This window comes from Nocardia sp. JCM 34519.1 (assembly GCF_020361265.1).
GTDB classification, from domain to species: domain Bacteria; phylum Actinomycetota; class Actinomycetes; order Mycobacteriales; family Mycobacteriaceae; genus Nocardia; species Nocardia arthritidis_A.
Map to the genome: position 1 here is coordinate 111831 of NZ_JAIRBR010000012.1, position 57671 is coordinate 169501.

Below are 57671 nucleotides of genomic sequence, written 5' to 3' on the forward strand. Positions count from 1 at the left end.
AACCGACCGAGTGGCAGGTCCATCTGCTAACCGCGCGCGCGAACCTGCTCGACGACTACCAAGCCGCCAAGGCCGAAGGTGATGAGTACCTGATGGACGGCATCCGCGAACTGGTCGCGGACCTGGATGCCGAGCTACACGATACCGGCTGGACGGCCCGGCTTGACGCGCTAGACCCGTTGCCCAAGAAACGCCGTATCCGTTCGACGAAACGCCGCCAGGACATGCCGGACTTACCGCGAAAGAAGGTGGGCCGCACCACGATTGGGGAGATCTTCGCGGGCAAGTATCGGCCCTCGATGATGATCACCCTCACCCTGCCCTCCTACGGGAAGATCAACCCCGATGGCGGGCGCGACACCGACGGCAAGCCTGCCTCGGATGGTTCACCGCGTGACCCGGACACCTACGACTACCAATCCGCCGCACGCGACATCGTGCACTTCGCGGCGTTGCGTGACCGGTTCAAGAAGAACCTGCGTCGCTGCGTCGGCTGGAACGTCCAGTACTGGGAAGTGGTGGAACCGCAAAAACGCGGTGCCCCGCACGTGCACATGCTGATCCGGGGCCGGATTCCGCGTGAGGTCGTCAAACAGGTGGCCCGCGCGACCTATCACCAGGTGTGGTGGCCGTATCACGATCCGGAGAACGAGGTGTACGGGCACGGTCGAATACCGGTGTGGGACACCATGAAAGCGACGTTCGTCGACCCGGACACCGGGACGGCGTTGCCGGGGTTCGATGACGCCCGTGACAACCTGAAACCGGCGCACGTCATCAAGTTCGGCACCCAGATCGACCCGAAACACATCAAAGGCGTGATCGGCGGCACCCAGGAAGCCGCCCGCACCATCGGCTACGTCACCAAATACCTGACCAAGTCGATCGCCGAAGTCCTCGAACCCCAATCCGCCAGGGCCGCAGTACATTACGACCGGCTACACGCCGAGCTCCAGCACACCCCATGCAGCGAAACATGCGCGGTATGGCTGCGGTTCGGCATCGTGCCCCAGGGCGCGACCGAGAAAACGATCCCGGGACGCTGTCGTGGCAAAGCGCACCGCCGAGACACCCTCGGCTTGCCCGGTCGGCGTGTCCTGAACTCGAGGAAATGGACGGGCAAGACCCTGGCTGACCACAAGGCCGACCGGGTCGAATTCGTTCGACAGCTGCTCGGCAAGGTCGGCATGACCTTTCCCGAGACCGACCGGCTTCAGATCACTCCGGTCGAACCCGGTGATCAGCACTGCCCACCGCGTGACCAGTTGATCATGGACCACATCGCGCAACGTACTCGATGGCGCGCCGAACTCACCACACGCCAACTCGCCGCCAGTCCGCCGGGGGCGCAACAACTTTCGGCAATGCAGACGGCCGCATAGGGAACAGGAGGAAAGTCTGATGGAGGATGGCGAACAGTACTTGCGCGCCAAGGATTGCGAGAAGCTGACCGGGATTCCGGAAGCTACTTGGCGGTGGTGGGCACATGTCGGTTATGGCCCGGAAAGCTTCAAGCTAGGCCCTCGACGACGGGTGTGGAAGCGAACGGTCGTGATTGCCTGGATTGAGGAACAGGCTCGACTGACTGCGCGTGGCGGAAAGGCTGCGTAAATGGTTGCTACACGTCGTAATCCGCGATCGGGCATCGAGGACCGCTGGTACCCGACTGTTACCGTGGTGGACCCGATGACGGGCAAGAAGTCGAAAAAGAAGGAGAAGTCCGAAGATCGGTTCGGCAAGGGCAAGCGTTGGCGGGCGCGCTATGTCGACCCGAATGGGGTGGAACGGTCCCGGTCGTTCGACACCAAGGCGGCGGCGCAGAAATTCCTTGACGGTGATGTGACGACCAAGGTGGTCACCGGAACGTGGGTTGATCCTGACCGCAGTGCCGTGCTTTTCTCGGTGGTGGCCGAAAAATGGTTTGCCACAAAGAAATTCCGTAAGCCGAAGACTGTAGCGGGCTATCGGTCTTTGCTGGATACGGTCGTGAAACCGCGTTGGGGTTCAACTCCGTTGCGGGACATCGAGTTCGAGGACATTCAAGAATGGGTGGTCGAGCTGTCCGAGAAGGGCGGCACTCGATTCGAGGGACGTGGCCTGTCGGCGTCTCGGGTGATTCAGTCCTACCAGGTGCTCAGCCAGGTATTGAAGTTCGCGATCAAGGCGAAGCGTCTGGCGGTGAATCCGGCCGAGGAAATCGACTTGCCGCAGATGATGGCGGGGGAGCGGCGCTACCTGACTCATCTGGAGGTGATGAAGCTCGCGATGGCGGCCGGTCGTTTCCGCCCGCTGGTGTTCACCCTGGCATACACCGGAATCCGGTTCGGTGAGGCGATCGCCCTGCGCGCTGCCAGTGTTGATCTCCTGAACCGGCGTATCCGCGTCACTCGTTCGGCAACCTTCGTCACGGGTGAGGGCTACGTGGAGACGGACACGAAGAACCACACGACTCGTGCGGTTCCGATCCCGGACATCCTGGTCAAGGAGCTCGGCAAGCTGCTCGACGGCCGCAAGTCGGACTGGCTGGTGTTCCCCAGTCACAAGGGCGGCTATCTGACCTCGACGGAATTCCGGTGGGTGTTCGACGAGGCGGTTAGGGCGACTGGGCTGGATGGCGTTGTGCCGCACGGTCTCCGGCACACGGCAGCGTCGTTGGCAATCAGTGCCGGGGGGAACATCAAGGTCGTGCAGAAGATGCTCGGACACAAAACAGCGACGTTGACGCTCGACCTGTACGGGCATCTGTTCCCGGACGATTTGGACACCGTGGCCGATGGAATGGACGCCGGTGCCCGAGCAGCTGCGGACCAATTGCGGACTGCCTGACTGGGGAGCGTCGGGAGTGATCGCCGAAACCGCCATCTACCTTGGTGCCGAGTGTGGGACTCGAACCCACACGTCCTTTCGGACAACGGTTTTTGAGACCGTCGCGTCTGCCAGTTCCGCCAACTCGGCGCACCGGGTGACGACTATAGCGGGTGGAGGGCGAAAACACCGAATGGGTTGCGTCGGTGTGCGCCACGGCACGGTTTGCGCAGGGTATATGCGTTCTATGCGCAACTGAAAGGTACTCTTTACATCACTCGATTGCGCGATGACGGGTCGTCGGTCCGTAGGGCTCCAACGGCTTGGCGTTCGGCGTGTCGGGACAGGCATCGGAACCAGAGGGGTCTACCTATGAGTGAGCGGACTACAGCAGGGGGCGCCGGCGTGAAGCGGGAAGCCGGGGCGAAGCGGGTCGTTGTGGCCGAGGACGAGGCGCTCATCCGGATGGATCTGGTGGAGATGTTGACCGAGGAGGGTTATCAGGTTGTCGGTGAGGCGGGTGATGGTCAGCAGGCTGTCGACCTAGCGGTGGAGCACCGGCCGGATCTGGTGATCATGGATGTGAAGATGCCGCGTCGGGACGGTATCGATGCCGCGGCGGAGATCGCGTCGAAACGTGTTGCGCCGGTGGTGATTTTGACGGCGTTCAGCCAGCGGGATCTGGTGGAGCGGGCGCGGGATGCCGGGGCGATGGCGTATCTGGTGAAGCCGTTCACGAAGTCGGATCTGGTGCCGGCGATCGAGTTGGCGGCGAGCCGGTTCCATGAGATCACCGCGTTGGAGAGCGAGGTGGCCAATCTGGCCGATCGTTTGGAGACGCGGAAGTTGGTGGAGCGGGCGAAAGGCGTCTTGATGCAGACGCAGGGGTTGTCGGAGCCGCAGGCGTTCAAGTGGATTCAGCGGACGGCGATGGATCGGCGGACGACGATGAAGGCTGTTGCGGAGGTCGTCTTGGAGAACTTGACGCCACAGTGACAAGTTCCAGCATCACGGCTGGAAATTTTACGTACCGGAAACCTCTCGGCGAAGAACAATTCGTTGCAATGTCATCGACATGATCCGAATGTGATGCGGATCTAACGCGCCAACGCTATGTTCTGACCGGGTCGACAGTGGTCGGTCCCCTCTCGGTGATGCCGGGGGGAGCACAGGACGTAGAGGTGAAACGTGCTTAGTTCGACATGGCGCGGTCGTACGACGCTTGGTGTGCTGGCGGTCGGCGCTGCCGCGGCGCTGGTGCTGACGGGTTGTAGCAGTAAATCGACCGGTAACGACAACAAATCTTCCGGCACCAGCGAGGGCGCTTCGAGCGGCCTGTCGATCCAGCCGGTGGCTCAGGTGGACAAGGACGGTAAGCAGGTCCCGAAGTCCGAGACCGCGAAGGCCGCCGATCCGGCCGGTGACGGTAAGGCCACCTGTGCTCCCGGTGTGACCATTGCTTTCGCCGGCGCGTTGACCGGCCCGAACGCGCAGCTCGGCATCAATATCAACAATGGCGCGAAGCTGGCTATCGATCAGCACAACAAGGCGAATCCGAACTGCAAGATCGAGATCAAGTCGTTCGACACCGAGGGTGATCCGCAGAAGGCCACCCAGGTGATTCCGCAGATCGTCAACGACAAGTCGATCATCGGTCTGGTCGGTCCGGCGTTCTCTGGTGAGACGAAGGCGACCGGCAAGATCCTCAGCGATGCGGGCCTGGCTTCGCTCACCGCGTCGGCCACCAACGCGACGCTCACCCAGAACGGCTGGACCAGCTTCTTCCGCGGTCTGGCCAATGACGACACGCAGGGCCCTTCGGTGGCGAAGTACCTGGTGAACACGGCGGGCTACAAGAAGGTCTGCGTCATCCAGGACAACAGCGATTACGGCACCGGCTTGGCGAAGTCGATCACCGAGGGTCTCGGCAGCGCGGCCGATTCGGCGTGCGCGGCCAGCATCAAGGCCGGTGACAAGGATTTCTCGGCGACGGTGACCAAGGTGAAGGCGGCCAATCCGGATGCCGTCTTCTACTCGGGTTACTACGCGGAGGGCGCGCCGCTGGCCCAGCAGTTGAAGCAGGGTGGCGTGAAGGCCGAGTTCGTCGGCCCGGACGGCGTGAACGACCCGCAGTTCATCGCGCAGGCGGGTAGCGCGGCCAAGGGTGCGACGCTGACCTGCCCGTGTGGTCCGGCTCCGGAGAAGTTCGCGAAGGACTACCAGGCGTTCAACAACATGGCGTCGGGCGTGTACTCGGTCGAGGCCTACGATCTGGCGACGATCCTCGCGAAGGGTATCGACGCGGGCAAGGTGACCCGCCCCGACCTGCTCGAGTTCGTGCGCAACTACGACGGTGACGGACTGGCGCGGCATTACAAGTGGAGTGCCAACGGCGAGCTCGCCAACGCGCTGATCTGGATTTACACGGTCAAGTAGCCAAGTAGCCCGACACGAAATCGCGCAGCACGTATGGGGTCGCGTGAATCCCCCCATACGTGCTGTTTCGTAAAGGGCGAATAAGCGAGGGCGAATAAAAGAATGTTTTCAACAGCAGTCGGCGGCGTTGTACAACTCGCCGCCGGATCGATCGACTTCAACTATCAAGGGGTGATCGATCAGTTCTGGCGACTGACCGTCGACGGATTGTCCTACGGTGCCATCTACGCACTCGTCGCTGTCGGCTATACCCTGGTCTACGGCGTTTTGCGGCTGATCAATTTCGCCCACTCCGAAATTTTCATGCTCGGTTTGTTCGGGCAGTATGTCGGGCTGATGCTGCTGGGCTTCTCGCCCAGCGGTGATGTCTATTCGCAGGGTGTCATCCTCACCGTCACCTATCTGGCCTTGGCGATGATCATCGGCATGGCCGTATCCGGCGGCGCGGCAGTGGGTTTGGAGCGGGTGGCCTATCGGCCGTTGCGCAAGCGCGGGGCGAAACCGCTGATCTTCTTGATCACCGCGATCGGCGCGTCGTTCGTGATCCAGGAGATCGTGCACTTCGTGATCCCGAAGATCTGGCCGGATCTGGGCGGCACCAACGCGCAGAAGCCGATCATGCTGGTCGAACCGTCGATCCAGTTCAGTTTCGGCGGCGCGGATGTCACCAACGTGACCATCGTGATCGTGGTCGCCGCAATCGTTTTGGCGCTGGCCACCGAGATTCTGATCAACCGGACCAAGTTCGGCCGCGGCATCCGGGCCGTGGCGCAGGATCCGGATACCGCGACCCTCATGGGTGTTTCGCGGGAGCGGATCATCATGCTGACCTTCCTCATCGGCGGTGTGCTGGCCGGCGCGGCCGCGCTGCTCTATTCGATGAAGATTCCCAACGGCATCATCTACTCGGGTGGGTTCATCCTGGGTATCAAGGCGTTCAGCGCCGCGGTGCTCGGCGGTATCGGCAATCTGCGCGGTGCGCTGCTCGGCGGGTTGCTGCTCGGTCTGGCCGAGAACTACGGCCAGATCCTGTTCGGCACCGAATGGCGTGACGTCGTCGCATTCGTGGTGCTGGTGCTGGTGCTGATGATCCGGCCGACCGGCATCCTCGGCGAAAGTCTCGGGAGGGCACGAGCATGAGCGTGAAAACCGCTGAGCCGCAAGGTAAGAGCGCACCGGAGGTGCCGGAGAAGCACGGCATCGGTGATGCGCTACGCAGCTGGTGGTCGGGACTATCGCGGCCCGCGCAGTGGGGGATCGGCGTTCCGGCGATCATACTGCTGGCCCTGCTACCCCTGTATCCGCCGCCGTTCCTGGACACCCCCGGTACCAGTTTCGGCGGGGTGATGGCGCAGTTCGCGATGTACGCGCTGATCGCCGTCGGCTTGAATGTCGTTGTCGGACAGGCGGGTCTGCTCGATCTCGGCTATGTCGGCTTCTACGCCGTCGGCGCGTATACGGTGGGCCTGCTGACCAGTCCCAACAGTCCGTGGAATCAGACCGACGGCTGGTTGAACAAGGATTGGGCCTGGCTGGCCTGTCTGCCGCTGGCCGCGGCGGTGACCGCGGTATCCGGTTTGATCCTCGGTTCACCGACGCTGCGGTTGCGCGGCGACTATCTGGCGATCGTGACCCTCGGCTTCGGTGAGATCGTCCGGCTGCTGGCCGACAACCTCGGCGATGTCACCAACGGCAGCCTCGGGCTGTCCGGTATCGCCTATCCGCACGTCGGCGAGTCGGCGACGAAGCAGAACGGCGTGTTCTCCGCGGGTAACGTCGGAAATGCGAACAGCTCCAACATCTTCGACAAGGCGAACTCCGGAATCTGGTGGTACTGGGTCGGTATGGTGCTGGTGATCATCGCCCTGCTGATCGTCGGGAATCTGGAGCGCAGCCGGGTCGGCCGCGCCTGGGTCGCCATCCGGGAGGATGAGGACGCGGCCGAGATCATGGGGGTGCCCACCTTCAAATTCAAGCTGTGGGCGTTCATGATCGGCGCCGCGATCGGCGGTCTGTCCGGTGCGCTGTACGCGGGGCAGGTGCAGTTCATCAACCCGACCGGCTTCAACGTCATCAACTCGATGCTGTTCCTGTGCGCGGTGGTGATCGGCGGTCAGGGCAACAAGCTCGGTGTGATCGTCGGCGCGTTCATCATCGTGTACCTGCCGAACCGGTTGCTCTCGGTGCAGGCGGTGGGTCAGAGCGTGCTCGGCTATGTGATGCTGATCGTGACGATCGCGGTGATCGTCGCGCTGGTCATGGTGTGGCGCAGGCGGATTCGCGATGCGGAGAACCGGGTCAAATACGGCTATCTCGGCGGCGTCGCGGTCGTGGCCGTCGTACTGCTGGTGATTCTCGGCAATGTGCTGAAATTCCACGAGCAGGGCGCGCAGTCGCTCGGCGACTTCAAATACCTCTTCTTCGGCATCACGCTGATGGTGTTGATGATCTTCAAGCCGCAAGGCCTGTTCCCGGTGCGGCAGAAGCTGCTCACCTATGGGCGTCAGGTGTATCAGGCCGTGCGCAAACCGTTCGGCGGCAAAGCGATTGGAGCGCAGGGATGACCGGGCCTGGCGCGGGTGGCGCGCTGTTCGACAACGAGGATATGGCGGCGGGCTACACCGAGGAGCAGACGGAGTCCAGCGCGGGCGTCGTCGATGTCTCGGCGGTCGCCCCGGAGCTCGCCGACGCCGAAACGGTCGCGGAAGTCGTTGCACCGCATCGGGATATCGATACCGCGGTCGGTAAACCGTTGCTGCGCACCGAGGGGCTCACGGTCAAGTTCGGTGGCCTCACCGCGCTCGACGATGTGAGTTTCGAGATCCGCCGCGGCGAGATCCTCGGGCTCATCGGACCCAACGGCGCGGGCAAGACCACCTGCTTCAACGCGATCACCGGCGTGTACCGGCCGTCGAGCGGCACGGTGTACTTCGACGGCAAACCGCTGACCAAGACCAAGCGCAACGCCATCACCAGGCTCGGTATCGCGCGCACCTTCCAGAACATCCGGTTGTTCGGCGAGATGACGGCGCTGGAGAACGTGGTCGTCGGCACCGACGCCCGGCACCGCACCTCGGTGCCGGGCGCGGTGCTGCGCACCCCGCGCCACCGGCGGGAGGAACGCGACGCCATCGAGCGCGGGATGGCGCTGCTCGAATTCGTCGGCATCGCGCCGCGGGCGGTGGAGAAGGCGCGCAATCTGCCGTACGGCGATCAGCGCAGGCTGGAGATCGCCAGGGCGCTTGCCACCGAACCGAAGCTGCTGTGCCTCGACGAGCCCGCGGCCGGCTTCAACCCCAGCGAGAAATCGGCGCTGATGGATCTGATCCGCAAGATCCGCGACGACGGTTTCACCGTGCTGCTGATCGAGCACGATATGCGGCTGGTGATGGGGGTGACCGATCGGATCGTCGTGCTGGAGTTCGGCCGCAAGATCGCCGATGGGCTGCCCGCCGACATCCGGGACAACCCGGATGTCATCGCGGCCTACCTCGGTGTGCCCGACGACGAAATCGAGCAGATCCTCGCCGAGCCGACCGGCGGACAGGAGCAGTGATGGTGCAAACGAAGCCGAACGAGCAGTCCAGCACGTCGCAGTCGCAGTACCTGCTCGAGGTCGACGACATGGTCGTCAACTACGGCAGAATCCAGGCGCTGCACGGGATTTCGCTGCAGGTGGCGCCGGGTGAGCTGGTCACCCTGCTCGGCGCGAACGGCGCGGGCAAGACGACGACCATGCGCGCGCTGTCCGGCCTGCTGCCGCTCACCCGAGGGCGGATCCGGTTCGAGGGTCGCGACATCACCAGGATGAAGGCGCACGAGCGGGTGGGTCTCGGGCTCATCCAGGCGCCGGAGGGCCGCGGTGTCTTCCCCGGGATGACCGTGCAGGAGAACCTCGATATGGGTTGCTACTCCAGGGTTTTCAAGGAGAAGTCGGAATACGCGAAAACCCTGGACTGGGTGCTCGAATTGTTCCCGCGCCTGGCCGAGCGGCGCAAACAGGTCGGTGGCACGCTGTCCGGCGGTGAGCAGCAGATGCTGGCCATCGGACGGGCGCTGATGGCCCGGCCCCGGCTGCTGCTGCTCGACGAACCGTCGATGGGGTTGGCGCCCATGGTGATTCAGCAGATCTTCCGGATCATCAGCGAGATCAACCAGCAGGGCACCACGGTGCTGCTGGTGGAGCAGAACGCGCGCCAGGCGCTGGCGCGCAGCGATCGCGCGTACATCCTGGAGACCGGTGAGGTCACCAAGACGGGATCCGGGCGGGAACTGCTCACCGATCCGGCCGTGAAGTCCGCCTACCTCGGGGTCGCGTAAAGCCGCTGCGGTGACGTCGCCTGCTCGGGCATGATCGGTTTCATGAACGGGCACGACGAATTGATCAGTCTGGCCGATCGCTACTGGGACAGCGTCCTGGAAGCGTTTCCGAGTCAGGCGACGTTGCTGGGGGACCGGCGGTTCGACGACCGCATCGAGGACCCGTCGGAGGCCGCCGAACAGCGGCTGCTCACCACGCATCGCGGGTTGCTCGCCGAGGTCGACGCCATCGATCCGGCCGGTCTCGACGCCACCGATCGGGTGACGCGCAGCCTGCTGCGCGCCGAGCTGACCGGGTCGGTGGAGCATCTCGGGTGGCGGCCGGTGGAGCTGGCCTCCGACCAGATGGACGGTATACACGCGGAACTGCTGATGGTCGCCCCGCAGACCAACGCACCCGAACCGGCGAACGCGCTCGCACTGCTGGAGCGCTACAAGCAGTTCGGGACCATGCTGGACCAGGCCGTGGCGCGATTCCGCGCCGGGCTGGCCGCGGGCCGGACACCGCCGCGGATCACCATCGAGCGTTCGCTGAATCAGCTGGACGGCTATCTCGCCTCCGATATCGCATCGGATCCCTTTGCCTCCCTTGGCGGTCCGGCGAATTGGGACGGTGCGGCGGCCTGGCGCGAACAGCTCGTCGACGTGGTGCGCGACGGTATCCGTCCCGCCTTCCAGCGCTATCGTGACGCGCTGGCGGCGGAGCTGCTTCCGGCGAGCAGGCCGGACGACAAACCGGGCCTGTGCTGGCTGGGCGGCGACGGCGAGGATATCTACCGGCGCGAACTGCGCAGGCACACAACGCTTCCCGATCTCGGTGCGGAGGAGATACACGAACTCGGACTGTCCGAGCTGAAGTTGCTGCGCGACGAGTACGCCGAGGTGGGGCAGCGGCTGTTCGGGACGGGCGATGTCGCGGAGATCTTCCGCAGGCTGCGCGAGGATCCGGCGCTGCGCTACACCAGCGGCGCGGAGATCATGGCCGACGCGCGTGCCGCGCTGGCGGCGGCGAATGCGGAGATGGGCAACTGGTTCGGCAGGCTGCCGCGCGAATCATGCGACATCGTCGAGGTTCCCGAATTCCTGGCGGCGGATTCGCCTGCGGCGTACTACTTTCCGCCCGCGGCCGATGGTTCGCGGCCCGGAGCGTACTTCGTCAACGTGCACGACCCGGCGAGCAAACACCGTTACGAGACAACGTCCATCGCCTACCACGAGGCGATTCCGGGCCATCATCTGCAACTGACCATCGCCAACGAACTCGACCACCTGCCGCGCTTCCAGCGGCAATCCTTCGCCAACACCGCGTTCGTCGAGGGCTGGGCGCTGTACACCGAGCGCCTCGCCGACGAAATGGGTTTGTACGCCGACGATCTCGGCCGGGTCGGGATGCTCGCCGGTGATTCGTGGCGGTCCTGCCGCCTGGTGGTGGACACCGGACTGCACGCGAAGGGCTGGACCAGGCAGCAGGCCATCGACTTCATGGTCGCCAACGCGCCGGTGGGCGTGCAGGAGATCACCACCGAGGTGGACCGCTACATCGGCATGCCGGGGCAGGCCGTCGGCTACAAGGTCGGGCAGCTCGAGATCCGCCGCCAGCGCAGGCAGGCCACCGAGCGGCTCGGCGCGGCCTTCGATATCAAGGCGTTCCACGATGTGGTGCTCGGCTCGGGTTCGGTGAGCCTGCCGGTGCTCCGGGAACTGGTGGCGACGCTCTAGCAACTCCGCCGGGGAGGCGCCGATCCCAACTCGGTGGTGTCGGCGTCTCCCCTTGTCGGTGCCGGTCCCTAGACTCATGCGCGTGAGTTCACCGACGACTGCTGAGCGTTCCGCCACCGCGTCCGGGACGGACCGGCCGACCCTGCTGCTGCTGGACGGGCATTCGATTGCCTACCGCGCGTTCTTCGCGCTGCCCGCGGAGAACTTCAAAACGGTCACCGGGCAGACCACCAACGCGGTGTACGGCTTCACCGCGATGCTGATCAACCTGCTGCGCGACGAGAAGCCGACGCATATCGCGGCCGCCTTCGACGTGAACCGCAAGACCTTCCGCACCGAGGCGTACCCGGAGTACAAGGCGAACCGCAATGCCACCCCCGACGAATTCCGCGGGCAGGTCGAACTCACCAAGGACGTGCTCGGCGCGCTCGGCATCGCGGTGATGGCGATCGAGGGCTTCGAGGCCGACGACATCATCGCCACCATCACCACGCAGGCGGTGGCCGAGGGTTTCCGGATTTTGATCGTCTCCGGCGACCGCGACTCGATCCAGCTGGTCAACGACGATGTCACGGTGCTCTATCCGCGCAAGGGCGTCTCGGATCTCACCCGGTTCACCCCCGAGGAGGTGCAGGCCAAATACGGTCTCACCCCGAATCAGTATCCGGATTACGCGGCGCTGCGCGGCGACCCGAGCGATAACCTGCCCGGCATTCCCGGCGTCGGCGAGAAGACCGCGGCCAAGTGGATTCGCGAATACGGCGATCTGAACACCCTGGTGGACAAGGTCGACGAGGTGAAGGGCAAGGTCGGTGACGCGCTGCGCGCCAACCTGAGCAGCGTGGTGCTGAACCGTCAGCTCACCGAGATGGTGCGCGACGTCCCGCTGCCGTACACACCGGAGCAGCTGGCGCAGGGCCCGTGGGATCGGGAGAAGATCCACCAGCTGTTCGACGATCTGGAATTCCGGGTGCTGCGCGACCGCCTGTTCGAAACCCTGGCGCCGCCGGAGCCGGAGGCCGAGGCCGGATTCGAGATCAGCGGTGCGGCGCTGGAGGTCGGCGCGGTCGCGGGCTGGCTCGCCGAGCATGCGAAAGCCGGTGTGCGGCACGGTGTTTCGATCGTCGGCACCGGCACTCCCGCGGATGGTGACGTGCGCGCGCTCGCCATCGCCGCCGCCGACGGCGAGAGCGGCTACATCGATGTCAGCGTGCTCACCCCGGAAGACGAGGCGGCACTCGGCGCCTGGCTCGCCGACCCGGCGGTGCCGAAGGCGCTGCACGAGGCCAAGTCCGCCATGCACGCGCTGCGCGGGCGCGGCTGGACCCTCGGCGGGCTCACCAGCGATACCGCGCTGGCCGCCTACCTGGTCCGGCCCGGCCAGCGCAGCTTCAACCTCGACGATCTGTCGCTGCGCTACCTGCGCCGCGAGCTGCGCGCCGAAACCGATGCCGCGCCACAGCTCTCGCTGCTCGACGAGGAGGGCGCGGCCGACGCGGAGTTGGCGCAGGCCGAGATGCTGCGGGCCAGGGCGGTCGTCGATCTGGCCGCCGCGCTCGACACCGAACTGGAGCAGATCGAATCCACCCCGCTGCTCGCCGATATGGAGTTGCCGCTGCTCGGCGTGCTCGCCACGCTGGAGGAGGCGGGTATCGCGGTCGACACCGATCAGCTGGAGACGCTGCACCGGCAATTCAGCGACCGGGTGAACGCCGCGGCGAACGCGGCATACGACGTGATCGGCAAGCAGATCAACCTGGGCTCGCCCAAACAGCTGCAGGTGGTGCTGTTCGACGAGCTCGACATGCCGAAGACCAAGCGCACCAAGACCGGTTACACCACCGACGCCGACGCGCTGGAATCGCTGTTCGAGAAGACCGAGCACCCCTTCCTGGAGCATCTGCTCGCGCACCGCGACGCCACCCGACTGAAGGTGACGGTGGAGGGTCTGCTGAAATCCGTTGCGCCGGACGGCCGGATCCACACCACGTTCAACCAGACCATCGCCGCCACCGGGCGCCTGTCGTCCACCGAGCCGAATCTGCAGAACATCCCGATCCGCACCGATACCGGCAGGCAGATCCGCGACACCTTCGTGGTCGGCGCCGGCTATCAGTCGCTGATGACGGCCGACTACAGCCAGATCGAGATGCGCATCATGGCCCACCTGTCCGGCGACGAGGGCCTGATCGAGGCCTTCAATTCCGGCGAAGACCTGCACACCTTCGTCGCGTCCAAGGCATTCGACATCCCGATCTCCGAGGTGAATCCGGAGATGCGGCGGCGCATCAAGGCCATGTCGTACGGCCTGGCCTACGGCCTGAGCTCCTACGGTCTGTCGGCGCAGCTGAAGATCAGCACGGCCGAGGCGAAGGAGCAGATGGACGTCTACTTCGCCAGGTTCGGCCGCATCCGCGACTACCTTTACGAGGTGGTGGAGCAGGCCCGCAAGGTCGGCTACACCGAAACCCTCTTCGGCCGCAGGCGCTATCTGCCCGACCTGGATTCCAGCAACCGTCAGCGCCGCGAGGCCGCCGAACGCATGGCGCTCAACGCCCCCATCCAGGGCACCGCCGCCGACATCATCAAGGTGGCGATGATCAACGTGCACAAGGCGATCGGCGCGGCGGGCCTGCGCTCCAGGATGCTGCTGCAGATCCACGACGAACTCCTCTTCGAGGTCGCCGACGGCGAGCGCGAGGCATTGGAAACCCTTGCCCGCGAGCAGATGTCCGCCGCCATCGAACTTTCGGTGCCACTGGAGGTTTCGGTCGGCGTCGGCCGCAGCTGGGACGCCGCCGCGCACTGAACCCTAGGTGTGCAGGGCCTTCGCCAGCGCGGGCACCACCTTGCCCGCGGCGGTAGCCGGCGACTGATCGGTCCAGACGCGGAAGCCCTGCACCGCCGAAACATCGTCTACCACGGCGACTTTCGAATTCGGGTTGTCGACCAGGCCGTGCGGCAGTCCGGCCAGCCCGCCGCCGCCCGCGCTCCGGTCGGCGCGCAGGACCAGGACGACGTCGACCGGCGTGCTCAGCACGAAGCTGCTGAGCGCGAGCAGGCGCGGAGATTTCTCGCCGCCGGTGGCCCGGTATTCGCGGCTGTAGACGAAGCCGATGGCTTGCAGGAACCGCGCTTGATCACTCGGGTCGAGGAAGACCGAGAGATCGGTATCGGTCACCAGGAATGCGGCGATCTGCTTGTCGGCGAATTCGGGATGTGCGGCCCGAATCTGCGCGGCCCGGTCGGCGGCGGGACCGCTGCCGCCGTGATCGGTGAGGAAATACGTTGCCGCGCCGACCACCAGCGCGACGACCACCCCAAATATCGCGGGTAGCAAGAACTTCCGCAACCGGGACAGGCGCGGCCCGACGCGGGTCCGATCGTTCGGCAATGGTCGAGTCGCCGAAATAGGCTTGGGCACAGCGGGATCCGCGAAGGCTGCCGCGGCATCCTGAGCCAGCTCCCGGCAACTGGAATACCGGTCGCCGCGATCCTTCGCCATGGCGCGGGCGATCACCGCGTCCAGCGCCGGCGGCAGTTCGGGCCGCACCGCGCTCGGCCGTGGCGGCGGCTCGTTGATATGGCCGAGCACGATCTCGGTGGGTGAAGCGTACGGATACGGGCTGCGCCCGGTGAGCAGCTTGTAGAAGGCGCAGCCCAGGCTGTAGATATCCGAGCGGTGATCCAGTTTGTGACCCAGCAGCTGTTCCGGTGACGCGTAGGCGGCGGTGGCGAGGAAATCGCCCGTTTCGGTGAGTTCCTGGCCGTCCACCATGGATTTCGCGACGCCGAAATCGGTGAGCAGTACCCGTTCGTCCTCGCCGTCGACCGCGGCGAGCAGGAAGTTCCCGGGCTTGATGTCGCGGTGCAGCAGTCCGCGCCGATGGGCGTGGTCGATCGCCTTGCCCACCTCGGTGACGATGCGCAGGGCGCGCTGCGGCGTCATGACCGCGAATCCGCGCGCGACTTCCCGCGCCGCGTCGGTGCCGTCGACGTACTGCATGGCGATCCACAGCTGTCCGTCCGCCTCGCCGCGGCTGTAGACCGCGACGATATTCGGATGATCAAGGGAGGCGGCCAGATTCGCCTCACGTTCGAAACGCGCTCGGAATTCGGCGTTTTCGCTCAGGTCGGCATTGAGCACCTTCAGCGCGTCCCGGCGCGGCAGAATCGGGTCCTGGGTCAGGTAGACCGTACCCATGCCACCGGCACCGAGCACGCGAACGATCCGGTAGCCGCCCACGATCGCACCGGGAGGCAACGGCATTCGACTCTCCTACCTGGTAGGGGGTTGCCCAGAATTTAGCAACCATCAGTGCCCGGCCGCGAGCAGCTTGTACTGCGCGGCGGCCTCTTGATAGAGGTCCTGCGGCTGTTCGGCCCACACCTGCGCCACATACCGGTCGTAGCCGATGAAACAGGTATAGGTGACGACCGCGGGCCCGACCGGATCATCGAGCTTCTTCAGGCATTTGGCGCCCGGCAATCCGGGCGGTCCGTCGAATGGTCCGTAGTCCTCGGACAATTGGTCGACGTAGGCGGCCAGCAGCCGGGCCGCGGCCGGCCGATCCCCGGCTCGGGTGATCGTCGAGAGGTCGATCGCCAGCAGATCGACCTTCGCGTCGGCGAATATCCGGCTGGTCCGCGCGGGGTAATAGTCGCGATGCAGTGCGGCGCGCGGCGTCAAGATCGCCGGTGTCCAGTCGGGCGTTTTCGGACTCGGCAGGGTGCGGCCGAGCAGGCCGTCGACATCGGCCGGGAGCGTGGCCAGCCGATCCGGCGGTGTCGGGTGATAGTCGCGCAGCATTTCGAAAAGCTTGTCGTAGATCCGCGCGGTGAATCGGCTCAGCGGCGCCGGATCCGGCGCCGGAGCGAGGTTGTCCTCGACAATGGTCCACACCAGGTAGGTATCGCGAACGAGCCAGGTCATGACGGTTCCGTACTCGTTGATCTCGGCCCTGGCATCCGGATACGCCGGAATCGACGTATCGGTGGTATTCGGTTGCGCCGCTTGGGCTCCGGCGAGGACGGATAGTGCGTGCCCGGCTTGGTCGGGCGTCCCGAAACGCAGCACGCCGAGTTGGGCCTCCAGCCCGAGTGCGTAGGAGATCCTGCGCTGCCCCCCCGGTTCGGAATCCGGCGATCAAACCGGGTGCGGTGGCATTGAAATCGTCGATGTGATAGCTGGGTTCGACCGGCGGCGGGTGGTCGGCGGTGAATGCGAAATTGCCGCTGGTGACGTCGCCGAAGACCATTCGGCTGTCGACATCCAGGATCAGCGGAAGGTGGTTCGCGAGTTCGACCGACTCCTGGATCGCACCGGTTTGCGCGGTCGGCGCGATGGTGCGCGGCGTGGTGAGGTAGTTGCCGGAGTCCAGCTTCGCGAGGTCGACGGTGGGTGGACCGGAGCCGGAATCGCATCCCGTCGCGGCGAGCAGCAGGGTGCACGTCAGCATAACCGTGAGCGAATTCCGCTGCCGCGCCATCACATTCGCTCCGCCCGAGCCAAGATCGCGTACTGGGCGGCGACCCGCTGATAGAACGTCGGGGCCATCCGTTCGCCGAACGCGTACTCCTCGCCGACCACCCCGACGTACCTGCCGACGGCCACCGCGCACAGATATGAGTCGTTCCGGATCGGCTCAGGGTCGGCGAGTTCGATGCAGTGGGCGTCGGTGATGCCCCGAGGCGCGGCGACCTCGTCGTCGTTGTGGCCGGGCGCGGTCAACGCCGTCTGCAATTTCACGGCGGAATCGAAATCCCGTGTTCGGTAAACGATTCCGTCATTGTGGGCGACCAGGTCGACGCCGGCGTCGGCGAACGCCCTACTGGCGACGGCGGCGTCGCGCTCGAAGTGCAGTTGCCCCGCCGGGGTGTATATGCCGATGGTGGCGTCGAAGAGGCTGAAACTCGTGCCCGCCTTCTTGGACAGCGGCAGTGCCAGCCGCATCAGCGGTTCGGTGGCCGATGGCAGATCGAGGATATCGTCCACCGGTGTCGGAGTGAGCTGCTCCAGCCGGGCGAACTGCGCTCGGAACATCGTTTCGAATTGCGCCGCAAGCGCATTCGGATCCGGCCTGGGTACGGCGGCCAGGCTCAGCACGGCGTAGTCGCCGTGCGCGGCGAAGGCGAAACCCTTGACGTCGGTATTCGACCACGCGCTCGCGCCCGCGATATCCGGTAGCGCGATATCGTGCCGGTCGGTGCGGTCGTTGAGCGGTGTTGCCGCGAATTCCGTTGCGGCGGCGCGCGCTTCGTCCGCGGATAGAAAGCGCAGCAGCACGATGGTCATCGTTTTGCGTTCGCGTGATTTGTTATTCGTGCGGGTGACGAGTGCGCCGCAGATGAGATGATGCCGGGTCGCCCCCGCCCCGTACGGCTCGGGTAACGGCGCGTACGGTGGGGCGCCGAAGCTGGTGTCGTCGACGATTCGGGCATCGTCGAGCTGGTTCAGCTCCGGATCGACCTCGTGCGGCGAGAGCAGGTATCCCATCATCCGGCGGGCCTCGATGTGGAAGACATCGTCCTTGGTCTGCAGCCGCGGCCGGAAGTCGAAGGGGGCGGCCTGGAATGGGCCGGTGTCGAGTGCGGACAGATCCGCCGGCGTCGGTCCCGGATGGGGCTGCCCGCTCGTCGTCGCGGCGCAGGCTCCGGCGACGAGGGCGGCGAGCAGTACCAGCGCCAAACCGGGTGAGCGGGGAAATCCCATGCGCCGCTCACCTTCTCGTCAGCAACGCGTACTGCGCGCTGACCTTCTGGAACAGGTCCTGCTGTTGGCGGCCCGGCGCCTGCACGGTCCATCGGTCGATTTGGAAAATGCACCGGAACACATCGAATGGGATCTGCTGGCTCGGCCGGGCGCAGACGATCTCGCCGTCGATACCCTTCGGCGGATCGATCGCCTGCCGGTTCTGCTCGGTGCGCAGCTCGTCGGCCCACTTCTGCCAGATCCGCCGTGCGCCCGCGGCCGACCGGCTGCGGAATACGGTGGTGTCGCCGAACGCGATCCGGTCGATATCCCCGGTCGTGAGGAAGTCCAGATTCGTGGACTCGAGGCCGAAAACCGCGCCGCGCCCGGTGAATACACCGTCCGGATCGGGTCGCCAGACGAATTCCGGATTGGTCGCCAGCGTGCGCGCCAGGACGTCATCCGGGTCCAGCGCAAGGGATCTCAGCTGATCGGCCGGGGTAGGCCGGAATTGGTCCAGCAGCGGCACCGCCACGTCCAACATGTGTTCGGTCCGGCCGATCAGGGCGGGCAGGTCGGGTGTGGCGGTGTCGTCGATGATCTTGACGAAGACCACATAGCGGTCGCGGACGGTCCATGACACGAGCGCGGGTGTGGGCGGGCGCCAATGTGCCTTGGTCCCTTGGTACTTCGGGAACGAAACCGGTTCGCTATCGGCCATGTACCAGGGCAGGCCGATGCTGTGGTAGGTGAAATCGTCGTGCTCGAGCGTCGCCGCGACGGTGGTCGCGGTGGCGGCGTCCGGGAATTCCAGCACCGCGATGGCGAGCGTGCGCCGGGGAGCGCCGGGTGGGCCGCCGGTATCCCATCGGTTCACCCAGCCCGCAACGAGATCCTTCGCCACATCGTCGAAGGTGTCGTTGATGACGAGATCGCCCATACCCTTCGAATCGAGCACGATATGCCGCGCGGTCCCGCCGGTGCTGTCCTCGGTATAGCCCGGATCGGCCTCGAACGGCAGCGCGACATAGTCGGCCAGTCGCTGTGATTCGCGAATCCTGCCCTGTTTCAAGGTCTTCGCCGTGCCGAGGTGGCGCGGGACGGTGGGGTAGTTGCCGACCTCCAGCCGCGACAGATCGGCCTCCTGCCGCACGGGTGTCCCGGAAACCACTGAGCCGCAAGCGATCACCAGCGCGCCGACGAGGCAGAGCAGACTCGCCGCGCGCAACGATGCCCATGGAACGGCCGATTGCACGATTCCCCCGAAGCGTGGTCCTGATCGGATGTTACGCCGCCGTCGGGGTGCGGGCGAGGAGGATCGATCGTGCCGCCTACCGATGCCCTCGGGCTACCAAGCCCATGACGTGCGGCGATGATACTCGCGGGTAGCGAAAACTGTGGCAAAACGGACGCGAAATATCGTTGCCAATACACCGGCGGACGCCTATTGTCGATCGCGTGCCGAATCCGACCGACCGCCACAGTGCGGCAGCGAATGTCGCAGACCGCGACCGCGCCGCGCTAATTCCGCTCACCGCGATGGTGGCGCGTCGGCTAATTCTCGTAGTAACCCGCCGCAGCGGGGCCTGATTCGGACCGGCCCCCTCGCTGCGGGCCGTTGATTGTTGGCTGCTGGTCCCCTCCTCCATCTGTGGAAAGACTTCTCCGGGAAGACCTACGTGCACATGACGATCCTGACACTTGACACGAATAACCTGCTGGCCGCCGCCCCGAAGGGCCTGCGCGCCGAGAGTACGGGCATGACGCCCGCCGAATTCCACCTCCGGTACGGCGAGAACGCGGGCCCGATCCGGCTCGGCGACTGGTCGTCGGTCAATCGGGGCGCGGATTTCACCGCGACCCTCGAATTCGCCGACCGCCTGCGCACCGTCGTCGCGAGCGGCAGCCCGGTCGCGGCGCTCACCTCGGCGCTGTACGACGAGGGCTATCCGGTCGAAATCCTGCAGTTCCATCAGCGCCGCACCGAGGATGGCACCGCCACCTTCGTGCAGTGCGAATGCGACGGCAGGCGCGGCTGGGGTGCGGCCATCGCCGGCGACAGCGCCGAATCGACGGTCCGCGCCATGATCGCCGGCGTGAACCGCCTCGGCGTCTGAAACAGCAAGGGGCCGTTCACATTTCGTGAATGTGAACGGCCCTGAGTTGCTCGTTTACTCGCCCTGGGACTGTTCGGCCAGCTGCTTGCGCACCTCGTCCATGTCGAGCGCCTTCACCTGGGTCACCAGATCCTCCAGTGCGGCGGGCGGCAGCGCACCCGGCTGTGCGAACACCAGCACGCCCTCGCGGAAGGCCATGATGGTCGGGATGGACCGGATATTCGCCGCGGCGGCCAGGCCCTGCTCGGCCTCGGTGTCCACCTTGCCGTGCACCACGTCGGGGTGCGCCTGCGAGGAGGCCTCGAAGGTCGGCGCGAAGCTGCGGCACGGACCGCACCAGGAAGCCCAGAAATCGACGAGTACCACGTCGTTTCCGGTGACTACCTCATCGAAGTTCTGCTGGGTCAGCGTCTGGGTGGCCATGACGTCCTCTCATATTCGGTATGCACCGCTATAACACATACGGTTCCGCTTATCTTCCATTGCCGATCCCCCACTCACGGTGTTGATCGCCGTCCCAACGGCGGATACCCACCACGGTCGCGGGGAAATCCCGGTCCCGGGCCACCGCGTGCACCGCCTCGCCGAGTCGCTGCGCCGCGACCCGCCGGGCCAGCGTAATGTGCGGGGTCCACGCGTCCGGGTGCAGGTTGGCCGGGATACCGGGGCACGGCGCGACGATCCCGAAGATGGCGCGCTGCACCGCGAGCAGTTGCTCGGACGGCACCACCAGCCGGACCAGGATCGGGTTGCGCGCGCCGAAGATCAGCACCCCGCCCAGCCGGATGGCGAAGGGCCGGAAAACATAACCGTCCAGGGCATGGTCGATGCGCGGCCAGATCTGCCGCGCCACCGCGACAGTTATATGTGGCCGGTTGGTTTCGGTGGTTTTGGCCGCCAGGCTCGGAATTCCGGCGTCGGCGAGCAACCGCCACTCGCGCCGGATCTCGGCGTCGGCCGCATCGTCCAACAGCAGTTCGACCGATTGCACCATGATCTCCAGAAGGTAGCGGTATCGCCGGGTGGGCGGGTCGGTTCGGGCGTGCCTGCGGGGCACGGGGAGGATGAACCGGTGAACGATGGGCGCATCAGACTCGGTCTGATCGAAGGCGACGGCATCGGTCCCGAGGTGGTCGGCGCCACCCGGCGGGTGGTGGACGAGGCGCTGGCCGCGGCCGATGTCGCGCCGGTCGGATGGGTTCAGTTGCCGATCGGTCACCGGGCGATCGCCGAATTCGGCACGCCGCTGCCGGAATCGACCCTCGACATGCTGGACGAGCTCGACGCCTGGATCCTCGGCCCGCACGACAATGCCTCATACCCGCCGGAGCATCGGGCCGCACCCGGCGGCGCCATCCGGAAACGGTTCGGGCTCTACGCCAATATCCGCCCGGCCAGGGCGTTCGCCGGTGTGCGTTCCGTCGCACCCGATATCGACCTGGTGATTGTCCGGGAGAACAGCGAGGGCTTCTACGCCGACCGCAATATGTTCGCCGGGTCGGGGGAGTTCCGGCCGACACCGGATGTCGCGCTGGCCGTCGGCGTGGTGACCCGGGACGCATGCGTCCGGATCGCGCACGAGGCGTTTCGCCTCGCGGTGGCGCGGCGCAAGCGGGTCACCATCGTGCACAAGGCGAATGTGCTGCCGATGACAATGGGGCTTTTCCGTGATGTTTGTTACGAAGTGGCCCGTGACTATCCGGGTGTGACGGTCGACGATCAGCACGTGGACGCGATGGCGGCTCATTTGGTCCGCGCCGCAGCGGAATTCGATGTGCTGGTGACCGAGAATCTGTTCGGCGACATCCTTTCCGACCTGGCGGGTGAGCTCAGTGGCTCACTCGGTCTGGCCGCATCGCTGAACTGTTCGGCCACCAGGGCGATGGCCCAGGCAGTGCACGGTGCCGCGCCCGCGCTGGCCGGGCACAATCGCGCCAATCCGGCCGCGTTGCAGCTGTCCGCGGCAATGCTGTTGCACTGGTTGGGGACTCGTGACTCAGACGGTGGTTTGCGGCAGGCCGCGGAGCGGATCGAGCGCGCCGTCGCCGCCGCGCTCGCGGCCGGTATCGCCACCGCCGACCTCGGCGGCCTGGCCTCGACCAGCGAATTCACCGAGCAGGTATGTGCTAGGGTGCACCGCCGGTAATCGGAGTGTCGCCGTGGTACGACACAGAACGGATGAATCTTCCGTTACTGTCACGCACGGAGCGGCTCGGTCGCTTAGATTGCCAAACGGGTGGTGACGCCCGGGTTTCAGGTATTCGAAATGTGGAGGGCTGCTGTGTCTGTTCGATCGGTAGTTGGCAGGCGCGCCCTGCAGGCGGTGTGCGTGCTCGCCTGCGGCGCACTGGCGCTGACGGGCTGTACGAAGAACACCGAGGACACCGGGCCGAAGGCCGAGAAGGTCAGCGGTATCGAGAAGGTCGATTCGCTCGCCGCGCAGCTGCCGGACAAGCTGAAGTCGTCCGGCAAGATCGTCGTCGGTGTGAACGTCCCCTACCAGCCGAACGAGTACAAGGACCCGAGCGGCAAGATCGTCGGCTTCGATGTCGACCTGATGGACGCCGTCGCCGCGACCCTCGGCATCAAGGCCGAATACACCGAATCCGCCTTCGAGAAGATCATTCCGACCATCCAGGCGGGCACCTACGACGTCGGTATGTCCTCGATGACCGATTCGAAGGAACGCGAGCAGCAGGTCGACTTCGCCACCTACTTCAAGGCAGGCATCCAGTGGGCGCAGCCGGTCGGTAAGCCGATCGACCCGAACAACGCCTGCGGCAAGCGGGTCGCGGTCCAGGCCAACACCGTCGAGGACACCGACGAGATCCCGGCCAAGAGCAAGAAGTGCACCGATGCGGGCAAGCCCGCCATCGATAAGAAGGCGTTCGACGAGCAGAGCGCCGCGACCAACGCGGTGGTGCTCGGCCAGGTCGACGGCATGTCGGCCGACTCTCCGGTGACCGCGTACGGCATCAAGCAGAGCGGCGGCAAGATCGAGGCCGCCGGTCAGGTCTTCGATTCCGCGCCGTACGGCTGGGCGGTGCCGAAGGGTTCGCCGCTGGCCAAACTGCTGTCCGCCGCCGTGCAGCACCTCATCGATTCCGGAAAGTACCTGGAGATCTGCAAGAACTGGGGTGTCCAGGACGGTGCGATCACCAAGTCGGTCGTGAACGGCGCCGAGAGCTGATCGATGCCCTCATCTGATACGACGGCCTTGCCCGGCGACACCGGGCAAGGTGGGGAAGCCACCACAGCAGGCGAACCCACTCCGATCAAGGCAATACCGCTACGCCGCCCCGGCCGCTGGATCGCCGCCGCGATCATCATCGTGCTGGTCGCACTGTTCGGATATGGCGCGGCCACCAACTCGGCCTACGGCTGGCGCACCTACTGGAAATATCTGTTCGACAGCCGGATCGAATCCGGTGTGGTGATCACGCTGGAGCTGACCGTCCTGGCCATGGCGCTGGCCGTGGTGCTCGGCACGGTGCTCGCGGTGATGCGCCTATCGCCCAACCCGGTGCTGCGGTCGGCGTCCTGGGTGTATCTCTGGATCTTCCGTGGCACGCCGGTTTACGTGCAGCTGGTGTTCTGGGGTCTGTTCCCGTCGCTGTACAAGAACATCCAGCTCGGCGTTCCGTTCGGGCCGCAGTTGCTCCACATCGACGTGCAGCACATGCAGGCCACATTCGTCTTCGTGGTGATCGGCCTCGGCCTGAACGAGGCCGCCTACATGGCCGAAATCGTCCGCGCCGGAATTAATTCCGTCGGTGAGGGACAGCGCGAGGCGTCCATCGCGCTCGGCATGTCCTGGGGCCAGACCATGCGCCGCACGGTGCTGCCGCAGGCGATGCGGGTGATCATCCCGCCGACCGGTAACGAGCTGATCGGCATGCTGAAGACCACCTCGCTGGCGGCCGCGGTGCCCTACACCGCCGACGTGTACGGCCGGGCCCGCGACATCTTCGCGGTGAACTTCCAGCCGATCCCGCTGCTGCTGGTCGCCGCGACCTGGTATCTGGCGATCACCAGCGTGCTGATGATCGGCCAGTTCTACCTGGAGCGCTACTACTCCCGCGGCGCGACCAGACAGCTGACCTCCAAGCAGCTGCAGGAGCTGGCGGACGCGCAGACGATTGTGAAGGCGAAATGAGCGGCGAGCAGGACGTGATGCAACCGACCGACCCGGCGCAACCGATGATCGTCGCGGATCGGGTGTGTAAGAGCTTCGGCGCACTGCAGGTGCTCAAGGGTGTCTCGCTGAATGTCGGGCGCGGCGAGGTGTTGTGCGTCGTCGGTCCGTCCGGTTCCGGCAAGTCCACCTTCCTGCGCTGCATCAACCATCTCGAGGACATCAGCGCGGGCCGCCTGTACGTCGACGGTGATCTGGTGGGCTATCGCGAGCGCAACGGCAAACTCTATGAGCTGCATCCGCGCGAGGCGGCCAAGCAGCGTCGCGAAATCGGCATGGTATTCCAGCATTTCAATCTGTTCCCGCATCGCACGGCGCTGGAGAACGTGATCGAGGCGCCGATACAGGTCAAGAAGATCGACAAGGCGCGCGCGATCGCCAGGGGCAAGGAGCTGCTGGACCGAGTCGGCTTGGCGGAGAAGGCCAATGCCTATCCGGCTCAGCTGTCGGGCGGTCAGCAGCAGCGCGTCGCCATCGCCCGTGCGCTGGCCATGGACCCCAAGCTGATGCTGTTCGACGAGCCGACCTCGGCGCTGGATCCGGAGCTGGTCGGTGAGGTGCTTTCGGTCATGCGGGAGCTCGCGCGGTCCGGTATGACCATGGTGGTGGTGACGCACGAAATGGGTTTCGCCCGTGAGGTCGCCGATCAGCTGGTGTTCATGGACGGCGGCGTTGTGGTCGAGTCGGGGGCGCCGCTCGATGTACTGACCAATCCGCAGCACCAGCGCACGAAGGCTTTCCTGTCCCGGATCCTATAGAGTTCCGGCCGTGCTGCCGGACCTGAGCGAGTTGAATTCGGACGCGGCGTACGCGGCGCGCCGCAACGATATCGAGCTGTGGGCGCCTTGGGCCCGGCACGCGCTGGCCTCGGTGGGGCTACCGCAGCCGCGGACCTTATCGGTGCCGGGGCCGAGCACCAATCCGGTGGTCGTCGGCGATAACGGGATGGTGGTGAAGTTCTTCGGCCCGTATTGGTCCGGTCCGGAGAGCCTGGTCTCGGAGACCGAGGCGTATCGGGTGCTCGGCGGGCAACCGTTGCCGGTGCCTCGGCTGCTCGCCCGGGGTGAGCTGCTGCCCGGCGAAAGTGGTTGGCATTGGCCGTTTCTGGTGACGTCGGCGGTGGCGGGACGGCCGTGGCGGCAGGTGTCGGCGACCGCGGGCCGGGCCACCGCGTTGCGGTTTGCCAGGAGTGCGGGCGAGCTGCTGGCGGGCCTGCGGGCGGTGCCGCTGGTGGAAACCGGTGTACTCGGTTACGACGCACCGGAATTCGCCGAGATGCTGCGGCCACGGCGCAGTGCGACGGTGGCCGACCACCGAGCGTGGGGCTACCTGTCGCCGGAGCTGCTCGCCGCGGTCGAGGGATTCCTGCCGGATGTCGACGACCTGATCGACGGCGTCACACCGGTTTTCGTGCACGGCGACCTGAACGCGGACAATCTCTTCGTCGATCCGGAGCGCGGTGAGATCACCGGCCTGATCGACTTCAACGACGTATACGCGGGCGACTTCCGGTACGGCCTGGTGCAGTTGCATCTCAACGCGTTCCGCGCCGATCGGGAGTTGTTGGGCGTCGCGCTGGCGGCGGCCGAATTCGAGGTGACGCCCGAGTTCCCAAGGGCGATGCTGGCTTTCACCTTCCTGCACGATTTCGAGGTGCTGGAGGAGGTCCCGTTCGACCTGACCGGAATCACCGATATCGACGAGCTCGCCGAAACGCTTTGGGGCGTGCGCTGATTCGGTTGCGCGACCGAATAGCTACGGCTGTGCGTTCTGGGAGTTCTTGTGATGCACGGCTATCCGGAGCTGGCCCAGGAGTACCTTCGCGGCCGGAGCCGGTGGCGGGTCGCGCCGCCAGACGAGCGCGAGCCTGCCGCGCAACGGCGGATCGACGATCTGTAGCGTCCGGACACCGAACGCCGCCGCCTGCTCCGGGGTGAGTTCCGGTACCACCGCGATGCCCAGTCCGCGCGCGGCCAGCCGCAGCAGCACCGGCGGAGCGGCGGCCTCGAAGGCGATATCGGGCTCGAATCCGGCCGCCGCACAGGCGCGTTCGAGCACGCCGCGGACACCGGTGCCGGCGGGCAGGCAGATCAGCGGACGCTCGCGCAGCGCGTCGAGCGCGATCCGGTCGGTGTGCGTGTCGTCGGCCGCGGCCACCGCGGCGACGACGGCGGTATCCAGGACGATCTCGGTATCGATGGCGGGATCCAGTGCGGCGCCGGTCAATCCGACGAGGGCGAGATCGAGTTCGCCGGAGCGCACGGCCGCGAGCATGCGGTCGGAGGTGTCCTCGGTGAGGCTGATGCCGACCTGCGGATGGTCGTCGTGGAAGTCGGCGAGCAGTCCCGGCGCGTCGAATTCGTCGGCGGCCGCGCCGGAGATGAGGCCGATCCGGACGTGGCCGCGCAGCAGCCCGGTGAATTCGTCGACCGTCCGGGTGATCCGCTCGGCCGCGTCCAGGGCGGCCCTGGCGTGCGCCAGCACCGCGGCACCCACCGCGGTGGGGACCACAGAGCGCGGCCCGCGTTCCAGCAGCGGTTGCCCGAGTTCGCGCTCCAGCTGGCGGATCTGCGCGCTCAGGCCGGGCTGGGTCAGGTGCAGCCGGGCCGCGGCCCTGGTGAAATTGGCCTCCTCGACCACCGTGACGAAGTAACGCAGCTGCCGCAGTTCCATAAGCAATCATTCTAGCTTTGAGAAGATCTATCTGTTGTACTTCTAGCTCGCGGTCGAGCATCGTATGAGTCATGGGAAATAACGCAACGCAGACCATCGACACCTTCACCGGCCCGGTCTTCCGCCCCGGCGACGAAGGATACGAAGCGGAGATCGCCGGATTCCAGACCGCGTATACGCACCGGCCCGCACTCGTGGTGGGTGCGGTGCATGCCGAGGACGTCCGCAGCGCGGTGGAATACGCGGCGCGACAAGGACTTCCGGTTGCCGTTCAGGCGACGGGGCACGGGCTCTCGGTCGCGGCCGACGGCGGTGTGCTGATCAGCACCCGCCGGATGACCGCCATCACCATAGATCCGGCCACCCGGATCGCCCGGATCGGTGCGGGCGTGCGGGCTGGCGCGCTGGTCGAGGCGGCGGCACGGCACGGCCTCGCCCCGCTCAACGGGTCATCGCCCTCGGTCGGCGTCGTCGGATACAGCCTCGGCGGTGGAACCGGCATCCTGGCAAGGCAATTCGGCTATGCGGCCGATCATGTGCGCGCCATCGAACTGGTCACCGCCGACGGCCGGGTGCGCAGGCTGACCCCGGGCGACGAACTGTTCGGCGCGGTGCTCGGCACCGGCGGCAACTTCGGCGTGATCACCGCGCTGGAAGTGGAACTGGTTGAGCTGACGGAGGTTTGGGGCGGTCAGCTGGTATTCGATACGCCGCTGGTGGACGCCGCGCTCGCGGCATGGCGGGAATGGACCGCGACGGTGCCCGAGGAACTCACCTCCACCGTCAGCCTGCTCACCTTCCCGGATATCCCACAGGTGCCCGAGCCGCTGCGCGGCCGGTACGTGGCCTCGTTCCGGATCGCCTTCACCGGATCGGCCGAGGAGGGGGAGCGGCTGGTGGCACCGCTGCGGGCGGTGGGTCCGCGGCTGAAGGACGACCTGCGCACCATGCCGTACACCGAAACCCACACCATTCACAGCGATCCCGAACATCCGCACGGGTACGCGGCGACCAATGCCATGCTCGGCGAGCTGACCCCCGAGACGCTGTCCGCGCTGCTCGCGCTGACCGGTCCGGACGGCCCGCTGCGGGTGGTCGTCGATATCCGCCACCTGGGCGGCGCGCTGGGGCGGCCGGGCCCGAACGGCGTCGCGGTCGATCACCGGGACGCCGCGTATGTGGTGCGGGTGATCGCCATGCCCGATCCGGCGGACGGCGCCGCGGCGCCCGCGGCGCTGGCACGGGTGCGAGAGGCGTTGGCGCCGTGGACGATCGGCCACAGCCTGAATTTCCTCTACGGTGCGGGCGCGGCCGCCGACGAGGCGCAGACGAGGGCGGGATACGCCGCCGAGACCTACGTCCGGCTCGCGGCCTTGAAGTCGAAGTACGACGCGCACAACATGTTCCGGTTCAACCGCAACATCCGGCCGAATTGACCTGCCGCCCGGCCTCATCGGGCGCGGCGCCGAAATATACCGGCACCGCGCCCGATTCGTGCGTCACACCAGGATCGCGCCGCCGTCCAGCGGCAGAATCGTGCCGGTCGCGTGCCGCTGGGTCAGGTAGAACAGGTACGCCTCGGCGATATCGGTGGTCTCGCCGATCCGGCCCAGCGGTGCGCCGTCGCCGCTGCCGTAGAGTTGTTCGCGCGCATCCTCCGGCAGGAAATCCCACATCGGTGAACGAACGACGCCCGGCATCACCGCATTCACCCGGATCGGGGCGAGTTCCACGGCCAGCGCCCTGGTCAGGCCCTCCAACGCGCCGCAGAGGCTGGAGGTCACCGTCGATCCGGGCATCGGCCGGGGGCTCGCGGTGCCGGTGGTGAGGGTGATCGAGCCGCCGGGCGCGATCAGCGGTGCGGCCGCCCGCACCGCGGCGAGCACGCCGAAGTACCTGAGCTCGAAGAACTTTCGCGCGGCTGCCAGGTCCAGATCGGCTAGCGGGCCGAGCAGCAGCGCCTCACCGGCGGTGAATACCAGATGATCCAGGGCGCCGATCTCGTCGAACAGCGCGGTCACCCGGGCGGGTTCGGTCAGGTCGGCGACCTTGCCCGCGACACCGTCCGGCAGCTGCGCGACCGCATGCGCCACCCGCTCCGGATCACTGGAAACCACGGTGACTTTCGCCGCCCGCCCGGCCGCGGCGGCGGCCACCGCGAATCCGATTCCCGAAGTACCGCCCAGGACTACGACATGTTGTCCAGTGAGGGACATGGCTTTTCCCTTTCGATCGAAACTGCCTGTCCACCTTCGATCCGCGAGCCCGCCCGCGTCCAAAACCCTTTTCCCCGTCTGTAATACCCTGAGGGCATCATGGTGGATGTCGACCTGCGCAAGTTGCGCTATTTCGTCGCCGTGGCCGAGCATCTGCACTTCGGCCGGGCGGCTCAGGCGCTGTATATCGCGCAGCCGGTGCTGTCCCGGCAGATTCGGGCGCTGGAGGACGAACTCGGCGCGCAGCTGTTCGTCCGGGACCGCCGCTCGACCGAGCTGACCGCGGCGGGCGTACAGTTGCTCGCCGACGCGCGTCCGCTGCTGGCCAGCGCGAATGCCTTGCGCCGCAGGGTGATTCGGGCGTCACGCGGTGCGGACACCTTCACCGTCGGCTTCATGCCCGGCCTGATCGTCACCGAGCCGGTGCGGGCGCTGCGCGAACGCCATCCCGGGCTCACCGTCGAATTGGTGCGCACCACCTGGGACGACCAGGTGGAGGTGATCCGCGACGGCCGAGTCGACGCCGGCTTCGTGCGCATGCCGATCGACCGGCACGGCCTGCGCGTGCGCCCGCTGTACACCGAGCCGAGGGTGGTGGTGCTGGCCGCCGATCACCGGCTCGCGGGCAAGGAGTCGGTCGAGATCGCCGATCTCGCCGACGAGCGGTTGAGTCAGGATCCGGATGCGGTGCCCGAATGGCGGGATATCGCGACGCGGCCGCGCGACGCGGCACCGGTCTTCCGGAGCGTCGAGGAGAAGCTCGAGCATGTGGCGGCAGGATACGGGATCGTCGTGCTGCCGCTCTCGGTGGCGACCTTCTACACCCGGCCGGATATCGCCTATGTTCCGGTGCGCGGGCTCGCACCCAACCAGGTATGCCTGGCCTGGGCGGTCGAGCGGCGCGATCCGCTGTTCGACGAATTCGCCGAGCTCGCGGCCGCGCGCTGAACCGATCGTCAGCGGAAATCCGGACTTCCGGGCCGCGGGCACTGCTGCTATCTTAGTGATATCACCATGATACTAGGAGGATGTCATGAAGCTTCGGGCTGCCTTTCACGTCAACGGGTTCCCGGTGCTGCTGGGGGTGGTCGTGCTGGTCATCGGATTCGGCGCGGCCGCTGCGGCCGGCTACGCCGAGGGGGCCAAGAACGACAACGCGCTGGCGATAGCCGGGGCAATCGTCGGGACGCTCGTCGTGGTCGCACTACTGCTCTCCGCGACCGGTCTGGTGGTCGTGAATCCCAACGAGGCCAAGGTGATTCAGTTCTTCGGCCGCTATATCGGCTCGGTGAGCGAACCCGGCTTCTACTCGGTGGTCCCGCTCACCGACCGCAAGAGCATCTCGCTGCGGGTGCGTAACTTCGAAACGCAGAAGCTGAAGGTCAACGATGCCGACGGCAATCCGGTCGAGATCGCCGCCGTGGTGGTCTATCGGGTGGTCGACAGCTTCAAGGCCGCCTTCGCCGTCGACGATTACGAGGTCTACGTGGAAACCCAGTCCGAGGCCGCGGTCCGGCATCTGGCCACCACCCACCCGTACGACGCGCACGACACGGAGCGCACCAGCCTGCGCGACGGCGCCGAGGTGGCGGGCGAGCTCACTACCGAACTGCGTGATCGCACCGAGTTGGCGGGCATCGAGATCATCGAGGCCAGGATCACCCACCTCGCCTACGCGCCCGAGATCGCGCAGGCCATGTTGGTTCGCCAGCAGGCCGCCCAGGTGGTCGCGGCCCGGACCAAGATCGTCGAGGGCGCCGTCGGTATGGTCGGAATGGCCCTGGACCGGCTGGCGGAGCAGGGAATGGTGGAACTGGACGAGGAGCGCAAGGCGACGATGGTGTCCAACCTGCTGGTCGTGCTGTGTGGCGACCGTGCGATACAGCCCGTCGTCAACGCCGGAACCCTCTACAGCTGAGCCGATCTCATGGTCGAGCGCAAAAAGATACTGCTGCGCCTGGATCCGTCGGTGCACGACGCCATCGCCAAGTGGGCCGCCGACGACCTGCGCAGTATCAACGCCCAGATCGAATACGCACTGCGGCTGGCGCTGGAGGAGGCGGGCCGCAAACCGAAATCGAAACCTGTGGGGGACTGAGTAGCGCTGAAGCGACGCCGGGCATCGGGTGCGGTGCCCGGCGTCGTGCTATCCAGGCATTTGAGGGTTTACCCGGCGGATAGCAGAGAAATTCGCGGAAAATACCAATACGGTGTTCAACGATATCGTTGAAGGGGTCATGGTGTTGTGTAGCAAAGGATTCCGATGACCTCTCCGATATCAGTCTCCGGCCTCGACCTCTCCGCCGCCGCGCTCGCCGATTCGGTACGCGCCTTCCTGGGCGCCCTCCCGACGCCGCCGTCGCTACTCGCCCTCGGCGAGCCGACGCACGGCATCGAGGCATTCCCGGAACTGCGTAACGACCTGCTGCGGGAACTGGTGTCGCGGCACGGTTTTCGCGCCATCGCACTCGAATCGGATTGCCTCGCGGGCATGTTGGTCGACGATTACGTGACCACCGGCCGCGGCGATCTCGACGATGTGCTCGCCCGCGGCTTCAGTCACAACTTCGGCGCGCTCCGGGCGAATCGTGAATTGGTCTGCTGGCTGCGCGATTACAACGCCGGTGTCGCCCCGGCCGATCGGGTCCGCTTCCACGGTTTCGACGGCCCGCTCGAGATGGCGGCGGCGCCGAGCCCCCGCGTCGTCGTGCATTCGGTGCATGCTTTTCTTGCCGAACATCTGCCTGCGTCGCGAATCCCGCACACCGCAGGCGAATTGGACGAGCTGATCGGTGACGACGCGGAATGGTCGAATCCGGACGCCATGTGGGAGGCGGCCCGGTCCATCGGTGACACCGACCGGGCCAAGACGCTGCGCTGTGCCGTGGACGACCTGGTCGGCTGTTTCGAAGCCGAGGCCCCTGCACTCCGAAAAGCCGTCTCCGGCAAAGATTTCGAGCGCGCCCGCATGTTCGCCAGAACCGCGCACGGGCTGCTGCGCTACCACGCCGCGATGGCGAATCCGGTGCCGGACCGGATCTCGATACTGGGTGGCCTGCGCGATGTCATGATGTCGGAGAATCTGCTCGAGATCGTCGAAACCGGCAGGCCCGCCTTGGTATTCGCGCACAATGCGCATCTGCAACGCAACGAATCCATCGTGCGGGCCATGGGGGAGACCTGGCGCTGGTGGAGTGCGGGCGCGCTCGCCGCCGCGCACCTGGGCGAGCGCTATGTCTTCATCGCCGCCGACGGCGTCGACGATGTCGACACCAGGGAAGACCGGTCCACCCTGCAAGGTGTGCTCGCGGCGGCGACCGCGGAGCGTGCGCTCTTCCCGCCGCGCGAACTCGCCACCATCCTTGCGGAATATCCCGATCTGCGGGCCCGGTCCACCGATGACACCCGCTATGCCCCGCTCGATCCGTCGATCGGCATGGATGCCGTCGCCTTCCTCAGGATTCCGGTTTCTCGGTGATGAATATGGCGGTGCCGGGAAATAACTCGCCGCGCAGCGGACTCCACTGACCCCATTCCCGGTCCAGCCATTCCGGCCAATCCGGTTCCACGATGTCCTTCAGCAGCAGACCGGCCGCGACGATTTCGCGCACCCGGTCGCCGATGGTGCGGTGGTGTTCCACATAGGTCGGCTGACCTTCACCGTCCAATTCCACATAGGGCGTGCGGTCGAAATAGGGAATCGATGCGGTCAACCCGGCTGGACCGGGATCGTCGGGGAAAACCCAGCGCATCGGATGGTTCACCGAGAAAACCCAGCGGCCGCCCGGCCGCAGCACCCGGGCCACCTCGCGCATCACCAGGGCCGAATCCGCGACGAACGGCACCGCGCCGAAGGCCGAACAGGCCAGGTCGAAGGATTCGTCCAGGAACGGCAGCGCCTCGGCGCCCGCCTGCACCAGCGGCACCCGCGGCCCGCCCCGATCCATCGCCGCGCGCCCGCGCGCCAGCATCCCCATGGACAGGTCCAGCCCGATCGGATGCGCGCCCTGCCCGGCCAGCCAGCGCGCGCACGGCGCGGAACCGCAGCCGATCTCCAGGATTCGTTTGCCCGCGAGCTCGCCGAGGAAATGCATATCGCCCTCGTGCAGACCCTCCGGGCACCAGATGAATTCACCCTCGGGGGAGTCGACTCCGAGGAAATCGGCGTGGGTTTCGTGGTATTGCTCGGCGTCGGCGTCCCACCAGCGTCGGCTGGCCTGCTGACTCGCGGCCGAACCGAGCCGGGTCCGCGCCGTTCCCGCGGTTCCGAGCAGTGCGTTTGCCATCGCATGGCGTTCATCCGACACGCCGACAGCGTAATCGGCGCGGCGCGTGGGACCGGTTTGCCCGGCCGGACCAAGGTCGCGTACGCTGAACGCGCGAGTGTCTTCAGTACAACCGTACCGGAGTTCAACCCGTGCTGAGTTTCACATGCGTTGCGTGCGGTACGTTCCTAGTGTCCGTCAATCACACCTGCGCGGTGAGATCGCAGCGTACCGAAAGTTCCAATGTCCGCAACCGACCACAATCCGTCCGGAGCAAACCGACACATGCCCACCACCGTCACCTCGCCGCAGGTAGCCGTCAACGACATCGGCTCCGCCGAGGACTTCCTCGCCGCCATCGACGCCACGATCAAGTACTTCAACGACGGCGACATCGTCGAAGGAACCATCGTCAAGGTCGACCGCGACGAGGTTCTGCTCGACATCGGTTACAAGACCGAAGGCGTCATCCCCTCCCGCGAACTCTCCATCAAGCACGATGTCGACCCGAACGAGGTCGTTTCCGTGGGCGATGAGGTCGAGGCCCTCGTTCTCACCAAGGAGGACAAGGAAGGCCGCCTGATCCTGTCGAAGAAGCGGGCGCAGTACGAGCGTGCGTGGGGCACCATCGAAGAGCTCAAGGAGAAGGACGAGGCCGTCAAGGGCACCGTCATCGAGGTCGTGAAGGGCGGTCTGATCCTGGACATCGGCCTGCGCGGCTTCCTCCCTGCCTCGCTCGTCGAGATGCGCCGCGTCCGCGATCTGCAGCCGTACGTCGGCAAGGAGATCGAGGCCAAGATCATCGAACTGGACAAGAACCGCAACAACGTGGTCCTGTCCCGTCGCGCCTGGCTGGAGCAGACCCAGTCCGAGGTGCGCAGCGAATTCCTGCACCAGCTGCAGAAGGGCCAGGTCCGCAAGGGTGTGGTCTCCTCGATCGTCAACTTCGGCGCATTCGTCGATCTCGGCGGTGTCGACGGTCTGGTGCACGTCTCCGAGCTGTCCTGGAAGCACATCGACCACCCGTCCGAGGTCGTCGAGGTCGGCAACGAGGTCACCGTCGAGGTGCTCGACGTCGACCTGGATCGCGAGCGGGTTTCGCTCTCGCTCAAGGCGACTCAGGAAGATCCGTGGCGTCAGTTCGCCCGCACCCACGCGATCGGCCAGATCGTGCCGGGCAAGGTCACCAAGCTGGTTCCGTTCGGCGCGTTCGTCCGCGTCGAGGAGGGCATCGAGGGCCTGGTGCACATCTCCGAGCTGGCCGAGCGCCACGTCGAGGTGCCGGACCAGGTTGTCGCCGTCGGCGACGACGCGATGGTCAAGGTCATCGACATCGACCTGGAGCGTCGCCGGATCTCGCTGTCGCTGAAGCAGGCGAACGAGGACTACCACGCCGAGTTCGACCCGTCGAAGTACGGCATGGCCGACAGCTACGACGATCAGGGCAACTACATCTTCCCCGAGGGCTTCGATCCCGAGACCAACGAATGGCTCGAGGGCTTCGACAAGCAGCGCGAGGAGTGGGAAGGCCGCTACGCCGAGGCGGAGCGTCGCCACAAGATGCACACCGCGCAGATGGAGAAGATGGCGGCCGACGCCGCGGCCGAGGCCGCGAACGGTGGTCCGTCCAACTACTCCTCCGAGAGCGGTGCGCAGGCCGCCGCCTCGCAGTCGGAACCCGCTGGCGGTTCGCTCGCGAGCGACGCCCAGCTGGCCGCTCTGCGTGAGAAGCTGTCGGGCAACGGCTAAGCCCTAGCTTGATCTGACTGCGCCCCAACCGGATTCGGTTGGGGCGCAGTCGTTTTCCGGGGTGTTGTTGGGAGTGATCGGTGGGTTGGTCTCGTGGTCGCGTCGCTACGACGGCCGGATCGCCCGAGATAGGCGCGGGGTGCGCTGGTATGCGGTGTTCCGGTTCGCACCTTGGATGATTCCCATCCCGCCCCGTGCCGAGGGTGTTCCGGTCTCGTATTCCGGATGCCGCTGTTCCCGCGAAGGTTTCGGCTTCCGCGCCTGCAATCCTCAGTGCGGGAAGCTGGATGTTTGCGCAAGTGAGCATAGTGTAGATCGCGCGAGATAGTTGTTGTCTAACTCTGAGCGACAATCAGGTTCACATCCCGGTGTTGTCGCTCAGAGTTAGACAACAACTACTACCCGACCCGATCACTGGGCGACTTTCTGGCTATCTACGTGCGCGTAGGCGGTAACCGAATCGGCCTTCGCGCATGCCGCCGACACGCCGCGATCTTAGTTCCAGTGCACCAATTAGCTTCTGGCGCAAGCGATTACCTGTGCGAGAAGCCAGTTTGCTATGCGTGAACGGATTGCCTACTGGATCAAAGGTAAAAACAGGGGCGGGGAGCGATTCAGTCGGCCTAGGTGGACAAAATCAGCTGGGATATGCGGAAATCCCGCAGAAGTCGTCTGGTTTTGTCCGTTCAGGCCGGATGCTACAGCGCCGGTACGGATATCGGCCTCACCCCGGATGCGAAACCGCACCGCCACATGCCAACGCACCCCGGCGCCTACCTGAGGCAATCCAGCCGTCGTAGCGACGCGACCACACACCCACGCACCGATCCCCCTACCCGAGGGCGAAACCCGCACGCCGTGTGCACGGAACACGAGCGACGGCGGCATCCGGACACGGCACGCCGACGCTGGGGACAGCGCCATCCCTTGTGCGAAACCGACACCGCCGCATGCCAACTCGATTCGCACCCATCTCAGGCGATCCAGCCGTCGTAGCGGCGCAACCACCAGCCGAACGCACCGACCACCCCAGACAGCACCAGCTCAGACGCCGCCGTTTGGCAACCCCGACGGCCGCGGGGTCACCGGAGCTCCACGCCGGGACGGGAATCCTGTTGTGCCGCGCAAAACTTCGGGGGCGCCGCGGGGTGGGACGGCGGCCTCGTGCGGGGCGACCATCTGGGCCGTGGTGAGGGCGACGACCTGGATCTGGTCCAGGCGCAGGCCGAGTCCGGCCAGGCGTGCGATGACGCCGAGCCGATGTTCGGCCAGGCCCGGCCGGATCGGCAGTGGGTCGCGGCCGGGGCGGCGCAGCACGTACATGCGCTGCGCGCTGTCGTAGGTGACCGGGACGCCGTCGCGGATCGCGCGATAGGCGTCCAGGTCCAGCGTGCTGTGCCGGACCGGGTCGATCATCAGCTGTTCGATGAGGCGTTCGGCCTCGTCGAGGTAGTACCGCTGATCCTCCGGTGTCAGCTCGGACACCCGCTGTGCCACCCGCCACCGGTAGTCGGCGGCGGCGGACCGCAGCAGCGACCGGTGGTGTTCGGCCTCCTCGGCGAGGTCGAGCGCGCGGCGGTGCCGGTTGGGCGGCTGCTCGGCAGGCAGGTGCCGGGCGGGCAGCGGATCCCGCGGGTCGGGCATCGAAGCATGGACGTCGGGCATGGCCCCTCCTCGGCTCGAGTTGCGAATTACCTTGTCCAGCAACTCGGTCGACGTCCGACCCACTTCGTATTCTGCCGCAGGGGTACGACAAGTTCCGCTGCCCGACACCGGGCGGGGCCTCACACGGTCTTCAGCGCGCCGCCGTCGACGATCAGATCCGCCCCGACGATGCTGCGGGCGTGGTCGGAGGCGAGAAAGGCGACCTGGGCGGCGATCTCGGCGGGCTCGATCAGGCGGCCGGTGGTCATGCCGACCGTGGACGGAAGTTGCGGGAGGAATTCCTCGACGCGAATACCGTTGGCGGCGGCGATCTTTCCGCCGGGGCCGGCTGCGGATTCCCAGAACGCGGTGCGGACCGGGCCGGGGGAGATGGTGTTGACCCGGACACCCCGCGGACCGAATTGCTCCGCAATGGCCTTGCCGAGCGCGGTGAGCGCGGCCTTGGCAACGCCGTAGTCGGCGACGGCCGCACCGGGCGCACGGCCGACGATCGAGGAGACGTTGATCACTGTGCCGTGCCGCTCGACGAGGCTAGGCAGTGCCGCCCTGGTCATCCGGACGGCGCTGTAGAAGTTCAAATCGAAGGTGCGCCGCCAGGTTTCGTCGTCTATATCGAGAAAACCGTTGAGTGCGTTGAAGTCCGCGCCGCCGACATTGTTGACCAGGATATCGACGCCGCCGAGCGCGGCCGTCGCCTGTGCGGCGAGTTCGGTTGCGCCGGTGGTCGTTGCGAGGTCGACGGGAACCGTGACCGCACCTGTCGCCCGGAGTTCGGCGGTGATGGTGCGGGCGGCGCCGACCACGCTGACGCCCTCGGCGAGCAATGTCTTCGTGATGGCGAGCCCGATGCCGCGGCCCGCGCCGGTGACGATGGCGGTGCGTCCGTCGAGTCCCAAATCCATTGTTGTTCCTGACTTTCAGTAGCCGACGGTGAATCGGCGCTGGATGAATCGCGGTTGTTCGGCCTCGTCGAGCAGGGCGACGGCGAGGTCGGCCGCGGAGATATCGCTGGTGCCGTCGGCGCGGACCAGCAGTTGATCGGTGCCGATCCGGAAGCGACCGGTGCGCTCGCCTGGGCGGATGCGCAGCGCCGACGGGCTGACCGAGGTCCAATTGCGGTTGGATTGGCGATACAGGTTCAGCGCGTCGCGCAGCGCGCGCACCACCGCACCGTATTCCTTTGGCACCTCCAGCTCTTCGACCAGGTTCCGATCGAATTCGGCGCCGCCGTCGAGGATTTGGCGTCCCGGCGCCACCTCGAGACTGCCCGCGCCGCCGACCGAGATCAGCCGTACCGACGGGTGCCGCTCGAGCGCGCCGATCATGGCCCGCGCGCCGCTGACGAACCTGTCCGCGTTGGCGATGGTGTCGGCGACGCCGTGGCCGGCGTTCACCGCGCTGATCACCACGTCCTGTCCGGCGATGGCCTCGGCGATGCTTTCGGTGTCCAGCCAGTCGGCGACCCGCCAATCCGCCCCGCCCCGGTCGGCGGGGAAGCGCGCCGCATCCCTGCTGAACGCGGTGACTCGATGTCCCCGCCCGACGGCCTCCGCCACCGCGGCACTGCCGATTACCCCGGTCGCGCCGAAGATTCCGATGTTCACGATGCCTCGCTCTACACTGCGTTCACTTACTACACGCCGTTCAGTGACGACACGGAAGATAGTAGCCGCACGCTGTAAGGTGTCAACCGTGGCCGAAGTCGTACAGCGTCGCCGGGACCGTCTGCGGGCGCAGACCACCGAGGACATCAAGACGATCGCGCTGCGGTTGCTGGCCGAGGGCGGTCCGGATGCGATCGCGCTGCGCGCCATCGCCCGCGAGATGGGTATGACCGCGGGGGCCATCTACGGCTACTACGCCACCCGCGACGACCTGATCACCACATTGATCTCGGATGTCTACGGCGCGCTCGTCGACGAGTTGGAGGCGGCACGCGACCGGATTCCGGCAAGCGATCCGGCGGGTCGGGTGGTGGCCTGGGGTGAGGCGGTACGCCGGTGGGCGCTGGCGAATCCCGAAGGCTTCCGGCTCATCTACGGCGACCCGGTGCCCGGCTATCAGCCGCCGCCGGGCGGTCCGGCCGCCGAGGCCGAGGCGCGGGCCTGCAACGGTCTGGTCGGTCTGGTCGCAGCGGCCTGGTCACATGCGCAGGCGCTGCAAGGGGGCGACGAGATCACCTGGTCGGATTTCGATGCCGACCTGGTAACCCATGTGCGCGCCGAATTCCCGGAGTTGCCGCCCGCCGCGCTGGCGCTGGCGCTGCGGATGTGGGGGCGGATGCACGGACTGATCGCGCTGGAGATCTACGGCCACCTGATCCCCCAATCCCGGGATCCCGCAAAGCTTTACCACGCCGAGATGTTGGATCTGGTGCGTTCACTGGGCCTCTAGGAATCGTCCTCGACTCCTCCGCCGAGTCCTCCCTTCGGCGGATCTCGAATCCACGGCCGCCTCGTAGTTTCCAACGGCAGCAGGAAAACGGTTGGGAGACGGCATGAGCATGTGGTTGTTGGTGGCCATCATCGTCGGCGTGATCGCCTTGGTGATCAAGCGATTCCGGGGCGAGCCGATGGACGCCCGCGATATCTTCCTCACCCCGCTGATCCTGGTGGCGATCGGCGTGTTCAGCGTCACCAAGGTCAAGGATCTGAGTGCCGTCGACATCACCTTCCTGGTGATCGGCGGCGTGATCGGTATCGCCTTCGGCGCGGTGCGCGGGACGACGGTCGACATCTTCGAGCGCGACGGGCATCTCTGGCAGCGCTACACCGTGAAAACCGTTGTGGTGTGGGTGACTTCGTTCGCGGTCGGATTCGGGGTGAGCATGGTCGGCGTCGCGCTCGGCATGCATCACGACGCGCGGCCGACCACGCTGTCGATCGGTATCGGCATGCTGGGGGAGATGTTGACCCTCGGCTTGCGCGCCTTCTCCACCGGCGTGCCGTTCAAGCAGGACGGTAAGGAAGGCGGGCGGTCGAATTCGGTCATCGACCAAACCTTCGACCGATTCCTGACGCAGGCGCAGTCGTACGGGAACCGCGGCGATCAGCGGGATGAGGAGCGCGGGTCGCGCAAATCCGACCGGGGTTCCATCGAACGGCCGCCGACGTTGCGTGACGGACTGCAGTGGCTGAATCGCGGGCGGGATAACCGGCACTGAAGGTCGCGGCCGGACCGTCCCCGCGAACTCCGCGCAACCGGCTGATTAATCCTGTCGCACAATCGGACACGGGGAATGGGATGTGCGCCGGCGAACGGTAGGCTTTCGCGGCAATGCCGCAATTGTGCGCGCTGCCTGATCGAATTCGATGAAGTCGGACGTTTGACCAACTTAACGGTAGTGTCGCTGCGGGAAAGTCAGCTCGGCAGAAAGGCCCTACCGCAAGATGTGCGCAGCGAGCCCGTTCAGCGGCCTCAACCGTAGACAGTTCCTGGCGAAGGCGGCGGCCGCGGGTGCGGTCGGCGCGCTGGCCTCCTGGGCCAACCCGATCATCGAGCGCGCGTACGCCGCCGATCCGGCGGGTATGGGCGGACTCGGCGATATCGAACACTTCGTGCTGCTGATGCAGGAGAATCGCTCGTTCGACCACTACTTCGGCACCTTCTCCGGCGTCCGCGGCTTCGACGATCCGTCCGCGTCGTGGCGTCAGTACGGGTGGACACCCGGCGCGGGCCCGTCGCCCGACGGTTATGTCAACCCGTTCCGCTTGGACACCACGCGCGGCGCGACCCTCGACGGCGAATGCATCAACGATCCGGACCACACCTGGGGCGGTATGCATCGGGCGTGGAACGGCGGCCGCAACGATCAGTGGATGCCGATGTCCATCGAGAGCGTCGGCCCCGCCAACGCGCCCGCCGCCATGGGTTACTACCTGCGCGAGGATATTCCGATCCACCACGAGCTGGCCGAGGCGTTCACCCTCTGCGACAACTACCACTGCTCGGTGCTCGGCCCGACCGATCCCAACCGGCTCTACTGGATCAGCGCGACCATCGATCCGGACGGCCTCGCGGGCGGTCCGCTGGTCGAGACGCCGACGCTGATTCCGCAGAACGCCTACAGCTGGCGCACTTTCCCGGAGAATCTGTCCGAGGCCGGGGTGAGCTGGAAGGTATACAACAACCGCGATGTCGGCCCGCTGTCCTCGGTGATCCTGGACGGCATGCTCGGCTGTTTCAAACAGTCGCAGGACCCGAACTCCGAACTGCATCGCCGCGGCATCGCGCCGGTGTATCCCAACGACTTCCAGGCCGATGTCGCCAATGACACACTGCCCGCGGTCTCCTGGGTGATCCCGGCACTGATCAACTGCGAACATCCGGCGCTGCCCGCGGCTTTCGGCGCGTACGGCATCGTGCAGCTGCTCGACATCCTCACCTCGAATCCGAAGGTGTGGGAGAAGACCGCGCTGATCATCAGCTACGACGAGAACGGCGGCTTCTTCGATCACGTCACCCCGCCGACGGCGCCGCCGGGCACGCCGGGTGAATTCCTGACCGTTCCGCTGGACCGGGTCAGCTCGGCGAAGGGTATCGCCGGGCCGATCGGGCTCGGGTATCGCGTTCCGGGACTGGTGATTTCGCCGTACAGCCGGGGTGGGCTGGTGGCCTCGGAGACCTTCGACCACACCTCGCAGCTGCGGCTGCTGGAAACCCGGTTCGGGGTCCAGGTGCCCAATCTGACGAAGTGGCGGCGCGGCGTCACCGGCGATATGACCTCGGCCTTCGATTTCGGTTCCGCGCCGAACGCCGCCAAGCCGGTGCTGAGCGATCCGAAGCCGAAAATGGATGCGGCCGTTGCCCAGTGCGGCCCGAATATCGCGCTCGGCACCGCGACCAAGGGCGTGCCGTATCCGGTACCGCCGAACGAGATGCCGCGTCAGCAGCCGGGCACCCGGCGCAAGCCGAGCGGTCTCGTGCGCGCGTAATCCTTACAGATGTAAGAACATTCGGTCCCGGCCCGGGACAGGCGAGTGGCCCAGCCCCCGAAATGGGCTGGGCCACTGCCCAAGTGTGTGTTCAGCCGACGGTGGCGGGCACCCAGCGGACACTCGGGACGACTGCGGAGCGTTTTCGCATGGCCGCGAAGCTGTGCCGGGCCGGGCTGATCAACGCGGTGAACCATGTGCGGCGATGCTCGGCGAGCGCGGCCGCGACGGCGGGGATGTGGATGCAGTGCACTCCGCCCGCCATTCCCAGGCGGTGGCGACCCGTCTGGTCGTGTCTGGTGCCCAATTGTGTTCCTTTGCTTGCTGGTGCTGGCCTGGATCGCCAGGGCGAAGATTAGCCGAACGAAACTGGCGGGCACGGTATTTTGCGCAAGTAATTGCCCCGGCGTGTCGGAAAGTTATCTTCGCCGGTCCGGATTCTCCGGTAATTGTTGCGGATCGGTCTCGACGATGTCACGGATCGGCCAAATGGTCGGTCGGTATGTGGAATGCGGTGGGCGGCTGGGTATTAGGAGGGTTTGTCCGCGCCCCGGGCCGCGCGGGTCGGGACGCCGCCGGGATGCGAGACTTGGTCAATGTTGCGGATCGGCCTCACCGGAGGCATGGGAGCGGGCAAGTCGACGGTGGCGCGGACGCTCGCCGAACTCGGCGCGGTGATCATCGACTCCGATGTCATCGCGCGAGAGGTGGTCGCACCGGGTACCGAGGGTCTGGCCGCACTCGTCGCGGCCTTCGGCGCGGAGATACTCGCCGCCGACGGCAGCCTGGACCGGCCCGCGCTCGCCGCCAAGGCATTCGGCTCCGACGCCGCGCGCGCGACCCTGAATTCGATCACCCATCCGCTGGTCGGTAAACGCACCGCGGAACTCATTTCCGCCGCGCCGCCGGATGCGATCGTGGTGCAGGACATTCCATTGTTGGTGGAAAACGGATTGGCGCCGTTGATGAATCTGGTGCTGATCGTCGACGTGCCCGAGGAAACCCGAATTCGGCGTTTGGTGGAATTCCGCGGTATCGCCGAATCCGACGCGCGCGCCCGAATTTCGGCGCAGGCCACCGACGAGCAGCGGCGCGCGGCGGCCGATGTGTTACTGGACAATTCCGGTCCGGCCGGTGCGGTCGACGCGGTGGTGCGCGACCTGTGGCGCAACCGGCTGGTGCCGTTCGAACACAATCTGCGCACCGGAACCCGGGCGCGGCGGGCGAATGTCGCTCTGGCGCCGCCGAATCCGGAGTGGCCCGCGCAGGCGCAGCGGCTGATCGCGCGGCTGTGGGTGGCCTGCGGTACCTCGGCCTCGCGGATCGATCACATCGGATCCACCTCCGTGCCGGGCCTGCCCGCGAAGGATGTGCTCGACCTGCAGATCACCGTCGCCGATCTGGACGTGGCCGACGGGCTGCGCGATGCGCTGGGCGCGGCGGGTTTCCCGGTGATCGCGGAGATCACCGGGGATAGTCCGAAACCGACCCCGCAGGATCCGGCCGGAATCGATAAAGCACTGTGGGCCAAGAGAATTCATGCGAATGCCGACCCGGGCCGCCTGGCGAACGTGCACATCAGGGTCGACGGCTCGCCCGGCCAGCGGTTCGCGCTCGACTTCCGGGACTGGTTGCGCGCCGATGCCGCGGCCCGCGCCGAATACCTCGAGGTGAAACGCGCGGGCGAGGCCAAGGCCGCCGGGCTGACCGGCACCGAGGCGACCCTGGCCTACCTGGACGTGAAGGAACCGTGGTTCGACGCCGCGTACGAGCGCGTCCGCGCTTGGCGCGCGGCGCGATAACCCGATGCGTCAGAACAGCTTTGCCAGCCGGTCGAGGCTCTGGCCCCAGCCGTCGCGCGCACCGTCCTCGGGGCTGATCGGGCCGGGGGCGAGCAGATGGAAGGTCATGACGGTCTTGCCGTCCTCGGTGTCGTCCAAGGTCACCGTGATGATCGATTCCCCTTCCGGACCGGTCGGATCGCCCCAGGCGAATATCAGGCGCTCGGGCTCGACCAGCTCGCGGAAGACGCCGACGCTCGGATATCGACTGCCATCGGTGTCGGACACCATGACCGACGCATACCGTCCGCCCACTCGCGGTTCCACCACGATGCTGTCGCGCGGTGTCGAGAAGCCGTGCGGCCCGGCCCATTGCGTGAGCTGGTCGGGATCGAGCCAGGCGCGGTAGACCAGTTCGCGCGGTGCGTCGAAGACTCGGACGATGGTGAATTCGCGGTCGCTCATCGCGGTGTCTCCTCGGCTCCGCCGGTCATCCAGTCGGGTGCGCCGGAGGGATAACGGGTTTGGAAATCCATCAGCGCAACCCAGGTGGGGCGCACCGCGATTCGCTCCATCTTCGGCGCCATGGCGCGGAGCATGTCGAGATAACCCTCGACCGCCGGGTCGCCGCCCTTGCGCATCGCCGCGACGTAATCCGGTGCCAGGCCGTCGATTTCGGTGATCTCGGCGCGGCCACGCAACAGCAGTACCCGCGGCGGCGCGTCGGTGGTATCGATGGTGATCGCGACATCGGGGCGGGCGCGCAGGGCGCGTGTCTTGTGTGACGGGGCGAATCCGGACATCACCACCTCGGCGCCGTTCCACACGAAATTCATCGGCAGTACCCGCGGTGTGCCGTCGGCGGCGGTATAGGCAAGGCGCGCGGGAATATTCGTCGCGAGCAGGTCCTGGGCCAGTTCGGTTCGGAGCAGGCGTACATCGCCCTGCGGCAGCGTCATCAAGTCGGTCATTTCAGTCCTTGTGCTGGATGTTGCGCAGATGTTCGTCGAGCCGGTCGAAGCGCTGGTCCCAGAACCGGCGGTAGCGGCCGAGCCAGTTGGTGGCCTCGGCCAGCGGGGCCGCGTCCAGGCGACACGGGCGCCATTGCGCGTGTTGACCGCGGGTGATGAGCCCGGCGCGCTCCAGGACCTTCAGGTGTTTGGAGATGGCGGGCAGGCTCATCGCGAACGGCTCGGCGAGTTCGGTGACGGTGGCCTCGCCGTCGGCCAGCCGCGCCAGGATGGCGCGCCGGGTCGGATCGGCGAGGGCCGCGAAGGTTCTGCTTACATCCAGGTGAGGGTGATGCCCATGGATTCCATCCAGGATTCCAGGGAATGGCCGTTCGCGGCGATGCCGTCGATGGCGGTGGCCGCGTTGGCCACCGCCGCCTCGGCCTCGGCCGCGCCGATCAAACCCGCGGCATGGGCGGCGAGCAGCTCGTCGACATCGAGCAGTTCGGTCTCGCGGCCCGAGCGGACCACGATGTCGAGGTAGTGGTCCACCGACTTCCACTGTTTCGGGCCGAGCCGGGTGTACTCACCGAGATCCAGGTAGTAGTCCTGATCGCGCTGATGCGCCGGGTGATAGTGGAATACGGTCGCGCGCAGGGACAGCTCGGGTAGTAGCCACGACTCGATGTAGTGGAACTGCGGATGGTCCGAGGTGCGCGCCATGTACAGGCCCCACGACTCGACCCGATACGTCTCCACCGGCCGCACGAAACCCTTCGGATCGGTGTTGGTCAGCCCGGCGATGTCGAAATATTCGACCTTCGGCCGGTGCACGTGCACCGGCGCCGGGTCGGCGTTGACCAGTCCTCCGTGATTACGCACGCCGCCTCCTCTTCGGCCGGACCTTCCCGCCGGGTGTCATGCAGAAAATCTACCGCCACTCGAGCGCTTGGTCGCGGCGTCGCGCGGCCGGCGGAGCGCCGGATTACATCCAGGTCAGGCCGATGCCCTGGGCGGCGAGCCAGCGGTCGACGTCGTGGTCGTGCGCGGCGAGCCCGTCCATGGCGGCGGTGGCGCGCTCGAAGGCTCGGTGCGCCTGTGCGGTGTCGACCACCCCGGCCGCGTGCGCGGCCAGCAATTCGTCGACGCCGCGCAGATCGGCCCGGCGGCCACCCTGCACCTCGATATCGAGGTAGTGGTCCACCGCCTTCCAGCGCTTCGGCTCGATGCGGGTGTATTCGCCGATATCCAGGCAGTAATCCCGGCCGTGATGGTCGCCGGCGTGCCGGTGCGCGATGGTCGCGCGGATCGAAAGATCCGGCAGCAGCCAGGATTCCAGGTAGTGGAACTGCGGCCCGTCGACGCAGCGCGCCATATAGAGGCCCCACGGTTCGACGTGGAAGCGTTCGACCGGCCGGACGAAACCCTTGGCATCGGTATTGGTGAACTCGGCGACGTTGAAGTACTCGACTCTTGGTCTGGTGGGCGTTCGCCCCGGCGGCGCGGCGGCCCCGTTGCTGCCGTTGGTCGCGATGGTTCCGTGTGCGAATGCAAATCCACGGATATCCCGGGCCACAAATCCGGCGATCCCGGTGACCGCCGGTGCGGCGACGAGCAATGGCAGCAGTGCGCTCATAGCCTCGTCCCTTCACCAAGTCTGGACAACCAGCTCAGAGTACACCTGGGCAACCCCTTCCTCACCCGGTGTGACAAAGCCGACCCGGACCTGAATACTGTTGTGAGAACAGACCTTTCGAGACCATTACGGTTATTTGAGCAAGGCTTGAACAAGGGTTGGGTGAACCATTGTGCACACGCCTGGCAACTAGACTGTCCAGTCTTCATAGTGGTGGATTCCGCCCGGCGCGAAGGCGGGCTGTTCTTGTCGGTGCCTGGTTCTAGGCTGGGAGCATGGCTTTCGCAACCGAGATCCCCGCCGGCAACGAGCCGCCGCTCGCCCATTCGGAATTCCGGCCCGTCGGCGAGATCGAGCGCACCGACGGCCGGTTCGAGGTGGTCAGCGAGCACAAGCCCGCGGGCGATCAGCCCGCGGCGATCGCCGAGCTGGAACGCCGGATCCGGGCGGGGGAGCGCGATGTCGTGCTGCTCGGCGCCACCGGCACCGGCAAATCGGCCACCACGGCCTGGCTCATCGAGCGGCTGCAGCGGCCGACGCTGGTGATGGCGCCGAACAAGACGCTCGCCGCGCAGCTGGCCAACGAGTTGCGGGAGATGTTGCCCAACAACGCGGTTGAATATTTCGTCTCGTACTACGACTACTACCAGCCCGAGGCGTATATCGCGCAGACCGACACCTATATCGAGAAGGACAGCTCGATCAACGACGATGTCGAGCGGCTGCGCCATTCGGCGACCTCCAGTCTGCTGTCTCGGCGCGATGTCGTGGTGGTCGCCTCGGTGTCGTGCATCTACGGCCTCGGCACACCGCAGTCCTACCTGGATCGGTCGGTGCAGCTCGAGGTCGGCGGCGAGATCGACCGCGACGCGCTGCTGCGCCTGCTGGTCGATGTGCAGTACACCCGCAACGACATGTCCTTCGTGCGCGGGTCGTTCCGGGTGCGCGGCGACACCGTCGAAATCATCCCGTCCTACGAGGAACTCGCGATCCGCATCGAATTCTTCGGCGACGAGATCGAGGCGCTGTATTACCTGCACCCGCTCACCGGCGATGTGGTGCGGCAGGTGGATATGCTGCGCATCTTCCCGGCCACCCACTACGTCGCCGGTCCGGACCGGATGGAGCGCGCGGTTCGCGATATCGAGGAGGAGCTGGCCGAGCGGCTCGCCGAGCTGGAGCGCCAGGGCAAACTGCTGGAGGCGCAGCGGCTGCGCATGCGCACCCAGTACGACCTGGAGATGATCCGCCAGGTCGGATTCTGCTCCGGCATCGAGAACTATTCGCGCCACATCGACGGGCGGCCCGCCGGCTCCGCGCCCGCCACGCTGCTCGACTACTTCCCGGAGGATTTCCTGCTCGTCATCGACGAGTCGCATGTGACCGTCCCGCAGATCGGCGGCATGTACGAGGGCGATATGTCGCGCAAGCGCAACCTGGTCGAATACGGTTTCCGGCTGCCTTCGGCGGTGGACAACCGGCCGCTCACCTGGGAGGAGTTCGCGGACCGGATCGGCCAGGCGGTGTACCTGTCGGCCACGCCGGGCCCGTACGAGCTGGGGCAGACCGGCGGTGAGGTGGTCGAGCAGGTCATCCGCCCGACCGGCCTGGTCGACCCGCAGGTGGTGGTGAAGCCGACCAAGGGCCAGATCGACGACCTGGTGCACGAGATCCGGGTGCGCGCCGAGCGCGACGAGCGGGTGCTGGTCACCACGCTGACCAAGAAGATGGCCGAGGATCTCACCGATTATCTGCTCGGGCTCGGCATCCGGGTGCGCTACCTGCACTCCGAGATCGACACCCTGCGTCGCGTCGAACTGCTGCGCCAGCTGCGGCTCGGCGAATACGACGTGCTCGTCGGCATCAACCTGCTGCGCGAGGGCCTCGACCTGCCGGAGGTTTCGTTGGTCGCCATCCTGGACGCCGACAAGGAGGGCTTCCTGCGCAGCGCGACCAGCCTCATCCAGACCATCGGCCGGGCCGCCCGCAATGTCTCCGGCGAGGTGCACATGTACGCCGACTCGGTCACCGATTCGATGCGGCACGCCATCGAGGAGACCGATCGCCGCCGCGCGAAGCAGATCGCGTACAACGAGCAGATGGGCATCGACCCGAAACCGTTGCGCAAGAAGATCGCCGACATCCTGGACCAGGTGTACCGGGAGGCGGACGACGAGGTGGAGATCGGCGGTTCGGGCCGCAATGCCAGCCGCGGCCGCCGGGCACAGGGCGAGCCGGGGCGCGCGGTGAGCGCGGGTGTGTTCGAGGGTCGCGATATCAAGTCGATGCCGCGGGCCGAACTGGCCGACCTGGTCAAGGAACTCACCGACCAGATGATGAACGCGGCCCGCGAGCTGCAATTCGAGCTGGCCGGCCGGTTGCGCGACGAGATCGCGGATCTGAAGAAGGAACTGCGCGGCATGGACGCCGCTGGGCTGAAGTGAGCGCTACCGGCCACTGGTTGAAAGGTGGTATCCGCCAACGGGATTCGTTTCCCGTGGCGGATACTTGTCGGATCCGGTCAGGCCTGGGAGGCCAACCACTCGTTCACCCGGCGCTCGGCCTCCTCCCTCGGCACGTCCTCGACCTTGGTCAGCACCGCCCAGCGGTGCCCGAACGGATCGATCACCACGCCGAAGCGGTCGCCCGTGACGAAGGTCTGCGGCTCCTCGACCTTGCGCGCGCCGTGTTCGGCGGCGCGGGCGATGACGCCGTCGACGTCGGGACAGTAGTGCACGATCGAGGTGTGCACCCATTCCCCGTTCGGGGCGAGCACGCCGTTGTCCGGGATGGGCATGCCGAGTTGCAGGGTGGAATCGCCGAACTTCAGCTCGGCGTGCGCGGGTTGCCCGTCGGGCAGATCGTTGCGGCTGATCACCTCGGCCCCGAAGACCGCGGAGTAGAAGTCGATGGCCTTGTTGCCGTCGGCGACGGCGAGGAAGCAGGTGATCGAGTGGTAGCCGTCGGCGATGGGGTTCACGGTGTTCGTCATGATGTCCACTCTCGTCGCGGGCGGCCCGCGGGTCTTGTAAGAACGCGACACCGAGCGGTATGAGGTTCGGCGATTTGGACAACACCCGGCAACCCATGGCGCAACCGCCGCGCAATCCCGTTGCGCCGCAGGATATGAAGGGCATTCTGCATCCCGACGAGCAGGCCAAGTTCCGCACGCTGCACCGGCTGCCACCCGGGCCGGAGGTGGGCCGGTTCGTCGAGTGGTATTGGTCGGTGCGCTGGGATCTCGGCGGCAGGCCGCCGTATCACGCCGAGGTGCTGCCGTACCCGAGCGTGAACCTGTCGTTCGAGCGAAGCACAACGCGCAGTGGCGGTTTCGTCAACGGTGTGTGCACGACGAAATATGTGCGCGAGCTCAGCGGGGCCGGGGAAACCTTCGGGGTGCGGTTCCGGGCCGGCGGTTTCGGGGCCTTCACCGGACTCGATGTCGGCGCCCTGCGGGACCGGGCGGTGCCGCTCGACGAGGTGCTGTCCGGGACGGACGGGCTGACCGAGCGCGTCCTCGCCGAACCGGCCGACACCGGCAGGCGGGCCGTCGTCGAGGACTTCCTGGCGAGCCGCCTCGTCGCCGACGATCCCAACTACGAGCTGGTGCTGCGCATCGTCGCGGCGATGGCCGCCGAACAGGAGCTGACCAGGGTCGATCAGGTGACCGATCGGTTCGGCGTCCCGGTGCGCACGCTGCAGCGGCTGTTCCGGCGCTACGTCGGCGCGAGCCCCAAATGGGTACTACGGCGCTACCGGTTGCAGGACGGCGCCGATCTGCTCGCCCGCGGACGAACAGAGGATCTGGCCGCGCTGGCTACCGAATTGGGCTACTTCGATCAGGCGCACTTCTCGCGGGAGTTCGCGGCGGAGGTCGGAATGGCCCCACTCGAGTACGCCAAAAATTCGCTACGGTCTCGGAATGAGGTTACGTCCAAGGTGATAACGGAAGCGAGATAGTTGCGAGTGCCTGTGCCCTGCCCACTCGTGACCCCGGATCAGCTGTCACCGCACCGCTTTTCGGCCTGGTTGCGGCCGATGACGCGTTAATATGGCCCGTCATTCCAGTGCGGAAAGGGTAGGTATGGACAACATCTGGGCGGCGATCATGGGCCTGTTCTTCGCGGGCTACGATCCGACACCCTGGTAAAGCCGGATCGGCCCGCCCTCGCCGCCGAACTCGTGCGCCGGGTCCGGGCCGATACCTTTTCGCTGTGACGAATATCCCACCACCGCAATCGTGTTCGCCGGATTTGTGCGGAATCACAGCGAGTCGAGCCGGTCGTAGGGTCGCCGCAGGTGGCTTGGGCCCCTCGGTCGGCAGCCATCAGGATGTGGTGTAAAAAGCCTGGACCATCCCGATGTGATGTGGCGCGATTTCTGTTGTTTCCGCACCGTTTGCCGCTATGGTCGGTCCCAGTCGCCACGCCGGTACACCCGTACACCGCCAGATGCGCCGGGCGCGGCACCCGACCCACGCATAGTTGGAGGACACATGACCGCCTACCGGACCATTGTCGTCGGTACCGATGGCTCGGACTCGTCGTATGTCGCCGTCGAGAAGGCCGCGGCGCTGGCGGCGGATTCGGGCGCGACCCTCGTTGTCGCCTGTGCGTACTACCCGACCGACGATCGCGATGTCGCCGCCGCGGCCGATGTGCTCAAGGAGGAGGCCTACCAGGTCCGCGGGTCCGCGCCGACCAACGACATCCTGCGCACCGCCCGGGACAAGGCCGTCGCCGCCGGCGCGACCGATGTGGTGGAGAAGGCCGTGGTCGGCGAGCCGGTCGAATCGCTGCTGACGCTGGTCAAGGAGGTGGAGGCCGATCTGCTGGTGGTCGGTAACCGCGGCCTCAACACCATCACCGGCCGCCTGCTCGGTTCGGTGCCGTCCGATGTCGCGCGCAAATCGCATTCGGACGTGCTGATCGTGCACACCGTTCGCAAGTAGCCGGTCAGCTCAAAGTGCCCAGCACCGCTGGCAATTCGCCGGTGTGCACCACCGCCAACCGCTGCGTCGCGCGGGTGAGCGCCACATAGAGGTCGTTCAACCCGCGCGGCGATTCGTCTAGAATCCCCTGCGGCTCAACGAGATACACCGCGTCGAACTCCAGCCCCTTCACATCGTGCACGGTGAGCACCCGCACCGATTCGGCGGCCAGCGGGGCGAATTCACCGATCAGGGCATGCGGCGTGATCACCGCCGTGGTGCCCGGCCCATCCTCGGCGCCGACCAATTCCTTTACCGCACCGAGCAATTCGTCCGGCGCGACGCGGTGTGCCCGCGGCGGATTGCCGGATTCGCGCACCGAGCGCGGCGCTTCGGCCGCCGGGTCGATGGCGGCGAGCACATCGGCGGCGACCGCCATGATCTCCGCGGGTGTACGGTAGTTCACCGTCAGCTCGGTGAGCTTCCAGCGTTGCGCCACATAGGGTTCCAGCATCCGCCGCCATGACGAGGCACCCGCCGGGTCGCCGGTCTGCGCCACATCGCCCACCACGGTGATCCAGCGATTCGGGATGCGGCGCATGACCATTCGCCAGGCCATCTCCGAAAGTTCCTGTGCCTCGTCGACGATGACGTGTCCGTAGGTCCAGGTGCGGTCGCCCGCTGCGCGTTCGGCGGTGGTCTGGCGGGTGCGCACGTCCTGGCGTTCGGCGAGCTGACTGGCGTCGATCAGGTCGTAGGCCATCAGGATTTCCGGATCCAGTTCGTCCTCCAGATCCTGTGGGGCCGAACCGGTCAGGATGTCGAGCGCGTCCTGCGCCTCGGCCAGCTGAGCCCGCCAGCGGCGGCGTGCCCGCTCCCGCTCCTCGGTGTCGTCGACGCCGAGCAGTTCCGCGAGCTCATCCAGCAGGGGTGCGTCGGCGGCGGCGAATTCGCCGTTGTCGGGGCGCACCAGCTCGGCGCGATCGGCCGCGGACATACCGCTCGCCGCGCGGTCCAGGCGCTTGGGGTCGGCGAGCAGATCGGCGAGCACCTCCTGCGGGGAGAGGATGGGCCACAGCTTGCCGATGGCCGCCTGCACCTCGGGATCGGCGCGCATCTCGTCCCGGATCTCGGTGAGATCGGCCGAGCTGAGCAGGGATTGGCCGCCGGACAAATCGGCGCCCATGGTCTGGGCCAGCTGATCGGTGAGCGCGTCGATCACCGAGGCGGCGAAGATCGGGCGGGCCAGATTGTGCGGCCTGCGCGAGGAGCGGGCCCGGCCGCGGGCCTTGGTGACGATCTTGCGGTCCATGACGACCTCGTAGCCGTCGAAACGCAGCCGGATCGGCTCGGCGGGCACCTCCTGCCGGTCGCGCACCGCCTGCTTGAGCACCTCGAGGATGGCCAGTGAACCCTTGATCTCGCCGGCCCGCAGCGAATCCTCGCGGGTGGCCTTCACACCCGGGTACAGATCGCCGATGGTGGACAGCAGCACACCGGTCTCGCCGAGTGAGGGCAGCACCTGGCCGATGTAGTCGAGGAAGGTGGCATTCGGCCCGATGATCAGCACACCGGCCTTGGCCAGCTGCTGGCGGTAGGTGTAGAGCAGGTAGGCGGCGCGGTGCAGGGCCACCGCGGTCTTGCCGGTACCCGGGCCGCCCTGCACCACCAGCACGCTCTTGTGCTCGGAGCGGATGATCGCGTCCTGCTCGCTCTGGATGGTCTCCACGATGTCGTTCATGTGGCCGGTGCGGGCCGCGTTGAGCGCGGCGAGCAGCGCGCTCTCGCTGCCGACGCCGCCGTCGCCCCCGCTGACTCCGGCCGCGTCGGCGGCCGCCAGATCCAGGTATTCGTCGTTGACGGCGGTGACACGGCGATTGCGCGAGCGGATATGCCTGCGCCGCGTCACGCCGTCGGGCGCCGCGGTGGTCGCCAGGTAGAACGGCCGGGCCAGCGGCGCCCGCCAGTCGAGCAGCAGGGTGGCGTAATCGTTCGCCTCGTCGAGGATGCCGAGCCTGCCGATATAGCGTGGGCCCTCGCCGTCCTGCTCCGCCTCGAGATCGATGCGGCCGAAGCACAGACCGTGTTCGGCCGCATCGTATTTGGCCAGATCCTCGCTGTAGAGCTGGGTGAACGATTCGCGCTCGCTGCGCGCCTGCGGGGTGCCGCCGGTCTCCAACAGCACGGTGCGCAGCCGGTTCCTGGCGTAGTCGCGCATGGCGTCGAGCCGGTCGTACAAGACCGATAGGTAGGCCTGCTCCTGGTCCAGCTCGCTCCCGGTGCCGGGCCGCTCGGCGGGATCCACCGCGGCACGGTCCTGACTGAGGTCGGGCAAACTGATCTCCTTGTCACCGCGAATGAGCCGGGCGCGGGCGCGCGCTCGTGAACAGAGTTGTCGAGTTTACTGCCGCTGCGCCGTGCTCGCCGTAACGCCAGGTCGGGCCGTCGGATCCGGCACCGATGACACCGGGTCGAAATGCCAGACCTCCGGGAACGGATCGTAGAAGTGATGCAGCAGTTCTTTCCAGCGCAGATATTCCGGCGATCCGCGGAAGCCCTCCGTGTGATCGCTCAACCGATCCCATTCCACCAGCAGCAGATACGTGCCGGGGCGCTCGACACAGTGCGAAAGTGACAGCCCGCGGAAGCCGGGCATCGCCGAAATGATATGCCGCGCTTCGGCGAACGCGGCCTCGAAGTCGGCCGTCGCGTCGGGGCGGACCGGGAGTAAAGCGTGTTCGATGATCACCGGACGATCTTCGCAGGATCAGGAGGCGTGGGTGCTGTTCGGCCTGCGCCCGCCGCCGACGGTGCCGTCCCGGTGACCGGACGGCTTGGCGCGGTACATGGCCAGATCGGCGTCGTGCAGCACGGCCTCCGGGGTGCGCTGATCGCCCGGGGTGAGCGCGGTGACCCCGATCGACGCGTTCACCTCGATGCGGTGCCCCCGCGCGATGATCGGGTCGGCCATGGTCGAACGCAGCCGGTGCACCAGCGCGTCGATATCGACGAGCCGGGACCGGCCGGACAGCAGCACCAGGAATTCGTCGCCGCCCAGCCGCCCGACCAGATCGTCGGCGCGGAGGGCGCGTTGTAGGCGTTGGGCCACGATCTGTAGCACCGTATCGCCGATGGCGTGGCCGAGGGTGTCGTTGATCGCCTTGAAACCGTCCAGGTCGATGAACAGCACGGTGGAAACGGGTAGGTCGGCGCTGCTGGCCAGCGCGGCGGCCAGCTGGGAAAGGATGAGCGAGCGGTTGGCCAGCCCGGTGAGCGAATCGTGGGTCGCCTGGTACTCCAATTGTCTACGGCTGGCCCGGAATTCGGTGATGTCGGCGAACGACGACACCGCCGAGGAGTCCGGGTCGTCCGGGTTTAGCAGCCTGCTGCTGCCCGACAGCCACCGGCGCTGGCCGTCGGCCCGGTCGACGCCGAAGACATATCCGGTGACGGTCTCGCCGGTGGCCAGGGTGCGCGCCATCGGATGCCGGGAGGGCGGCAGCGGCTGAGCGTTGGCGTCGAGCAGGGTCAGCGGCAGCGTCTGGATGGCCCGGCCGATCAGATCGGCGTCATCGATGTCCTCGGTGCCGAAGATGCGTTTGGCGGCCGGGTTGATCGATTCGATCCTGCCCTCGGTGTCGACCACCACCACACCCTCCTCCAGCTGCGACACCACGGTGGTGAAGTGCTGTTCGGCGCGCCGCTGCGCGGCCTCGGCCAACCGCTGCGCCGTCAGGTCGTGGATGACCACCTGGTAGGCGAGGTGGTCGTGCCATGCCGTGAGCACCGACACCGTCTCCACCTGGATCTTCACCCCGTCCAGCCGCAGCAGCGTCATTTCGGTGGGATCGGAGGCGGCGCCCTTGGTGGTCAGCCTGCTGATCCGGTCCAACATGCCGGGGATGGACGCGGAGTCGACGAATTTGGTCAGCGGCTGCCCGACGAGCTCGTCGGCGGAGGAGGCGCGGAACATGCGGACGGTAGCGGGGTTGACGTAGACGACGATGCCGCGCTCGTGGACGCAGATGCCGTCCGGGGTGTGCTCGACCAGGGATCGGTAGCGTTCGGCCAGCTGTTCCGCGGCGCCGACGGTGGCCGCCGCATTGTCCTCTCCCACTTCAACCCCCGATCGTCGACCCGTTCATGGCCATTGGAACACGGGATTATTCTTGTATCGACGTGTACAAGATCACGCCGTCGACGTTATCGCCTCGATCACACTCCGGGCACTTCATCGGGCTCCGTCCGGTGATCATTACAAGGACCCGGATCTCTAGTAGATGATGTCGGATCGGTCCATGATCGGTCCATTGGAGCCGGCGAAGGAGCGAGGCCATGCCGGGCGCCATCCCGAAAACCGAACTGAAACATCAAGATCATATGACGATTACCGGCATCGGTGTCGTCAGCGGTTACGGCTGGGGACGGGACGCGCTGTGGCAGGGTTTGCTGAGCGGTAAGTCGGCGGCGGTAGTGCAACCGGGCTACGGTCCGCGGCGCGACGAGAACGCCTGGGTGGCGTTGGTTCCGGACGGTGGCGACCCGGCGGTGAGCCCCAGCCGCTACGGGCGGGCAATGCACGAATCGGCGCGCGAGGCGATCGATGACGCGCTGGAGCGCGGCTGGCGGCCCGGGCGCACCGTGGGACTGGTGCACGCGATCGTGCTCGGTGACGTGGTGAATTGGCGCGACTTCTACCTCGTCGACCACGGCCACCGCCGCTCCCGCGACTATTTGCGGCTGCTGCCGTCCACGCCGATCTCGGTGTTGTTGCAGGAGTACGGTTTTCACGGCCCGGCGATCAATATCTCGGCCGCGTGCAGCTCCGGCAACGTCGCGCTGATCACCGCGAAGATGTGGCTGGACGCGGGTATCGCCGATGATGTGGTGTGCCTGGCCACCGATATGTCGGCGACGCCGGACATGGTGGAGCATTTCGTCCGGCTCGGCGCGTCGGTGGCCGATGTCGAACCGCTGGACGGGTGCCGCCCCTTCCAATTGGGGAGCCGCGGATTCGGTATGGGGGAGGCGTCGGTGGCGTTCGTGCTGAGCCGCGATACCGCGCAGCCGTATGTGCGGGTGCTCGGGGGAGCCATGACCAACGATGCCTATCACGTGGTTTCGGTCGATCCGGCGCACACCCAGATCTTCGAATGCGCGAGCCGGGCGCTGGCCGACGCGCGGGTCGACGTCGAGGATGTGCGCTACTTCAACGCGCACGGTACCGGAACCCGGCAGTGCGATCTCGCCGAACGCGACCTGATGGCGAATTTCTTCCATGAGAGCCCGCACGTGTACGCGCTGAAACCCCTTGCGGGACACTGCCAGGGCGCGGCCGCCGGAGTGGAGGTCGCCGCCGCCGCGCTCGGCTACGACCGCGGCACCGTGCCCGCCGCGCCGATCGTCGCGCCCGCGCATCCGCGGCTGCTCGACGGCCCCTCCCCGTTCGAGGGCGGGATCACGGCCAAGCTGTCGCTGGGGATGGGCGGCAATAATTCGATGGTCGTGCTGGGACCGGTTTAGCGCACCTTCCATGGCCGGATTCAGTCCGGCTCGCCCGTGGGCAGCGGCACCGACCAGCGCAGCCGGGTGCCGGGGAAGCCCTCCAGATCCTGGGCGCCGGGCCCGAGAGTGAAAGTGCCGTCGGCCTTTTCGGCGCGCTGCTCCAGATTGCGCAGGCCGCTGCGGATGACGTGGTTCGGGATGCCCCAGCCGTTGTCGGTGACCACGATGGTCAGATCGTCGGCGACGGCGATCTCCACCGAGACGGTGTCCGCGCCGGAGTGCCGCACGGCATTGCTCACCGCCTCGCGGACCACGGCTTCGGCGTGGTCGGCCAGTTCCGGATCGAGCACCGACAGCGGGCCGTTGACCTGGATGGTGGCGCGCAGCGCGGTGTCGGCGGTCTGCTGTTTGATCGCGTATTCGAGGCGCTGCTGCAGCCCGCCCTGTCCGTCGTGGCCGCCGTGCAGATCGAAGATCGAGGTGCGGATATCCTGCACCACATCCTGCAGGTCGGAGATCACCGTCGAAAGTCGTTGGCGCACTTCGGGAACGCGCGCCTTGGGCAGCGTGCCCTGCAGGGTGAGCCCGATCGCGAACAACCGCTGGATGACATGGTCGTGCAGATCGCGGGCGATGCGGTCGCGGTCGGCGATGATATCGATATCGCGCATCCGGCGCTGGGTGGTGGCGAGCTGCATCGCCAGCGCCGCCTGATCGGTGAAAGCCGCGGTGAGCTCCAGCATTTCATCGGAGTACGGCGCCGAGCCCGCGGGCCGCACGGTGACGAGCACGCCGAGCGTCGCATCCGGCGTGCACAGCGGCAGGATCAGCGCCGGGCCGGTATCATCAAGGGGCACACCGAGATTCAGCGCCTCGACGGTATCCGAGCGCAGTGCGGTGCGCCGGGTGAACGCCTCGCCGAGCACCGTGCCGCCGATTCGCACCGCGTCGAGTGCCCGCGGGGGCTCGGGGCCGGACCACTGGGTTATCGTCAAGTGGGTCACCGGATCCGGCTCGGTGGCGCTGGCCAGGAACGACCGATACGACCCGGTCAGCATGCGGGCGTGCTCGACGACGTGCGCGA

At 66.5% G+C, this 57671-nt stretch carries 53 protein-coding genes and 1 tRNA gene (2 of these 54 cut by a window edge); 30 read left to right on the plus strand and 24 right to left on the minus strand.

The genetic code is table 11. From position 1 onward, the window contains the following. On the plus strand, positions 1-1382 hold the 3' portion of the coding sequence (locus tag LGY53_RS26820; RefSeq protein ID WP_225729491.1) for a helitron helicase-like domain-containing protein. Its footprint begins 298 nt before the window's first position; the window shows 1382 of its 1680 coding nt (coding positions 299-1680); its start codon lies beyond the left edge, outside the window; it ends in the stop codon at positions 1380-1382. A gap of 304 nt (positions 1383-1686) precedes the next feature. Next, on the plus strand, positions 1687-2826 hold the full coding sequence (locus tag LGY53_RS26830; RefSeq protein WP_225729493.1) for a site-specific integrase: 1140 nt from the start codon (positions 1687-1689) through the stop codon (positions 2824-2826). A gap of 42 nt (positions 2827-2868) precedes the next feature. Here LGY53_RS26830 and LGY53_RS26835 read toward each other — a convergent pair. Next, a tRNA-Leu gene (locus LGY53_RS26835) sits at positions 2869-2955 on the minus strand. Between the two features lie 222 nt (positions 2956-3177). On the opposite strand from LGY53_RS26835, the gene LGY53_RS26840 reads away from it, so the two are divergent. From LGY53_RS26840 to polA, 8 genes are all read left to right on the plus strand, one after another. Beyond that, positions 3178-3801 (plus strand): ANTAR domain-containing response regulator, encoded by a 624-nt coding sequence (locus LGY53_RS26840; protein ID WP_167473954.1) that lies wholly within the window; start codon positions 3178-3180, stop codon positions 3799-3801. A gap of 192 nt (positions 3802-3993) precedes the next feature. Beyond that, positions 3994-5241: a branched-chain amino acid ABC transporter substrate-binding protein gene (locus LGY53_RS26845; RefSeq protein ID WP_374111240.1), complete on the plus strand. Its 1248-nt coding sequence runs from the start codon at positions 3994-3996 to the stop codon at positions 5239-5241. A 102-nt stretch (positions 5242-5343) separates the two neighbouring features. After that, positions 5344-6381, plus strand: coding sequence for a branched-chain amino acid ABC transporter permease (locus LGY53_RS26850; protein WP_225729494.1), 1038 nt, complete (start codon positions 5344-5346; stop codon positions 6379-6381). Next, complete coding sequence (locus LGY53_RS26855; RefSeq protein WP_225729495.1) at positions 6378-7805, plus strand: branched-chain amino acid ABC transporter permease; 1428 nt, start codon at positions 6378-6380, stop codon at positions 7803-7805. Before LGY53_RS26850 ends, LGY53_RS26855 begins: the two co-directional genes overlap by 4 nt. After that, the gene (locus tag LGY53_RS26860; RefSeq protein WP_225729496.1) at positions 7802-8797 is read left to right on the plus strand and encodes an ABC transporter ATP-binding protein; all 996 of its coding nucleotides are present in this window, start codon (positions 7802-7804) and stop codon (positions 8795-8797) included. Before LGY53_RS26855 ends, LGY53_RS26860 begins: the two co-directional genes overlap by 4 nt. Continuing rightward, entirely contained in the window at positions 8797-9561 is a 765-nt protein-coding gene (locus LGY53_RS26865) for an ABC transporter ATP-binding protein (RefSeq protein ID WP_225729497.1), read from the plus strand. The genes LGY53_RS26860 and LGY53_RS26865 overlap by 1 nt, the downstream gene beginning before the upstream one ends. Positions 9562-9603: 42 nt before the next feature. Continuing rightward, positions 9604-11280 (plus strand): DUF885 family protein, encoded by a 1677-nt coding sequence (locus tag LGY53_RS26870; RefSeq protein WP_225729498.1) that lies wholly within the window; start codon positions 9604-9606, stop codon positions 11278-11280. Between the two features lie 76 nt (positions 11281-11356). Next, complete coding sequence (gene polA / locus LGY53_RS26875; RefSeq protein ID WP_225729499.1) at positions 11357-14089, plus strand: DNA polymerase I; 2733 nt, start codon at positions 11357-11359, stop codon at positions 14087-14089. A gap of 3 nt (positions 14090-14092) precedes the next feature. Here polA and LGY53_RS26880 read toward each other — a convergent pair whose 3' ends face one another. The 4 genes from LGY53_RS26880 to LGY53_RS26895 all read right to left on the minus strand — a co-directional run bounded on the left by LGY53_RS26880 (position 14093) and on the right by LGY53_RS26895 (position 19226). Continuing rightward, positions 14093-15550, minus strand: a complete 1458-nt coding sequence (locus tag LGY53_RS26880) for a serine/threonine-protein kinase (protein WP_225729500.1) — start codon at positions 15548-15550, stop codon at positions 14093-14095. 45 nt (positions 15551-15595) lie between these two features. Further along, a complete protein-coding gene (locus LGY53_RS26885; RefSeq protein ID WP_225729501.1) occupies positions 15596-16357 on the minus strand; it encodes a hypothetical protein in 762 nt (253 codons plus the stop codon). A gap of 411 nt (positions 16358-16768) precedes the next feature. After that, on the minus strand, positions 16769-17992 hold the full coding sequence (locus tag LGY53_RS26890) for a hypothetical protein (RefSeq protein WP_225729502.1): 1224 nt from the start codon (positions 17990-17992) through the stop codon (positions 16769-16771). A 7-nt stretch (positions 17993-17999) separates the two neighbouring features. Further along, a complete protein-coding gene (locus LGY53_RS26895) occupies positions 18000-19226 on the minus strand; it encodes a hypothetical protein (RefSeq protein WP_225729503.1) in 1227 nt (408 codons plus the stop codon). 430 nt (positions 19227-19656) lie between these two features. Here LGY53_RS26895 and LGY53_RS26900 point away from each other — a divergent pair, with 430 nt between their 5' ends. Further along, positions 19657-20088 (plus strand): alpha-isopropylmalate synthase regulatory domain-containing protein, encoded by a 432-nt coding sequence (locus LGY53_RS26900; protein WP_225729504.1) that lies wholly within the window; start codon positions 19657-19659, stop codon positions 20086-20088. 54 nt (positions 20089-20142) lie between these two features. On the opposite strand, the gene trxA is transcribed toward LGY53_RS26900, so the two are convergent. Together trxA and LGY53_RS26910 are read right to left on the minus strand one after the other, a co-directional pair. Continuing rightward, on the minus strand, positions 20143-20511 hold the full coding sequence (gene trxA / locus LGY53_RS26905; protein ID WP_167473966.1) for a thioredoxin: 369 nt from the start codon (positions 20509-20511) through the stop codon (positions 20143-20145). Positions 20512-20560: 49 nt separating this feature from the next. Continuing rightward, positions 20561-21082 carry a 2'-5' RNA ligase family protein gene (locus LGY53_RS26910; RefSeq protein WP_225729505.1) on the minus strand — a complete coding sequence of 174 codons (522 nt, stop codon included), beginning with the start codon at positions 21080-21082 and terminating at the stop codon, positions 20561-20563. Positions 21083-21160: 78 nt separating this feature from the next. On the opposite strand from LGY53_RS26910, the gene LGY53_RS26915 reads away from it, so the two are divergent. From LGY53_RS26915 to LGY53_RS26935, 5 genes are all read left to right on the plus strand, one after another. Beyond that, positions 21161-22234 carry an isocitrate/isopropylmalate dehydrogenase family protein gene (locus tag LGY53_RS26915; protein ID WP_225729506.1) on the plus strand — a complete coding sequence of 358 codons (1074 nt, stop codon included), beginning with the start codon at positions 21161-21163 and terminating at the stop codon, positions 22232-22234. A 120-nt stretch (positions 22235-22354) separates the two neighbouring features. Continuing rightward, complete coding sequence (locus tag LGY53_RS26920; RefSeq protein WP_225729507.1) at positions 22355-23278, plus strand: ABC transporter substrate-binding protein; 924 nt, start codon at positions 22355-22357, stop codon at positions 23276-23278. A 3-nt stretch (positions 23279-23281) separates the two neighbouring features. Then, the gene (locus LGY53_RS26925; protein ID WP_225729508.1) at positions 23282-24244 is read left to right on the plus strand and encodes an amino acid ABC transporter permease; all 963 of its coding nucleotides are present in this window, start codon (positions 23282-23284) and stop codon (positions 24242-24244) included. A 44-nt stretch (positions 24245-24288) separates the two neighbouring features. Continuing rightward, entirely contained in the window at positions 24289-25041 is a 753-nt protein-coding gene (locus LGY53_RS26930) for an amino acid ABC transporter ATP-binding protein (protein WP_225729633.1), read from the plus strand. A gap of 10 nt (positions 25042-25051) precedes the next feature. Continuing rightward, positions 25052-26017, plus strand: coding sequence for a phosphotransferase family protein (locus tag LGY53_RS26935; RefSeq protein WP_225729509.1), 966 nt, complete (start codon positions 25052-25054; stop codon positions 26015-26017). Positions 26018-26038: 21 nt separating this feature from the next. Here the strand turns inward: LGY53_RS26935 and LGY53_RS26940 are convergent, their stop codons facing one another. Beyond that, on the minus strand, positions 26039-26956 hold the full coding sequence (locus tag LGY53_RS26940; protein WP_225729510.1) for a LysR family transcriptional regulator: 918 nt from the start codon (positions 26954-26956) through the stop codon (positions 26039-26041). 71 nt (positions 26957-27027) lie between these two features. Between LGY53_RS26940 and LGY53_RS26945 the strand changes: the two genes are divergently transcribed. Then, the gene (locus LGY53_RS26945) at positions 27028-28392 is read left to right on the plus strand and encodes an FAD-binding oxidoreductase (RefSeq protein WP_225729511.1); all 1365 of its coding nucleotides are present in this window, start codon (positions 27028-27030) and stop codon (positions 28390-28392) included. A 63-nt stretch (positions 28393-28455) separates the two neighbouring features. Here LGY53_RS26945 and LGY53_RS26950 read toward each other — a convergent pair whose 3' ends face one another. Then, on the minus strand, positions 28456-29172 hold the full coding sequence (locus LGY53_RS26950) for an SDR family oxidoreductase (protein WP_225729512.1): 717 nt from the start codon (positions 29170-29172) through the stop codon (positions 28456-28458). Positions 29173-29271: 99 nt separating this feature from the next. Between LGY53_RS26950 and LGY53_RS26955 the strand changes: the two genes are divergently transcribed. The 4 genes from LGY53_RS26955 to LGY53_RS26970 all read left to right on the plus strand — a co-directional run bounded on the left by LGY53_RS26955 (position 29272) and on the right by LGY53_RS26970 (position 32650). Then, positions 29272-30120, plus strand: coding sequence for a LysR family transcriptional regulator (locus LGY53_RS26955; RefSeq protein ID WP_225729513.1), 849 nt, complete (start codon positions 29272-29274; stop codon positions 30118-30120). Positions 30121-30205: 85 nt separating this feature from the next. Next, positions 30206-31090 (plus strand): SPFH domain-containing protein, encoded by an 885-nt coding sequence (locus LGY53_RS26960; protein ID WP_225729514.1) that lies wholly within the window; start codon positions 30206-30208, stop codon positions 31088-31090. Between the two features lie 9 nt (positions 31091-31099). Beyond that, the gene (locus LGY53_RS26965; protein WP_167473975.1) at positions 31100-31270 is read left to right on the plus strand and encodes a toxin-antitoxin system HicB family antitoxin; all 171 of its coding nucleotides are present in this window, start codon (positions 31100-31102) and stop codon (positions 31268-31270) included. A gap of 165 nt (positions 31271-31435) precedes the next feature. Further along, the gene (locus tag LGY53_RS26970) at positions 31436-32650 is read left to right on the plus strand and encodes an erythromycin esterase family protein (RefSeq protein WP_225729515.1); all 1215 of its coding nucleotides are present in this window, start codon (positions 31436-31438) and stop codon (positions 32648-32650) included. On the opposite strand, the gene LGY53_RS26975 is transcribed toward LGY53_RS26970, so the two are convergent. Then, positions 32628-33479: a class I SAM-dependent methyltransferase gene (locus LGY53_RS26975; RefSeq protein ID WP_225729516.1), complete on the minus strand. Its 852-nt coding sequence runs from the start codon at positions 33477-33479 to the stop codon at positions 32628-32630. The two genes, LGY53_RS26970 and LGY53_RS26975, sit on opposite strands and share 23 nt — an antisense overlap. A 243-nt stretch (positions 33480-33722) precedes the next feature. Here LGY53_RS26975 and rpsA point away from each other — a divergent pair, with 243 nt between their 5' ends. After that, entirely contained in the window at positions 33723-35186 is a 1464-nt protein-coding gene (gene rpsA, locus LGY53_RS26980; RefSeq protein ID WP_167473978.1) for a 30S ribosomal protein S1, read from the plus strand. 1044 nt (positions 35187-36230) lie between these two features. Here the strand turns inward: rpsA and LGY53_RS26985 are convergent. The 3 genes from LGY53_RS26985 to LGY53_RS26995 form a co-directional block, all read right to left on the minus strand. Further along, positions 36231-36851, minus strand: coding sequence for a hypothetical protein (locus tag LGY53_RS26985; protein ID WP_225729517.1), 621 nt, complete (start codon positions 36849-36851; stop codon positions 36231-36233). Between the two features lie 119 nt (positions 36852-36970). Continuing rightward, positions 36971-37753, minus strand: coding sequence for an SDR family NAD(P)-dependent oxidoreductase (locus tag LGY53_RS26990; protein ID WP_225729518.1), 783 nt, complete (start codon positions 37751-37753; stop codon positions 36971-36973). A 15-nt stretch (positions 37754-37768) separates the two neighbouring features. Next, the gene (locus tag LGY53_RS26995) at positions 37769-38455 is read right to left on the minus strand and encodes an NAD(P)-dependent oxidoreductase (protein ID WP_225729519.1); all 687 of its coding nucleotides are present in this window, start codon (positions 38453-38455) and stop codon (positions 37769-37771) included. A gap of 88 nt (positions 38456-38543) precedes the next feature. Here LGY53_RS26995 and LGY53_RS27000 point away from each other — a divergent pair, with 88 nt between their 5' ends. The 3 genes from LGY53_RS27000 (at position 38544) to LGY53_RS27010 (ending at position 41785) form a co-directional block, all read left to right on the plus strand. Then, positions 38544-39245 carry a TetR/AcrR family transcriptional regulator gene (locus LGY53_RS27000; RefSeq protein ID WP_225729520.1) on the plus strand — a complete coding sequence of 234 codons (702 nt, stop codon included), beginning with the start codon at positions 38544-38546 and terminating at the stop codon, positions 39243-39245. 103 nt (positions 39246-39348) lie between these two features. Then, positions 39349-40014, plus strand: a complete 666-nt coding sequence (locus tag LGY53_RS27005) for a hypothetical protein (RefSeq protein ID WP_225729521.1) — start codon at positions 39349-39351, stop codon at positions 40012-40014. A 226-nt stretch (positions 40015-40240) separates the two neighbouring features. Continuing rightward, positions 40241-41785 carry a phospholipase C gene (locus tag LGY53_RS27010; RefSeq protein ID WP_225729522.1) on the plus strand — a complete coding sequence of 515 codons (1545 nt, stop codon included), beginning with the start codon at positions 40241-40243 and terminating at the stop codon, positions 41783-41785. 91 nt (positions 41786-41876) lie between these two features. On the opposite strand, the gene LGY53_RS27015 is transcribed toward LGY53_RS27010, so the two are convergent. Beyond that, a complete protein-coding gene (locus LGY53_RS27015; protein WP_167471232.1) occupies positions 41877-42092 on the minus strand; it encodes a hypothetical protein in 216 nt (71 codons plus the stop codon). Between the two features lie 289 nt (positions 42093-42381). Between LGY53_RS27015 and coaE the strand changes: the two genes are divergently transcribed. Then, the gene (coaE, locus tag LGY53_RS27020) at positions 42382-43587 is read left to right on the plus strand and encodes a dephospho-CoA kinase (protein ID WP_225729523.1); all 1206 of its coding nucleotides are present in this window, start codon (positions 42382-42384) and stop codon (positions 43585-43587) included. 9 nt (positions 43588-43596) lie between these two features. On the opposite strand, the gene LGY53_RS27025 is transcribed toward coaE, so the two are convergent. The 5 genes from LGY53_RS27025 to LGY53_RS27045 all read right to left on the minus strand — a co-directional run bounded on the left by LGY53_RS27025 (position 43597) and on the right by LGY53_RS27045 (position 46152). Further along, positions 43597-44031 (minus strand): SRPBCC domain-containing protein, encoded by a 435-nt coding sequence (locus tag LGY53_RS27025; protein ID WP_225729524.1) that lies wholly within the window; start codon positions 44029-44031, stop codon positions 43597-43599. Continuing rightward, a complete protein-coding gene (locus LGY53_RS27030; RefSeq protein WP_225729525.1) occupies positions 44028-44537 on the minus strand; it encodes a pyridoxamine 5'-phosphate oxidase family protein in 510 nt (169 codons plus the stop codon). The genes LGY53_RS27025 and LGY53_RS27030 overlap by 4 nt, the downstream gene beginning before the upstream one ends. A 1-nt stretch (position 44538) precedes the next feature. After that, positions 44539-44859 (minus strand): helix-turn-helix transcriptional regulator, encoded by a 321-nt coding sequence (locus LGY53_RS27035; RefSeq protein WP_225729634.1) that lies wholly within the window; start codon positions 44857-44859, stop codon positions 44539-44541. Then, positions 44850-45398 carry a DUF402 domain-containing protein gene (locus LGY53_RS27040; RefSeq protein ID WP_225729526.1) on the minus strand — a complete coding sequence of 183 codons (549 nt, stop codon included), beginning with the start codon at positions 45396-45398 and terminating at the stop codon, positions 44850-44852. Before LGY53_RS27040 ends, LGY53_RS27035 begins: the two co-directional genes overlap by 10 nt. A gap of 103 nt (positions 45399-45501) precedes the next feature. Next, complete coding sequence (locus LGY53_RS27045) at positions 45502-46152, minus strand: DUF402 domain-containing protein (protein ID WP_225729527.1); 651 nt, start codon at positions 46150-46152, stop codon at positions 45502-45504. 275 nt (positions 46153-46427) lie between these two features. On the opposite strand from LGY53_RS27045, the gene uvrB reads away from it, so the two are divergent. Next, on the plus strand, positions 46428-48596 hold the full coding sequence (gene uvrB, locus LGY53_RS27050) for an excinuclease ABC subunit UvrB (protein WP_225729528.1): 2169 nt from the start codon (positions 46428-46430) through the stop codon (positions 48594-48596). Between the two features lie 77 nt (positions 48597-48673). Here the strand turns inward: uvrB and LGY53_RS27055 are convergent, their stop codons facing one another. Then, positions 48674-49144, minus strand: coding sequence for a VOC family protein (locus LGY53_RS27055; protein ID WP_225729529.1), 471 nt, complete (start codon positions 49142-49144; stop codon positions 48674-48676). Positions 49145-49203: 59 nt separating this feature from the next. Here LGY53_RS27055 and LGY53_RS27060 point away from each other — a divergent pair, with 59 nt between their 5' ends. Further along, complete coding sequence (locus tag LGY53_RS27060) at positions 49204-50112, plus strand: helix-turn-helix domain-containing protein (protein ID WP_225729530.1); 909 nt, start codon at positions 49204-49206, stop codon at positions 50110-50112. A 535-nt stretch (positions 50113-50647) separates the two neighbouring features. After that, on the plus strand, positions 50648-51103 hold the full coding sequence (locus tag LGY53_RS27065) for a universal stress protein (protein ID WP_167473985.1): 456 nt from the start codon (positions 50648-50650) through the stop codon (positions 51101-51103). Positions 51104-51107: 4 nt separating this feature from the next. Here LGY53_RS27065 and LGY53_RS27070 read toward each other — a convergent pair whose 3' ends face one another. The 3 genes from LGY53_RS27070 to LGY53_RS27080 all read right to left on the minus strand — a co-directional run bounded on the left by LGY53_RS27070 (position 51108) and on the right by LGY53_RS27080 (position 55199). Further along, positions 51108-53387: an ATP-binding domain-containing protein gene (locus tag LGY53_RS27070; RefSeq protein ID WP_225729635.1), complete on the minus strand. Its 2280-nt coding sequence runs from the start codon at positions 53385-53387 to the stop codon at positions 51108-51110. A gap of 96 nt (positions 53388-53483) precedes the next feature. Beyond that, on the minus strand, positions 53484-53831 hold the full coding sequence (locus LGY53_RS27075; RefSeq protein ID WP_225729531.1) for an antibiotic biosynthesis monooxygenase: 348 nt from the start codon (positions 53829-53831) through the stop codon (positions 53484-53486). 18 nt (positions 53832-53849) lie between these two features. Next, positions 53850-55199: a diguanylate cyclase domain-containing protein gene (locus LGY53_RS27080; RefSeq protein ID WP_225729532.1), complete on the minus strand. Its 1350-nt coding sequence runs from the start codon at positions 55197-55199 to the stop codon at positions 53850-53852. A 218-nt stretch (positions 55200-55417) separates the two neighbouring features. On the opposite strand from LGY53_RS27080, the gene LGY53_RS27085 reads away from it, so the two are divergent. After that, on the plus strand, positions 55418-56605 hold the full coding sequence (locus LGY53_RS27085; RefSeq protein ID WP_225729533.1) for a beta-ketoacyl synthase N-terminal-like domain-containing protein: 1188 nt from the start codon (positions 55418-55420) through the stop codon (positions 56603-56605). Positions 56606-56625: 20 nt separating this feature from the next. On the opposite strand, the gene LGY53_RS27090 is transcribed toward LGY53_RS27085, so the two are convergent. Then, positions 56626-57671, minus strand: partial view of a GAF domain-containing sensor histidine kinase gene (locus LGY53_RS27090; protein ID WP_225729534.1) — the 3' portion only. 688 nt of this gene lie beyond the right edge of the window; 1046 of the gene's 1734 nt are visible here — the last part of the coding sequence; the start codon falls outside the window, past its right edge; the stop codon is at positions 56626-56628.

Bases quoted from the DNA above. Each gene is read 5' to 3' on its own strand.
- uvrB (WP_225729528.1), top strand. From the start codon at position 46,428: ATGGCTTTCGCAACCGAGATCCCCGCCGGCAACGAGCCGCCGCTCGCC.
- LGY53_RS26990 (WP_225729518.1), bottom strand. From the start codon at position 37,753: ATGGATTTGGGACTCGACGGACGCACCGCCATCGTCACCGGCGCGGGC.
- LGY53_RS26890 (WP_225729502.1), bottom strand. From the start codon at position 17,992: ATGGGATTTCCCCGCTCACCCGGTTTGGCGCTGGTACTGCTCGCCGCC.
- LGY53_RS26880 (WP_225729500.1), bottom strand. From the start codon at position 15,550: ATGCCGTTGCCTCCCGGTGCGATCGTGGGCGGCTACCGGATCGTTCGC.
- LGY53_RS26960 (WP_225729514.1), top strand. From the start codon at position 30,206: ATGAAGCTTCGGGCTGCCTTTCACGTCAACGGGTTCCCGGTGCTGCTG.
- LGY53_RS26955 (WP_225729513.1), top strand. From the start codon at position 29,272: ATGGTGGATGTCGACCTGCGCAAGTTGCGCTATTTCGTCGCCGTGGCC.
- polA (WP_225729499.1), top strand. From the start codon at position 11,357: ATGCGCGTGAGTTCACCGACGACTGCTGAGCGTTCCGCCACCGCGTCC.
- LGY53_RS26900 (WP_225729504.1), top strand. From the start codon at position 19,657: ATGACGATCCTGACACTTGACACGAATAACCTGCTGGCCGCCGCCCCG.
- LGY53_RS26985 (WP_225729517.1), bottom strand. From the start codon at position 36,851: ATGCCCGACGTCCATGCTTCGATGCCCGACCCGCGGGATCCGCTGCCC.
- LGY53_RS26945 (WP_225729511.1), top strand. From the start codon at position 27,028: ATGGGAAATAACGCAACGCAGACCATCGACACCTTCACCGGCCCGGTC.
- LGY53_RS26930 (WP_225729633.1), top strand. From the start codon at position 24,289: ATGATCGTCGCGGATCGGGTGTGTAAGAGCTTCGGCGCACTGCAGGTG.
- LGY53_RS26870 (WP_225729498.1), top strand. From the start codon at position 9,604: ATGAACGGGCACGACGAATTGATCAGTCTGGCCGATCGCTACTGGGAC.
- LGY53_RS26855 (WP_225729495.1), top strand. From the start codon at position 6,378: ATGAGCGTGAAAACCGCTGAGCCGCAAGGTAAGAGCGCACCGGAGGTG.
- LGY53_RS26940 (WP_225729510.1), bottom strand. From the start codon at position 26,956: ATGGAACTGCGGCAGCTGCGTTACTTCGTCACGGTGGTCGAGGAGGCC.
- LGY53_RS26950 (WP_225729512.1), bottom strand. From the start codon at position 29,172: ATGTCCCTCACTGGACAACATGTCGTAGTCCTGGGCGGTACTTCGGGA.
- LGY53_RS26860 (WP_225729496.1), top strand. From the start codon at position 7,802: ATGACCGGGCCTGGCGCGGGTGGCGCGCTGTTCGACAACGAGGATATG.
- LGY53_RS27045 (WP_225729527.1), bottom strand. From the start codon at position 46,152: ATGAGCGCACTGCTGCCATTGCTCGTCGCCGCACCGGCGGTCACCGGG.
- LGY53_RS27060 (WP_225729530.1), top strand. From the start codon at position 49,204: ATGAGGTTCGGCGATTTGGACAACACCCGGCAACCCATGGCGCAACCG.
- LGY53_RS26865 (WP_225729497.1), top strand. From the start codon at position 8,797: ATGGTGCAAACGAAGCCGAACGAGCAGTCCAGCACGTCGCAGTCGCAG.
- LGY53_RS27005 (WP_225729521.1), top strand. From the start codon at position 39,349: ATGAGCATGTGGTTGTTGGTGGCCATCATCGTCGGCGTGATCGCCTTG.
- LGY53_RS26840 (WP_167473954.1), top strand. From the start codon at position 3,178: ATGAGTGAGCGGACTACAGCAGGGGGCGCCGGCGTGAAGCGGGAAGCC.
- LGY53_RS26920 (WP_225729507.1), top strand. From the start codon at position 22,355: ATGTGGAGGGCTGCTGTGTCTGTTCGATCGGTAGTTGGCAGGCGCGCC.
- LGY53_RS27085 (WP_225729533.1), top strand. From the start codon at position 55,418: ATGCCGGGCGCCATCCCGAAAACCGAACTGAAACATCAAGATCATATG.
- LGY53_RS27010 (WP_225729522.1), top strand. From the start codon at position 40,241: ATGTGCGCAGCGAGCCCGTTCAGCGGCCTCAACCGTAGACAGTTCCTG.
- LGY53_RS26925 (WP_225729508.1), top strand. From the start codon at position 23,282: ATGCCCTCATCTGATACGACGGCCTTGCCCGGCGACACCGGGCAAGGT.
- LGY53_RS27065 (WP_167473985.1), top strand. From the start codon at position 50,648: ATGACCGCCTACCGGACCATTGTCGTCGGTACCGATGGCTCGGACTCG.
- LGY53_RS26970 (WP_225729515.1), top strand. From the start codon at position 31,436: ATGACCTCTCCGATATCAGTCTCCGGCCTCGACCTCTCCGCCGCCGCG.
- LGY53_RS26830 (WP_225729493.1), top strand. From the start codon at position 1,687: ATGACGGGCAAGAAGTCGAAAAAGAAGGAGAAGTCCGAAGATCGGTTC.
- coaE (WP_225729523.1), top strand. From the start codon at position 42,382: ATGTTGCGGATCGGCCTCACCGGAGGCATGGGAGCGGGCAAGTCGACG.
- LGY53_RS27055 (WP_225729529.1), bottom strand. From the start codon at position 49,144: ATGACGAACACCGTGAACCCCATCGCCGACGGCTACCACTCGATCACC.
- LGY53_RS27030 (WP_225729525.1), bottom strand. From the start codon at position 44,537: ATGACCGACTTGATGACGCTGCCGCAGGGCGATGTACGCCTGCTCCGA.
- LGY53_RS26965 (WP_167473975.1), top strand. From the start codon at position 31,100: ATGGTCGAGCGCAAAAAGATACTGCTGCGCCTGGATCCGTCGGTGCAC.
- trxA (WP_167473966.1), bottom strand. From the start codon at position 20,511: ATGGCCACCCAGACGCTGACCCAGCAGAACTTCGATGAGGTAGTCACC.
- rpsA (WP_167473978.1), top strand. From the start codon at position 33,723: ATGCCCACCACCGTCACCTCGCCGCAGGTAGCCGTCAACGACATCGGC.
- LGY53_RS26850 (WP_225729494.1), top strand. From the start codon at position 5,344: ATGTTTTCAACAGCAGTCGGCGGCGTTGTACAACTCGCCGCCGGATCG.
- LGY53_RS26910 (WP_225729505.1), bottom strand. From the start codon at position 21,082: ATGGTGCAATCGGTCGAACTGCTGTTGGACGATGCGGCCGACGCCGAG.
- LGY53_RS27025 (WP_225729524.1), bottom strand. From the start codon at position 44,031: ATGAGCGACCGCGAATTCACCATCGTCCGAGTCTTCGACGCACCGCGC.